Source organism: Microvirga yunnanensis (assembly GCF_025460875.1).
The window spans coordinates 1-52,653 of record NZ_JAMXFI010000055.1 but is presented as its reverse complement, the minus strand read 5'-3'; the positions used below and the strand labels follow the sequence as shown (position 1 = coordinate 52,653).

Below are 52,653 nucleotides of genomic sequence, written 5' to 3'. Positions count from 1 at the left end.
AGGTGATCGGCGCCGTGGTCGCGGCGGCGGCGCTCTACGCCATCGCCACCGGCTCCCCGACGTTCGACCTCGCCAAGGGCTTCGCAGCCAACGGCTATGGGGCCCATTCGCCCGGCCAGTACAGCATAATCTCGGGCTTCATCGCCGAGGTGGTGCTGACCATGATGTTCCTGTTCATCATCATGGGGGCGACCCACGGCAAGGCGCCGGTGGGCTTCGCCCCCATCGCCATCGGGCTCGGCCTCACCCTGATCCATCTCGTGGGCATCCCGATCACCAACACGTCCGTGAACCCCGCCCGCAGCACCGGCCCGGCCCTGTTCGCCGGCGGCTGGGCCCTGGCGCAGCTCTGGATGTTCTGGGTCGCGCCCCTGATCGGCGGGGCCATCGGCGGGATCCTCTACCGCTGGCTCAGCGAGGAGCCATCCGCCCAGGTCACCGGCGTCACGCCCGCCGCACCGGCCGAGTAGTGGGGACGGTCCGCAACGGATCCCGATTAAGGGTGGCGTGGCCGGAATGTGGTGACAAGAGGTCACCGTATTTGGAGCGAGGGATCAGGCGCATTGGGCATTCGGATCAGCCTTCCAGCGCCGAAGGGCACAGGTGGATGTGACAGAGCGGCTCTCGGGCGATCAGGATCGGGGCGCTGGAGCATTGCGGGCAGGATGGCCCGGTCCGGACCGTGGAGCGCCTTCAAAGAGGGCTGGCGCCGTAGTGCCTGGGCCAACCGTCAGCACACCGGAAGCCGTCGGGGACACGATCCGCGGCCGCAGAGAGATTGAACGGGGACTGATGGAGGGAGGCAGAAATGAAGCTTTTGATAGCAGTATCGGCGCTCATGACAGGGTTCATCATGGCAAGCGCCGACGAGGCCCATGCGGTGGTTTACTGCCAGTACGTCAATTATCCTGTCGGTTGCGTCGTACGACCTGGCGTCGTGTTGCGGCCGCGGCCGGTCGCACGGGCAGTGGCAACCCCGGGTGTCGGGGCCCCAGGTGTCGGCGTGCGGCCCGGAACGCCGATGAACCGTGGCGGCCCGGTCAATCGCGTCGGCAGGCGCTGAGATTCTCTTCCGCATTGTGTTTAGCAGGATCAAGCCTTGGCACGGGTCTGCACCTCACTCCTGCGCGGATCGGACTGGCCCTATGTCGATCGCGCACGAGTTCGCGACGGTGCGCGGTTGCTCTGTGGAGATGGTGCGAGGGGACAAATCGATGGACCAGAACACACCCAGCCTTGGCACCGAGCTTGAGCCATCGAGCATGTTTGACACCACGCTTCGGATCGGGCTGGTGGCTGTGCTGGTTTACGCCTGTGCCCGGATCGTGCTGCCGCTCGCATTCATTCTGCCATGGTCGGCGATCCTGGCCGTGATGCTGTACCCTCTGCATCTCTGCGCGGAATCGCCACCCGTTCGCGCGGATCGACCCGGATGGAGAGCGCCTCGACGCCGATGAGGAAATCCTTCACTGGGGTCTGTTTTCTCCCAGGTGGCCAATAGGGAGCTAGACGCTCCCTTCAGCTCGCGCTTGGTCCTGCCCGGCTCCGGCAAATTGCGTCAGCCCGCACCGTGAGCGCGCCAGGGTGGGCTCTCTTCAGGGGAGGGCGTCGTCGATGATCAGCAGGGTACCCTTACTGCCTCGGTCCAGAGCTCGATCCGTTCCGGATGATCCACATGCAGCCGGCAGGGCAGCTCGGCCACTGTCTCGATGCGCTCAGGAGCGATGACGCAGAAATCCTGAGGCAGAGGTGGCTCGGAACGGGTCTCGACATCGTGAGGTGACAGCGCCGCACCGAGGACCCAATCCTGCAGCGGACCTTTAGGGACCGCGCGACAGGCTCTGTACCGGCCCCGTCGACCGCTCTAGGTCATCGGACTTTCAACCGACCGTTCTGGTCACGATCTCCTCGATCCAGGGGCATTTATGTTCCATCTGACTTTCGCACTGCCCGCCCTCTATGTCTTGGCGCGGTTCGTGGGGCCGCTTCCCTGGGCTCCCAGCGGCAAGATCGCCCTTGCCATCGCCGTGCTCGTGGCATCGCAATACCATCTCTGGAGCCGCCTTTCGTCCGGTTCGGTCTTCTCGCCCGAGTTCCCGCGCGTCCTGGTGCTTCTGTTCAACTGGGCATTTGGCGCGATCGTTCTCCTGGCGGGGATGCAGATCGCCCTCGATGTGACAGCGTTGATCGCGCGGCTGGTCCGGGGCGGCGGAGCCATACCGGACAGCGTGCGCTACACGGCCGCGACGGCGGCCATGCTTCTCTCGGCCGTCGGCGTCTATCAGGCGACGCGTGTTCCCCCGCTCAAGGATCTCGAGATCGCCATCCCGGGCCTGCCGCCTCAGTTCGACGGCTACAGGCTTCTGCAACTGACCGATCTGCACATCAGTCGCCTGTTTCCCAGGGAGTGGACCCAAGCGGTGGTCAAGCAGTCCAATGCGCTCGGGGTTGACCTGATTGTCGTCACTGGCGATTTGATCGACGGCTCCTTCGGCGCGCGGCGTGCCGACGTGGAACCGCTGCGCGACCTGCGTGCGAAGGACGGGGTCTGGGTGATCCCCGGCAACCACGAGTACTTCTTCGGCTACGAGGAGTGGATGCTCCAATACACCAGCTTGGGAATGCAGGCGCTCGCCAACGATCATGTCGTCCTTCACCGTGATGGCGGATCGCTCGTCCTTGCCGGGGTCACCGACCTGTCGGCGCCTCGATCCTTCCATCAGGCACCGGACCTGTCGGCCGCGCTTGCGGGCGCGCCGTCCGACGTGCCGATCATCCTGCTTGACCACCAGCCGAGGAACGCCGCGCAGGCGAGCGCACGCGGTGTGGCACTGCAACTGTCCGGGCATACTCACGGTGGCATGATCCCAGGATTGGACCGGCTGGTCGCGCGCGCCAACAACGGCTTCGTCTCGGGCCGATACCAGGTCGGCGGCATGACGCTCTACGTCAACAACGGCACGGCGTTGTGGCCCGGCTTCGCGCTCCGGCTCGGGCGCTCGTCCGAACTGACCCGCATCACCCTGCGACGCGCGCCACCGCAGGATGGTCCGCCCGCCCATGCTCCCATGAGTTCGGAGCGGTCGCTTGCTCCGGCCACGGCTGGCTGACCTTACGATGACAAAGCCGTCCAGCGGAATGGCAGCTTTACCTTCCGGGCGGCGCTGAACTTCTGCTTTGGACAGGAACATCGGACGTTCCCGGAGGGCAGGGGGTCGTCACTGCCTAACCCATACCAGACTTTTGTCGCGGAGATGGACAGCGCTCCGATCTCAGGTCTGCGCCAGAGCGCTCGCGGCCAATTCAGCAATCCTTCAAGCTGATCGGTATGGCTCCGGTTCAGAGCCCGTTCGACAAACCAGACGAGCGCCGGGACGAGGGAATTCACAAAGGTCCCGACAAAACGTTCGCCGTACGACGGAAAGGACCGTCCCAGACCCAGGATTGGCCAAGGACGGCTGCATGTTCATGAAGGCACTCGCATGTGCCAGCCCGCCGCGCTGACATGGGGCGGCAGCACCACTATCCGCGGCTCCCTAGTCCTTCTTCGCCCAGTAGAACAGGAGCTGGTTGTCGGCTCGCTGGACGAGCTTGACCTTCTTCGACACGCCCCACGCGAGCGCCTGCTGGTGCAGCGGGATATGGCCGTAGTCTTTGGTGGCTATTTCAAATGCCTTTTTGATCAGTTGGTTGCGCGTCCCCGGGTCTGTTTCGACCAGGATCTGGTCGGTCAGAGCATCAAGGTCCTTGTTGCAGTACCCGCCGTAATTGGTTTCGCCCCGGCTCGATCCGGGAACGTCGCGGCAGCCCATGACATCATAGAGAACATTGTGGCTGTCGAAGGTGCCGGGGGTCCATCCGAGCAGCGAGAATGATGTGGTGTAGCCTCCCGACTTGCCGGCTTTCCCGAAATAGAGGGCCTTCGGCTGCGCCGTCAGGTTCACTTTCACGCCGGCCCGCGCCAGCATGCTGACAACGGCCTGACAGATCGCCTCGTCGTTCACATAGCGGTCGTTTGGGCAGTCCATTCCGACTTCGAAGCCGTTCGGGTAGCCAGCGTCGGCGAGAAGCTTCTTGGCTCCGTCGAGATCATACTTCGGGCGCTCAAAATCCTTTGCGTAGACGAAGAGCTCCGGCGCGATCATCAGGGCGGAGGGAGTCGATAGTCCCCGCATGACGCGGTCACGGATGAGATTGATGTCGATTGCCTTGAAGAAAGCCTCCCGAACGCGCACGTCCTTGAACGGGTTTTTGCCCTTCACGTTCGAGAACAGAAGCTCGTCACGGGCCGAGTCCATGTTGAGAAAGATCGTCCGGAGCTCGGGCCCTGTGAGCACCTGGGCATTGGGAGAGGAATTGACGCGCGCGATATCCTGCACCGGGACCGGTTCGATCACGTCAACCTCGCCCGACAGGAGCGCGGCGACCCGGGTGGCGTCACTTGCGATCGGCGTAAAGACGATCTCATCAAGGTTGTGCTCAGGCTTGTCCCACCAGGCCGGGTTGGGCTTGAAGACCGTCTTCACGCCAGCCTGATGGCTCTCGATCCTGAACGGACCCGTGCCGTTGGCGTTCAGCGCCGCGAAACTCGGCGTCGTGGCGGCTGCCGGCGTCGGAGCGGTGGCGTTGTTGGCCTCCGCCCATTCCTTGTCCATGATGTACCAGGTGTCCCACTGGGAGTTCAGGATCGGGTTCGGGGACTTGAGCTTCACGTCGACGGTATAGTCGTCGACCTTCACGAACTCGGCATTGGTCGGCACGCGCGTCGTGAAGTTCGAGCCCTGCGCGCGCACTCGGGCGGCCGAGAAGATCACATCGTCCGCATTGAAATCGTTGCCGTTGTGGAACTTGACCCCCTTGCGCAGGAAGAAGCGCCAGGTCAGTCCGTCATCGCTGATCTCCCAGCGCTCGGCGAGGCTCGGTTGAACAGCGAGGTCTTTCCCGCGCCGCGTCAGACCCTCGTAGACATGCCCGAGATGGGCGTTGGTGGTGGTCTCGTTGAGCGTATAGGGGTCTAGGGATTTCAGATCGCCTTGGTTGGCGTAGCGTAGAGAAGCGGCCAGGGCGGGCGTAGATAGGGCTGCAAGGATGATCGAGGCGGGGACAAGGACACGGTTTTGAATCATGAGGCTGTTCTCCACTGGCGGCTCCGCCTGAGGCGATGGCGGCGCTCTCGTTGGGTCCGGGCCGGAGCCGGAAGCGTCAGCGTGGCAGGAATTTCGCGGAGCGTCCAGCAGGAGAGGGGGGGCCCGGAGCCCGGCGGCGGCAGGATCGTCCACGAGAGCTGTTTCCACTGGTGTGGAATCACCTCTAAGCTCGAAAGCAGCAATCCTCATCGAGCCGGACGTTCCGAAAACACACGGAATCTCGGTTCCTGACCCACACCGGACTTTCCTCATTCAGCGTCCGACACTTCGGGTTCGTCGAGTTCAATGCCGGGGCAGAAGCTTTCCCGTGACGGTGAGTCGTACGGTCCTCAGCGCGATCGAGCCGATGACCAGGTTGGCGCCGATGAAGAGCGGAATGGCCAGGAAGGCGATCGGCCCCGCCTGGCCCCGCTCGACGAAGCGCAGGGCCGCGAGCGGCAGGGCGGAGACGCCGAAGGTATAGGCCCAAGCCGCGGGTGAGAATGGCTGCTGGCGAAGCCACGGCACGAGGCGCAGCATGACCAGCGCCTGGAGCAGCGCGTACCCGAACAGCATCTGGACAAAGCGGTCCGGCGGCCCCTCGGTCACGGCAAGGTATGCCACGGATCCGACCGCCGGAGTTGCGAGGTGGAGCCCCATCGTTGCCCGTAGGCCCACAGGCAGGGCATGGGTCATCAGGCGGTGCAGCACGATCGATTCGAGCACGACCATGGACAGGAACCCCGCCCCGAAGAAGAGCAGGCCGGCTTCGGGATAGCCGAAAGCGCCGCAGGCGATGGCGCTGACGAAGCATCCACCGACCGTGGGCATGTACAGGGTCGGCGTGGTCGCGTCCGTGTGGCGTCCGCCCTGCCACAGCGCGCCAACCACCCAGGCGCTGAACGCGACCTGGCTCGCGATGCCGAGCGCGAACATGGTCGACGCCACGGCTGGCAGGTACGGGGCGACCGCGATGCTGGCGATGAGGGTCGCCACGGGCACCAGTGCGATGAAGAAGGCCTGGATCGGATGCCGGAACTCGGCGAGCGCCTCCTCCCGGGAGGTTGCCCACTTCAGGACGTAGAGCGCCATCCAGACGAGCCAGACCACGGCCGCCGCGAGGGACAGCGCCTCGCCGACGATCGCGGGAGCGCCCCAGACCCTGGCGGCGGCGCGCCAGCCGTTGCCGAGCCCGCCGAGGCCGAGGACCATGCCGAAGAAGGTCGCCGGGACGACTGGCGGGGACCGGAGGCGCGCCGATCGCGTCCGCTTGGGTCGTGATGGGTCCTGCATAGGGCGTCAGGCCAGCCAGAACCTGATGGCGAGGCTGACGGCTCCCGTCACGCCCACGCCCGCGGCCCAGAGCCCGACGAACCACAGCCAGCGGCTCACGGCGGAACCTTGTTCGAGATCGTTGATCATCAGTGATACCCCTCGTGTCCGGTCTTGCCGCGGAACACCCAATACGAATAGCCCGTATAGGCCAGAATGATCGGAATCAGCACGCTGGCGCCGACCAGCATGAACTTCAGGCTCGCCTCGGGCGCCGCCGCCTGATGGATGGTGACGGCGTTCGGCACGACATGCGGGAACATGCTGATGCCCAGCCCAAGCAGGCAAAGGGCGAATAACCCTAGGGTCAAGAGGAACGGCCAGTACTCCCAGCGCCGCACCAGACTCACCAGCAGCACCCCTGAGCAGAGGCCGACCAGGAGCGGCACCTGGGCGGTGACCAGGACCTGCGGCCAAGCGAACCAGCGTTCGTAGTAGGCCCCGCTCAGGAACGGCGTTGCCGCGCTGACGAGCCCGATGCACGCGATCAGCCCGATGGCGAGCTTGCCGGCGAGGCGGTAGCTGTGGATCTGGACCATGCCCTCGGTCTTCATGATGAGCCAGGTCGCGCCGAGCAGGGCATAGCCGATGACGAGGCTGACGCCGACCAGCAGGCTGAACGGCGTGAGCCAGTCCCACCAGCCGCCGGCATAGGAGCGTCCCTCAACCGCGATTCCTTGGAGCAGGGCACCGAGCGTGATGCCCTGCGCCAGCGTCGCCACGACCGAGCCCGTGGTGAAGGCGAAGTCCCAGTAGCGGCGGTGACCGGGATCGCGCCATCGGAACTCGAAGGCGACGCCGCGGAAGATCAGCGCCAGCACCATGGCAATGATCGGGGCATAAAGGGCCGGCAGGATGATGGCGTAGGCCAGCGGGAAGGCCGCCATCAGGCCGCCGCCGCCGAGCACGAGCCAGGTCTCGTTGCCGTCCCAGACCGGCGCGACCGAATTCATGGCGCTGTCCCGCTCCGGCCCGGGGGCGAAGAACGGGAAGAGAATGCCGATGCCGAGATCGAATCCGTCCATCACCACATAGGCGAAGACCGCGAATGCGATGACGAAGGCCCAGAGGGTGGGGAGATCGAGGACGGGAAGCATGGCTCAGGCCTCCGCGCCGAGGGTGCGGGCGGGGTTGACTGCCGGAGCCGGGGTGATGCCGGCGGTGCGGATGGGATGGTTCGGGCCGGCCTCGGGTCCGGTCTCGCCCGGATGCGGCGGCTTGCCCATGAGCTTGAGGATGTAGCCGGTGCCCGCCCCGAACACGATGAAGTAGACGATGATGAAGGTCAGCAGCGAGGCGGCCACCGCAGGGGCCTCCAGCGGCGAAGCCGACGCCGCCGTCTTGAGCAGGCCGTAGACGGTGAAGGGCTGCCGACCCACTTCCGTCGTCACCCAGCCGGCGATCACGGCGACGAAGCCCGCGGGACCCATGGCCAACGCCAGCCCGTGCAGCGGGCGCCACTCGTAGAGCTTGCCGCGCCACCGGGCCAGGAGGCTGAGCGCTCCCAGGCCCAGCATCGCGAAGCCGAGACCCACCATGATGCGGAACGACCAGAACACCACGGGCACATAGGGCCAGTTGGCACGGTCGACCGTGTCGAGGCCATTCAGAGGCGCGTTCAGGTCGTGCTTGAGGATCAGCGACGAGGCCTTCGGGATCTGGATGGCGTTGCGGACCGTGCCGGCCTCCTGGTCGGGAATGCCGAACAGGATCAGGGGAGCGCCGTCCGGGTGGCTCTCGAAGTGACCTTCCATCGCCATGACCTTGGCGGGCTGATGCTCGAGGGTGTTGAGGCCATGCATGTCGCCCACGAGGATCTGAAGCGGAGCGACCAACGCCACCATGCCCATCGCCATCGAGAACATCACCCGGGCGCCCTTGTTGGTGCGCTCGCGCAAGAGATGCCAGGCGCCGACGCCGCCGACCACGAGGGCCGTCGTGAGGTAGGCGGCGAGCACCGTGTGAACGAGGCGGTAGGGAAAGGATGGGTTGAAGACGATCGCCCACCAATCCTGCGGCACGAACTGGCCGGCCTCGTTGATGCCGTAGCCGACGGGCGTCTGCATCCAGGAATTGGCGGAGAGAATCCAGAACGCGGAGATAAACGTGCCGATGGCGACCGCAAGTGTCGCAGCGAAGTGCAGCTTTCGGCCAACGCGACCCATGCCGAACAGCATGATGCCGAGGAAGCCCGCCTCCAGGAAGAAGGCGGTCATGACCTCATAGGCCATGAGCGGACCGATGACAGGCCCGGCCTTGTCGGAGAACACTGACCAGTTGGTGCCGAACTGATAGGACATGACGATGCCCGACACCACGCCCATGGCAAAGGCGAGGGCGAAGATCTTGAGCCAGTACTTGAACAGATTGAGGTAGACCTCGCGCCCGGTCCACAGCCACAGCCCCTCCAGCACGGCGAGGTAGCTCGCCAGCCCGATGGAGAAGGAGGGAAAAATGAAGTGGAAGGAAACGGTGAAGGCGAACTGGAAGCGCGCCAGCAGCAGCGCGTCGAACGGGTCGAACATTCTACTTGTCCTTGGGGGCGTCGCGGCCGCTCTTCCTCGAACCCGGCACGACGAAGAGACGGTCCTTCATCTCCAGGATCTTCTGCACCTTCGAGCCGAGCGTCAGGAGCTGCACGAGGCGTTCGGTATCGAGCCGCTGCACGTCGGCGTACCAGCCGGTGAGAAGCTCGAAGAGGTCGTGCATCTCGCGCATGCGCTCCTGGGCATGGCGCTCCTCAACGCTGGCGGGCTCCTGCATGAGCACCTCGCGCAGGAGGGTCATGGTCGGGTCGATCTCGCGCTTCTTGCGCTCTTCGACCAGTGTGCGGACGATCTGCCAAATGTCGTCGGGTGTGGCGAAATAATCGCGCCGGTCGCCGGGCTTGTGCTGCAACCGCACGAGATTCCAGGCCTGAAGTTCCTTCAACCCCATGCTGACGTTGGAGCGGGAGACGCCAAGCCGCTCGACGATGTCCTCGGCGTTCAGCGGCTCCTTGGAGAGATACAGCAGGGCATAGATCTGGCCGACGGTGCGGTTGATGCCCCAGCGGGAGCCCATCTCGCCGAAGTGGAGCACGAAGGTCTGGACGAGGGGAGGGAGGTTCACGGGATGTCCTGAAATTTCAGAATTTTCTGAAATATGTGATTACCGTTCATCCAAGTCAAGTCCCGCGCCGATGCCGCGATTCCTGGGCCGAGGCCGGAACTAGGCGCCGCCCTTGACGTTACTTTATATCTATCTAAATTAGTAATAACTAATATGAATGGTGATGCGGAGCGATCGAATGGATCTCGAAGCCCTCGAACGGCAGGCCACCGAGGTGGCGGACATCCTGCGCACGCTCGCCAACGAGCGGCGCCTGATGATCCTGTGCAAGCTGGTGGAATGGCGTGAGGGAAACGTCACCACCCTGGCCGAGGCGGTGGGCCTGTCGCAGTCCGCCCTGTCGCAACACCTCGCAAAGATGCGGGACGAAGGGATCGTCACGACCCGGCGCGAGAGCCAGACGATCTGGTACCGCGTCGCCGATCCGCGCATCGAGCGGCTCTTCGCAACCCTCTACGAACTGTATTGCAAGCAGGCCTAGACCGACAGGTCCGCCTGATCGGAGGTTGTCATGGAAACCTTCACCCCCATTGCCGCCCTTGTCGGCGGTTCCCTGATCGGTGCGTCCGCGGCCCTGTTCCTGGTGCTCAACGGACGCATCGCCGGCATCAGCGGCATCCTCGGCGGCCTGCTGCACCCGGACCGGCGCGAGATCGGCTGGCGCATGGCCTTCCTGGTCGGATTGCTGATCGCGCCACTGGCCTATCGCGCCTTGGGCGGCACCCTGCCGACCGTTGCCATCGACGGGCCCTTCGGCCTTGTCGTCGTTGCCGGCTTGCTCGTCGGCTTCGGCTCACGCCTCGGGGCGGGCTGCACGAGCGGCCACGGCGTCTGCGGCGTCGGACGCGGCTCGCTGCGCTCCATCGCGGCCACCCTCGTCTTCATGGCGACCGCCGTCCTCACCGTCCTCCTGACCCGTCACGTCCTGGGACCGTAAGCCATGCCATTGATTGCTTCCGCCTTCGCGTCCGGTCTGCTGTTCGGGCTTGGGCTGATCGTCTCGCAGATGGTGAACCCGGCCAAGGTGCTCGGCTTCCTCGACGTCCTCGGCAACTGGGATCCGAGCCTTGCCTTGGTGATGGGTGGCGCGGTCGCAGTGTCGGCCGTCGGTACCCTGATCGCCAGGGGGCGCGGGCTTCCCGTCCTGGCCCGGCGGCTCGAGATCCCGACCCGTCGCGACCTCGACCGACGCCTGATCGGCGGGTCGGCCCTGTTCGGCATCGGTTGGGGCCTCGTCGGCCTGTGCCCCGGTCCGGCCCTCACCGCGCTCGCCTTCGGTCCCTGGCAGGTTCCCGTGTTCGTCGCGGCCATGCTCGCCGGCATGGCCCTGTTCCGGATCGTGACGTCCGACTGGCCGCAGGCCAGCTTCCGGCGCGGCCCGGCGGGAGTGACGGACGATGCCTGATCTCGTGACGGGCGCGCTCGCCATGGGGTCGGCGTCCCGGTTCATGCCGATGCCGTTGTCCTCGATCGTCAGGCGGCGGTTCTCGGCATCGATCAGCAGCGTGATCCGGGTCTTGGGATCATCGCCGAGCAGGGCAGGGTGGGAGATCGCCTCGTAGCGCAGCTTCTCGCAGGCATCGGCCTCGAAGGTATGGCTCTCAGGGGCGGGCGTGGTGTCAGCAGTCGTCGTGGCGTGAGATGAACCTTGTTGCTCCGGCGGGCGATGAGACGGCTGCGGACGGTCAAGATTTCAAGCCTGAACGCCTCGGGCGAGGCCGGCTGTGCAGAAATCTGGCAGGTGCCGCTGAGAGCATTTTTCGGTGAAGTGGATCCGGTTCACCGCTAAAAAATGCGGCTCGACAAAGAAGAGAGCTGATTCCACGTGAGTGGAAACAGGTCTAGCGTGCCGACCGGAACCGCTCGAAGGCGGTGATCCTCTGGCTGAAGGGCTCGACCTCGCGCCGGTAAACCTCCCGTCGGAGAAACGCGAGTTCGGCTTCAAAGGCCTCCTCGTCGACCTCCGCCCACCAAGCCTTCGGTCGGCCATCGGTGCCATCGTTCCAGCGGTACTTGCGCGCCTTCAGCACATCCTTCATGTCGAACGGACTGCCCTCGGCCCAGATGCGCACGAGCGCTTTTCGCGCGGAGGTCAGCAGATGGCCGAAGGCGAACCCGGCCCCGGAGGGGAGGGGGGAGGCCAGCACCTCGAGCAGGGCATGGCAATCCTCGACCGCCCGGTGGCCCTGGTGGAACCAGCCGCACTGGGTCAGGAGGTACCCGAGCTTCGATCCCTCAAAGCCGAACCCGCTCCAGGCGATTTCGGAATGGGAGCAAGCCCACGCCTTGAGCTGGAAGTCCTTGGACAGGCGCTCACAGAAGGGCCGGTCAAAGCGAGCGTTATGCGCGATGACCAACTCCGCCGGCGCGATGAACCTCTCAACGGCCTCGAGATCGAGCACCTGGCCGGCGACCATGTCAGGCGTGATCCCGGTCAGGCGAGTGATTTCAGGACTGATCGGTACGCCAGGCTCACGCAGGGCATTGAACGTTCCGATCACATCACCGATCCGGCCTTCCTCATCATAGGTGAAGGCAACCATGCCGAGTTCGATGACCTCGTCTCGCGTGTGATCCAGACCTGTGGTTTCGGTGTCCAGGATGACGGCGATCTTCTCGCCGTGGAAAGAGGTGCGGGACACGACGATGGGGCGCGGTGTCAATCGGCGCAGAACGCGGTAGTCGCCTGTGGCCTCCAGCATCCGCGCGGCGGTCTCATGGTCGGGAGCCTTGAAGGACTCGCTGCGTTGTCTGGCCTTGATGACAATCTGATCGACGGGACTCGTCTCGATCGGACCCGTCGGTGCATCGTAGTCCAAGAATAGGTCAGCCTGGCCTCGCATTCCCACACCTTCTGCCCGCCAACAGGACAGGCCCGCGCGTCGGGCCCGGCGGGGCAGACTAGCGGGTGCGAGTCGCCAGATCGTTAATGCACAAGGCAGGCGGGAGGCAGTACAAACTGTGGAGTGGTTGGTCTGCCTCGATCGTGGGGGCAGATCTGTTGTACAAAGTTACAGCGGGAGTGCTTTGTACCCAGTCCGGATTTGCAAACTGACCCTTGTTTTCTGAAGCGCCTCATACGATTTCACGTGGTCATAATGGTGAGCCTGGACCATGACCATTCATTTTGCCTTCGACAACACCTACGCGCGCCTGCCTGATCGGTTCTTTGCGCGCATAGAACCCGAAGCCGTCAGAGCTCCGAGGCTCATCCGGCTGAACCGGGATCTCGCATTACGCCTCGGCCTCGACCCTGATCACCTCTCCAGCCCTGATGGAGTCGCGCTGTTGTCCGGCAACCGCGTTCCGGATGCGGCCGAGCCCATCGCGATGGCCTATGCCGGGCACCAGTTTGGGCAATTCGTGCCGCAGCTCGGCGATGGCCGTGCCATCCTCCTCGGTGAAGTGGTCGACCAAAATGGCATCCGTCGGGACATTCAGCTCAAAGGCTCAGGTCCGACACCCTTCTCGCGCCGCGGTGATGGTCGGGCGGCACTGGGACCTGTCCTGCGGGAATATCTCCTCAGCGAGGCAATGGCGGCGCTCGGCCTGCCGACAACGCGTGCGCTCGCCGCGGTGTTGACCGGAGAGACCGTTGTCCGGGAGACGCCACTTCCCGGTGCGGTTCTCACCCGGGTAGCATCGAGCCATATTCGGGTCGGCACGTTCCAGTTCTTTGCAGCCCGGCAGGATACGGAAGGGCTACGCCTTCTCGCCGACTACGTCATCGGCCGACACTACCCGCACGCTGCCGAAAGCGATCGTCCCTACCGGGCGTTCCTCGACCAGGTGATCGCCGCCCAGGCAGACCTTATTGCCCGTTGGCTGCACATCGGCTTCATCCATGGAGTCATGAACACCGACAACATGTCCATCGCCGGCGAGACGATTGATTACGGGCCATGCGCCTTCATGGATGCCTACGATCCGGCGACAGTCTTCAGCTCCATCGACCGGCAGGGCCGCTACGCCTATGGCAACCAGCCGCGCATCGGCCTCTGGAATTTGACGCGGCTTGCCGAGACGCTTCTGCCGCTCCTTTCTGAGGACGAGGAGAAGGCCGTGGCTGAAGCGAGCGAGGCGCTCGAAGCTTTCGCGGGCAAGTTCGAGGCGGCCTATCACGCAGGGCTCAGGCGCAAGCTCGGGCTGCTGACGGAGCGCGAGGAGGACCCGACGCTTGCCGGTGATCTCCTGAAGGTCATGGCCGAGAACCAGGCTGACTTCACCCTGACCTTCCGGCGGCTGAGCGATGCTGCCGCTGGTCCTGAGGGAGACGAGGCCGTCCGAAACCTCTTCATCAATCCGCTTGCTTATGATGCTTGGGCCACCCGCTGGCGCGAGCGGTTGAGCCTTGAACCGCAAGGTGGTGTCAGGCGCCAAGCTGCCATGCGCGCAGTTAATCCAGCCTTTATCCCGCGCAATCATCGCGTGGAGGCGATGATTCAAGCTGCCGTGGAGCAGGGCGACTTTGCTCCGTTCGAGGAGCTTCTGATGGTCCTCTCGCGTCCCTATGAGGACCAGCCAGCTTTCGCCTCCTATTCCGAACCACCGGAACCACACCAGCGCGTCTATCGGACATTCTGCGGAACGTAACGCCAGACGGCCGCTGGACATCGAAATCTCTCCGCGGCTTGTGCCTCCGCCCAGTGACCATTCTGCATACTGGACGGAGGAACGGCGGGATGCGTGAGAATTCAGCTGACCGGGGCAGCCAAATGCCGGACCATATGTTGGCGTGCTTCGTCGTCCACCTCAGATTTGAAGCTGTGCTTCTCCTTCAACGCGGAAGCGGCCTGAGCGGCCGGGCGAGCGCTGATCTCGTCAAAGAGACGTTTGAGGTTCGGGAAGCCCCCGTTGGTGGTAGGCTTCCTCCCCCTGGAGCTGAACCTAGCGCATCGGGATTTCGCGCTGATCGCAGTTGCTCCCCTTCATCATCAGTCATCGGTGGCGCAATATGCGGCTCTCCTGAGTGGATGTATGCGAGCATCGGAATGGTCTAGCTTATTTTATCTGCAGTATTGCGTATGGTGTTGGAACACCACACCTCGGACGCGTCGTGACAAAGGAAATTTGACCTGTCGATCAGTGGCCAGCTAACCATTCCCGCAGTTTCGTCCAGCGCCTCTTCATCTGCCCGCCTCTCACTGCAATCCCAACTGCTTTCTTCTGGCCCACCAGAACGACCAACCGCTTGCCGCGGGTGACGCCCGTGTATAGCAGGTTGCGCGCCAGCATCGCGAAGTGCTGTGTTACGACCGGGATGATGACGGCGGGATATTCCGACCCCTGCGACTTGTGAATGGTGGTCGCATAAGCGGGGACGAGGGTGTCGAGCTCGCCAAACGGGTATGATACCTCCCGGCCATCAAAGGAAGCAATCAGCGCCCCTTCCTCATCGTCGATCCTGACGACCGTACCGAGATCGCCGTTGAACACCTCCCGGTCGTAGTCGTTCTGGGTTTCCATCACCCGGTCACCGGGTGAGAAGCGCCAGCCAAACCGCTCCACCTTCGCGGGCGGATTGGGATTGAGCACCTCCTGGAGCTGGATGTTGAGGTTACGGGCACCCAGCACCCCCCGGTTCATGGGGCAGAGCACCTGAATGTCCTTCATGGGATCGAGCCCGAAGCGATGTGGAATGCGGTCCTTGATCATCTGGATGATCTTCGGCACCCCTTCCTCGGGATCGTTGATTTCCACGAAGTAGAAGTCGCTCTCTTCGCCCGCCCTGGGAGGCTCGGGCATCTGGCCCCTGTTAATGCGATGGGCGTTCACCACGATCCGGCTTTCTGCCGCCTGCCGGAACACCTCGGTCAGACGCGCCACTGGAATGCGCTCTGAGGCAATGATATCGGCCAGTACCTGTCCCGAGCCGACCGACGGCAACTGATCGACATCGCCCACCAGCAGCAGACCCGTCTGCGCTGGAATGGCCTTGGTGAGGGCGTTCATCAGCGGCACATCCACCATGGAGGTCTCGTCCACAACCAGCAGATCGCAGTCGAGCGGGTTCTCCTCATTGCGTGAGAAGCCCCCGTGCTTAGGATCGATCTCCAGGAGCCGGTGGATGGTCTTGGCTTCCAGCCCGGTCTGCTCGGTCATACGCTTGGCCGCCCGTCCTGTCGGCGCCGCCAGCGCCACCCTAACACGCTTGGCGACCAGCAAGCGCAGGATGGTGTCGAGCAAGGTCGTCTTGCCGACACCGGGACCGCCGGTCACCACCGCGACCTTGGCGCCGAGCACCCGCTTCAGTGCCTCACGCTGCGAGGCGGCCAGGGATTTGCCCGTGCGGCCCTCGACCCAGGGAATGGCCTTGTCGAGGTCGATCTCGGGCCAAGGCGCTGGACCAGACGCTCGCTCGATCAAACGAGAGGCAATCGCCTGCTCGGCCAAGTACAGCCCTTTCAGGAAGAGGCAGGTCTCCTCACCGATGGTGTCCGAGACGATCTCGCCCTTGGACAGTTCCTCGACGATGGCGCTACGAATCAGGGTCTCATCCACTTCAAGGAGTTGCTCGGCCAGCCGGGTGAGAGCCTCGACCGGCAATGCGCAGTGCCCCTCATCCGTCGCCGTCTGGAGCGCGAACGCGATACCGGCCCGGATGCGCTGAGGGGCTGTCTTCTCCATTCCGAGCTTGGCCGCGATGGCATCCGCTGTCCGGAAGCCGATGCCGCGCACATCCTTCGCCAACCGGTACGGGTCCTCGGTCATGACCTGAATGGCCTCATAGCCGTAGGTCTTGAAGATGCGGACCGCCCGGGCTGTACCGACCCCGTGCGCATGAAGGAAGATCATGATCTCCCGCACGGCCTTCTGTTCGGCCCAGCCCGCCACGATGCGGGAGGCCCGCATCGGGCCGATGCCGGGCACCTCGGTCAGGCGCTCGGGGGCGGCCTCAATGATCTCGAAGGTGTCCACGCCAAAGGCTGCCACGATCCGCTTGGCCATGGCGGGTCCGATGCCTCGCATCTGACCCGAGGCCAGATACTTCTCGATGCCCTCTGCTCCGGTGGGCGGGGTGGTCTTCAGAACCTCGGCCCTGAACTGGAGCCCGTGCGTGCGGTCGCTGATCCAGAGCCCACTGGCTGTGACCCACTCCCCGGCTGACGCCGCCGGGGTGTGGCCCACAACTGTCACAAGGTCACGCTTGCCACGCGTATAAACTTTCAGGACAGCGAAGCCGTTCTCGGCATTGTGGAAGGTGATGCGCTCCACCGAACCCGCGAGTGTCTCGAGGGCAGGCCTCCGATCAGTTTGTGAGGGGCGCATCATTTGGTTCATGGTGCCTGCCAGGGAAGGTTCCTGGGCTCTCCGATTGTATCGTTGGATGGCACCACTGACGAGGATGCCAACCCTATATTGCCACCGGATGTTCTCGGTTTGTTTCAAGGCTTTTTTGCGGCGACTCGGCTTGACACGACCGTGCGCAAGAGCAATTCGCGGGTCCGGTTGTGATGCTAAGCTTGCAAACGTCAATCCCGAGCATTCGCAGAGTTCTGCTCGGTTTCCACGGCCGACAGGAATGTGGTCGATCATCGGTTAGCAAAGCGATACTCAGGGGATGGGTGCGGATTTGGAGGTGAAGATGGACAATGGATCGGAGCGGGGCGAGCGACCCTTGGCAATCTCCGATACCGAACGCCTGCGCCGGATCGGGCAAGATCTCCGTTCTATTGATGCCGAGGTGATCAGGCAGCCTCTTCCAGAGCGCATTCAGGCCACTTTCGCGCTCATCGATCGGGAGCAGAGACTCCCTGAACCTTTGCCTCGTTCGCCGACACACTGAAGCGCGGCGCTGTTCGCAAGACCAACTTGCCCGTGGTTTCGCCTGACTCCAGAACTCGGTGAGCTTGAGCCACATTATCCAATGCAAAAGAACGAACCTTTGGCACCCGAATGTCCCCTGCTTCCAACCAGGCGGTGAGATCGTTCACAGCCGCGTGCAACAGGTCGGCCCGCGGAAAGAGGAACGACAAATTGAACGCCACGACACCTTTGTTCTCGCTTGTCATCGACAAAGGATTGAAGCGCGGCATCCTCAGCATTCCAAGGGCCGCCTTGAGGTAGTTGATGCGCCCACTCGTTTTAGGCAACAAACTATGAAAGCCATAGACCAACAGCTTGCCTGTGGGCTTGAGATGCGCATAGCTTTGAGCCAAGGTCTCAGGACCGTTCGCATCAAAGATCAAGTCGTAGCCATCAGGGCAGAGGCGCTTTGTCTCATCCCAAAGCGACTGGGTGGATTTGTCGATCACGGCGTCCGCGCCGAGCCGTCGCACATACTCGACCTTGTGACTCCTTCCCACCACGCCGGTTACGTGCAGATTGTGCAACTTGCAGAGTTGGATGAGCGCCGAGCCCACTCCGCCGCCGGCCGAATGCACGAGCACCCTCATGCCGGGCCGGATCACCACATTCTGGAGCAAGCCATGATACGCGGTCAGGTGTACGGCCAGGAAACCAGCGGCCGCCTCAAAGTCCAGAGCCTGAGGCTTAAGCCACACCAGATCTGCTGGGGCACAGACGTGCGTGGAATAGCCGTTGAAGAAAGTGACTCCAAACACCGGGTCGCCGGGCTTCACATGCTCGACCTCACGGCCAACGTCTTCCACCCAGCCTGAATATTCGAATCCGGGCGTGATCGGCCAGCCCACAAACCGACGCGCGGACTCGTACACGCCCCAACGAACACAAATGTCAGCATAGTTCACCCCCACTGCCTCGGTGCGGATCAAAACCTGTCCCTCGCCAGGTTTGGGCACGGGATGAGTTTCGAGCTTCAGCTGCTCGTATCCGCCGGCTTTGCGAATAACCACTTTACGCATGGATCCTGAAGTTATCGCCGTTCCGCCTCCAGCCTCGACCTGAAACGTCTGCGCTGTCACTGAAGTCCCCTCTTATGGGCGGCGGCGTAGGGCCCCGACAATCGGCCCCATGGGCATGAGCGTGTCCATGCGCTCCAATGAAGGGGCATAGAGGCTGGAGACACTTCCATCCAAGAACAGAGCATTGGGACAACCTAGCTCGTCCCGGAACAAGCGAGCGAATGTGCTGAACGTGACTGGGTCTTCTGAAATCGCGAACACGACGGTGTCCTGGCCTTTCACGCCAACGCCATTCCGGATCTTGCGGGAGGTGCTTTGTTCTGAAAACTGAGGGTGGATCTTCCCGTCGATGACGAGCATCGGGCCCGATTGCGTCGCGAAATCGGGCCTGATTTTCCCCTTCAGATAGGCTCCGGTCTCAAGCACGCCGGCCTGACGGCCTTTGACATAGAAGATGCCGTTGGGCTTGAGGTGGAAGTTCCCAGGGCCGTTCCTTGTGTTGGCCGCCTTCAACTCCTTTCTATTCTCAACGTAAAGCCCTACGGGCGAGCGGTCCTCATGGTACATGCCTGCATTCATCGCGACAGCAAGGCGTGAACCCTCCGGCGTTCCTCTCAACCGATCGAACGAGCCAAGAACCTCCCCGTCCGGCCCACGCCAGAACAGTCTCACCTCGTATCGTTGCAGATGCATCGTGCAGACCACGAAGGTGCTGTCAGCATATTGGACTGGCCGACACGGATCGCTAGCGGCCTGAGCCACGGTTCGTCCGGCAGGCAGACCAAGAGACATGAGGGTCCCGGACACCAGGATGATTGCCCGGGAGAGCGAGCGGCCGAGAGTGGAGCTGATAGATGTCATTTGCAGCTTAGGTCCTTTCAGCGGGCGAGATACCGTTCCCGCAGGTGAGTGCGGAACACATCCGCCGAGAGCGGTCGTCCGGTTGCACCCATCAGAAGCTCATCGGTCGTCACCAAACTGCCCTTGGAATGGACATTTGAACGCAGCCATCCGCGAAGGGGTCCGAAATCCCCAGAGGTCAGCCCAGGAAGAATGCTGGAATCCGCATGGCAGGCAGCTTCGAAGAGTTGGGCTGCCGTCATGGCGCCAAGCGTGTAGGTCGGAAAGTAGCCCCACGCGCCACCTGGCCAGTGGATGTCCTGCAGGCAGCCCAGGCTGTCGTTGGGGACGCTCAGGCCGAGAAGTTTCTTGATCTCCTCGTTGAACGCCAAGGGCAGGTCGTCGATCTGAAGAACGCCGGCAATGAGCGCCTTCTCGAGTTTGTAGCGAACCAGGATGTGGGCCGGATAGGTGATCTCGTCGGCATCCACGCGGATGAAGCCCGGCTCCACTCTGGTTAGGATTCGGTGGAGGTTCTCCGGGCTCCAGGCTAGCCCCTCGCCCTGGAAAGTCTCCCGTACGAGAGGAGCAAGATAGGTGACGAACTCCCAGCTCCGGCAGGCCTGCATCTCGATGAGCAGCGACTGGCTCTCGTGCAGGCTCATGCCGCGCGCAAGCCCGACCGGCTGGCGCTGCCAGTCCTCGGGGCGGCCCTGCTCATAGAGCGCATGACCGGTCTCATGGAGCACTCCCATGAGCGTGCTCATGAAGTTCGCCTCGTCGTACCGGGTGGTAATCCGGACATCACCCGCGGATCCACCGCAGAAGGGATGCAGGCTCACATCGAGCCGCCCCCGGTTGAAATCGAACCCGACGGCCTGCATCAACTGCTCGCCGATGCGTCGCTGATAGTCGACAGGGAAGGGGCCGTTGAGCGGCTGAATGGCAGGAAAGCCCTTCTGGCGCTCCTGTGCCTCCTGGATCAGGTCCGGCAGTTCGGCGCCGAGTTCGGCGAACAGGGGGTCAATGGCGGCTTGGCGGAGACCCGGGTCGTAACTATCGAGGAGAGCATCGTAGGGGGAAAGGCCCAACGCCTCGCCCTTGGCTTGGCCGATCTGCCGCTGGAGGGCGAGGACCTCGGACAGGTGCGGCAGAAGCAGGGCGAAATCGCCATTCTGCCGGGCTTCGCGCCACACCAATTCCGCCCGGGATACAGCCCTGGAGCTGGCCTCGACGAGATCGGCCGGAACTGCAGCCGCATGGAAGTAGACCCGCCGCATCTCGCGTAAGTTGGCGCGTTGCCAATCGTCGAGCTGATCGCTGTCTTGGCCCGCTTGGTCCAGGAGGTCGCCTGTATCGGGTGCGGTGAGAAGCTCATGAGCGATGCCCTTGAGCGTCGCGAGTTGGTTGGAGCGACTATCGGCGGCGCCCTCCGGCATCAGGGTCTCGGCATCCCATTGCAGAATGCCGACCGCATCCTCGATCGAGCTGATGCGGGCAAAGCGATCTTCCAGCGTCTTGTAGGTTTCCATGTGGGCGTGAACCCCGTCCTTGGGTTGAGGTGTGAACCCGCAGCCGTTCCCGATGATGCGTCGGTTGCATTTGAGCCTGCCTCTGAGGCCCTGTCCTGGCCTTATCCCGGGTGCTTGTGGATCGGGTCGACCCAGTACACCTCCTCCGGCTGTTCCACCGGATCCACATCGGTGATGTTCACGACAACGGCTTCGTTGTCGCTGCGCACCAGAACGCATTCGAGGGGCTCATCCGGGCTGGCGTTGATCTCCTGATGGGGCACGAAGGGTGGCACATAGATGAAATCCCCTGGTCCGGCTTCTGCAACGAACTCCAGCCGCTCGCCCCAGCGCATGCGAGCCTTGCCCCGCACCACATAGATGACGCTCTCCAATTCGCCGTGGTGGTGCACCCCGGTTTTGGCATTCGGCTGGATCGAAACCGTGCCCGCCCAGATCTTCTGCGCGCCCACCCGGGCGTGATTGATGGCAGCTTGGCGCAACATGCCTGGGGTCTGGGCCGTGTTCGGATCGAGGCGGTCGCCCTTGATCACCTGGACGCCGTGGTGCTTCCAGTGCTCGTGCGGATCGTGGACGTTGTCGTGGCTGTGATCTGTCATGGCGCTCTCCGCGACGGTATGGCATTTTGTCCTAGCCCCAGATCACGAGCGAGGAGACCGAGGATAAGACGGCGGGTTCAGGCCTCCGGTGTGATGTCATTCGCAAGAAGGCTCCGACTGCAGCAGCGCCTCGGCTCGACGAGTGAACCCTGGACCCCTATTTTAATGGGATGGCCGCTCCAGTGTTCCCCTCCAGCCGCTCCTTGCGTGAGCGGGTTGGTGCCTTCCGTCACCTTCCGTCTCTGTTCCGCCTGGTCTGGCAGGCCAGTCCTGCTCTTACAACGGCAAGTCTCGGGCTGCGACTGACGCGGTCAGTCCTGCCCATTATGGTACTTTTTGTCGGTAAGCTCATCATCGATGAGGTTGTCGCCCAGACACAAATCCCCTCACCAGGGGGAGGCTTTAGCGATTGGTTCGGGAGCGGCCGACTTGATGCTCTCGGCGGGCTGCTCGTTTTGGAGCTGGTCCTCGCAATTGTGGCCGATCTTCTGGGGCGAGCCAGCTCCCTCGTCGACAGCCTCCTGTCCGAGCGCTACAGCAACTTTGCCAGCGTGCGCCTGATGGAGCACGCGACCACGCTGGACCTCGAGCAGTTCGAGAGCAGTGATCAGCAGGACCGATTGGAGCGGGCTCGCCGTCAGGTCACCGGGAGAACCACCCTCCTGACCCAGATCTTCGGCCAGGTCCAGGACGTGCTCACGGTCCTGTCGCTCGCTGCCGGCCTGCTCGCCTATGCGCCTTGGCTCATCGTCCTGATCATCCTTGCGCTTTTGCCAGCCTTCGTCGGCGAGGTGCATTTCAACGCTCAGGGCTATCGGCTCAACTACTTCCGCACGCCGGAACGACGCCAACTCGATTACATCCGCTACCTGGGTTCAAGCGTCGAGACTGCGAAGGAAATCAAGCTCTTTGGTCTCAACTTTTTCCTGGTCGACCGATTTAGAGCCTTCGCGGACCGGATGTACGCGGACAACCAGCGGCTTGCGATCCGCAGGGCCGCGTGGGGCACGCTCTTTGCCGCACTTGCGTCCTGCGCCTATTACCTGGCCTACGCTCTGATCGTGTGGCGAACCGTCCGGGGCGACTTCAGCATCGGTGACCTGACGTTCCTGTCCGGCTCGTTCCTGCGCCTGCGAGGGCTGCTTGAAGGATTGCTTCTTGGCTTTTCCCAGATCGCCGGGCAGGCGCTGTACCTGGAGGATCTGTTTTCCTTCTTCGATGTTCGTCCAAGCATCACGTCACCGCCAACTCCTCGACCATTCCCGCAGCCGCTGGTGTCGGGGGTCGTGTTCGAAAATGTGGGCTTCCGGTATCCAGAGTCCGATCGCTGGGCGGTCCGGCACCTGAGCTTAACGTTGACGGCCGGTGAGGTTGTGGCTCTGGTGGGGGAGAACGGGGCCGGCAAGACCACGGTCGTGAAGCTCCTTGCCCGGCTCTACGATCCGACAGAGGGACGGATCCTTCTCAATGGCCATGACCTGCGTGAATATGATCTGGCCGACCTGCGACGCCACATCGGCGTCATCTTTCAGGACTTTGTGCGGTTTCACTTCACGGCGGGTGAGAACATCGGAGCAGGCCGCATTGAGGCCACCGATGATCGCAGTCGGATTCAGCAGGCGGCCGAGCGCAGTCTCGCCGACCGCATTATCCGACGCCTGCCTCAGGGCTATGACCAGCCGCTTGGCAAGCGGTTCCACCAGGGGGCGGACCTCTCCGGGGGCGAATGGCAGAAGATCGCTATCGCGCGGGCTTACATGCGGGATGCGGAGGTGCTCATCCTGGACGAGCCAACCGCCGCACTCGACGCCCGCTCCGAATATGAGGTTTTCCAGCGGTTTCGGGATCTTAGCGCGGGCAGAACCGCCATTCTCATCTCGCACCGCTTCTCGACCGTCCGGATGGCCGACCGCATCCTCGTTTTCGAGAATGGGCAGGTTGCGGAGGCTGGCTCCCACGAAGAGCTCGTTGCATCAGGCGGGCGCTACGCCGAGCTCTTCGAGTTGCAGGCGTCTGGTTATCGATGAAGGGATCATGGCACCATGAGATCTGGCTGGCCTCACGTGTAATTTTGCGCAGGCGCCGCCCTGAACCCTGTCGCCGCATCTCTGGTTGGCGACCGCCGCGCTGACGCCGCATCGTCTGCTGTAGATGCTCGACCGGGAGCAGGCGATCATGCCGCGTCGAGAGCAATCAGCCCAGGGATGCTTCGATCCGTGCCAATCCCTCCTTCGTCAGCGGTTCAATCCTGAGAAGATTGTGCCCTCCACATGAAGCCCGCTTTGAAAGGATGAGACGCACACAGCCAGTGTCCTGGAGCGGGGGGAAATAGAGGCCGTCTGACCCTCCTGCCAGGAAGCAGCGCAACCCGGCGTAGAGGCTTTCCTCGTATCCTTTGATCGCGCGGCGGATCGCCGGGTGGATGACAAGCGTCACCTGCTTGCTCTCACAGACCTCTTCAACGGCTTCGAAACTCAACACGACTGAGCCTCCGAACGGCCAAGCAGCCTATGGGGTCAACGTCGCTCTCGAGGATCCTGTTCTCTCCAGGTTCACCGATCCATAAGGGATGGCTTGCAGCCCTCCCGACCGCGTGATTATCCTCGGTTCAGCACTCTGATGCGTCGAGTGCTCATATTGCTGACCGGCGCAGACGAGTGCCCCATTTAAGGAGCAACATGAGGAGGCGCCCATGACATTCCGTCCGCTGCACGACCGAGTCCTCCTCCGCCGCATCGAAGCCGAGGAAAAGACGGCCGGCGGCATCATCATTCCGGATGCAGCTAAGGAAAAGCCGCAGGAAGGCGAAGTCATTGCCGTCGGCCCCGGCGCCCGTGACGAGAGCGGCAAGGTTGCTGCCCTCGACGTGAAGGCCGGCGACCGCGTCCTGTTCGGCAAGTGGCCCGGCACCGAGATGCGGATCGACGGTCAGGATCTCCTGATCATGACGGAATCCGACATCAGGGGCGTCATTGAGGGAGCCGCTGCATCCCAGAAGGCCGCCTGAGCGGCCCACATGACCGTCATCAGAAGGAGGAAATACGATGGCTGCCAAAGACGTTAAGTTCTCCTCCGACGCCCGCGACAAGATGCTCCGTGGTGTCGACATCCTCGCCGATGCCGTGAAGGTCACGCTGGGTCCGAAGGGCCGCAACGTGGTGATCGAGAAGTCCTTCGGGGCGCCGCGCATCACCAAGGACGGCGTCACCGTCGCCAAGGAGATCGAGCTCTCCGACAAGTTCGAGAACATGGGCGCCCAGATGGTGCGCGAAGTGGCCTCGAAGACCAACGACATCGCCGGTGACGGCACCACCACGGCGACGGTTCTGGCCCAGGCCATCGTGCGCGAGGGCGCCAAGGCGGTGGCCGCCGGCATGAACCCCATGGACCTCAAGCGCGGCATCGATCTCGCCACCGCCGAGGCCGTGAAGGACATCCAGTCCCGCGCCAAGAAGGTCGCCTCGTCCGAGGAAGTGGCCCAGGTCGGCACGATTTCCGCCAACGGCGACAAGGACATCGGCGAGATGATCGCCCATGCCATGCAGAAGGTCGGCAACGAGGGCGTGATCACGGTCGAGGAGGCCAAGTCCCTGGAGACCGAGCTCGAAGTCGTGGAAGGCATGCAGTTCGACCGCGGCTACCTCTCGCCGTACTTCATCACCAACGCCGAGAAGATGCGCGTGGAACTCGAGGATCCCTACATCCTCATCCACGAGAAGAAGCTCTCCGGCCTGCAGGCCATGCTGCCCGTGCTCGAGGCGGTGGTGCAGACCGGCAAGCCGCTCCTCATCATCGCCGAGGACGTGGAAGGCGAGGCGCTCGCCACGCTCGTGGTCAACAAGCTGCGCGGCGGCCTGAAGATCGCCGCCGTGAAGGCTCCGGGCTTCGGCGACCGCCGCAAGGCCATGCTCGAGGACATCGCCGTCCTGACGAAGGGGCAGGTCGTGTCCGAGGATCTGGGCATCAAGCTCGAGAACGTCACGCTGCCGATGCTCGGCCGCGCCAAGAAGGTGGTGATCGAGAAGGAGAACACCACCATCGTGGACGGGGCCGGCGACCGGCGCGACATCGAGGCCCGCGTCGGACAGATCAAGGCGCAGATCGAGGAGACCACCTCGGACTACGACCGCGAGAAGCTCCAGGAGCGTCTGGCCAAGCTCGCCGGCGGCGTCGCGGTGATCCGCGTCGGCGGCGCGACCGAGGTCGAGGTGAAGGAGAAGAAGGACCGCGTCGACGATGCGATGCATGCCACGAAGGCGGCGGTCGAGGAGGGCGTCCTGCCGGGCGGCGGCGTGGCCCTGCTCCGGGCCCTCAAGGCCCTCGACGGCGTGACGCCGGCCAACGACGACCAGAAGACCGGCGTCGAGATCGTGCGCCGTGCCCTTCAGGCGCCGGCGCGCCAGATCGCCCTGAACGCGGGAGAGGACGGCTCCGTCATCGTCGGCAAGGTGGCCGAGGCGAAGGACTACGCCGCCGGCTGGAACGCCCAGACCGGTGAATACGGCGACCACTACGCGTTCGGCATCATCGATCCGGCGAAGGTCGTGCGCGTCGCGCTCGAGGATGCCGCATCCGTGGCGGGCCTCCTCATCACCACCGAGGCGATGATCGCCGAGAAGCCCAAGAAGGAAGCCGCGCCCGCCATGCCGGCCGGCGGAATGGACTTCTAGCGCATCGGACGGAAAAGTGGACCCGGTTTTTCGCCCTCGACGGTGCGCCGGCCGAGAGCGGAGCATCGGGTTGATACCCTCCCCACGTCATGGCCGGGCTTGTCCCGGCCATCCTGCGGCCTCACCCCCACCCTCCACACGTCATGGCCGGGCTTGTCCCGGCCATCCCGATGCGGTGAGGCGCGGCGCCCCTCGGAAGCGGGATCACCGGGACGAGCCCGGTGATGACGTGGAGGGTGGTGTGAGGCGGTGATGACGTGGAGGATGATCATCGCTGTGGCGTGACCTTTCCCCCGTCATGGCCCGGCCTGTCCCGGCCATCCCGATTGTCCGATGCGCTAGCGGTGCCTGATCAGAGATCCGTCCTCCGGCTCCGCCACGCTGGTTCTGATCGAGCCGGTCGTGTCCTCGGGCGGGGTCCTGCGCAGCTGGTTCACGAAAGCCGTCAGGCTGTGCATCTTCCCCGCTTCCGGAGCCAGGACGGCGAGGGCGCTGCTGTCGAACGGCTCCTCCTCGATCGTCCCATCGTTCATGATCGTCGTCTTGATGCCGGTCTGCATGTCGAAGGAGACGGATTTCACCTTCGTCTGGTGCTGCGGGATGACCGGCTCGGCAATGACGAGGGATGCCGCCACGGCTGAAGCCAGGACCGGCTTGGCCGGCGCGCGGACGACCGTGACGGCCTTCTGAGCCGGCTTGGCGTCCAGGGCCGGGCGCGCGAGCTTCTCCTGAGGTTTCTCCTGGGGCTTCTCCTGAACCTTCCTGGCCGCGTCGCCGGTGCGCTCGGAAGCGGGCGGAGACACGGCCATGTATTCCGTCGGCCCCGACAGGATCTGCTGAAGCCGCTCCTCGGTCGCCTTGGCTTCCTTCTGCGTCGCCGAGCCGAATGCCGCCGCGAGAGGGTTGCGGGCCTTTTCCGTCTCGGCCTTCGCCTTGGCGGCTTCCGCCGCCTTCGCGGCCGCGATCCGCTTTCGCGCCTCGGCCGTCTGGGCGATGTTGTTCGTGCTGTAGGAATACTGCTTCCCGTTGATCTCGTAGCGGACCAACCGGGCCTCAGCCCCGCTGAACATCATCCCGTTCGTGACGATGGTGGCTCCAAGCAAAATAAGCGTCTTCTTCATCGGCCTATAAGAGCACGTTGGCTCTTCCCCTTGCTCAGGTAAAACTCAGTGGCCGACTGTGGCGAATCTGTGGCCTGAAGCTAGTAATCCTCTGACCCGTAAGAGGTAGTTTATGTAATACTGATGCTGATACAAGTAAATGCTACAGGATTCACATAGTTTACTTTCGCACATTGTTTCCGCCGCGATGACAATGTTCATCTACTTTATATCATTGTGAGAGCTCGCGCGGAAAAACGGAGGAAATGGCTCGATTGCAACGGTTTCAGGCCCTCCGCATGCAAGCTTGGCAGGGGTGGGCTGCGCCACCATCATGCCCATCGGGCCGCGACGGGGATGGTTCGGCCGGGCCCGGTCCGTCCCGCGAAGCCACTTCCTCGGAAGATCAATGATTTGGCGGACCGGCGGACCCGCGGAACAGTCGGATCATGAAGCCGGTTGCCGGAAGGAGCCGAGTCTTTCGTCTAATTTACTCAAGGGCAACCATCGCCTGTACCCGAGCCTTCCTCACAGCGCGACATGCCCTCGAACAGGAGTAGGCACCCATGAAACGCCGCAATTTTCTCGCCACGGCCGGCGCCGGCCTCGCCGCAGGCGCCGTCGCCAAGCCCGCCATCGCCCAGTCCAGCCCGGAGATCCGCTGGCGCCTGACCTCGGGCTTCCCGAAATCCCTCGACACCATCTATGGCGGCGCGGATTTCCTGGCCAAGTACGTGTCCGAGGCGACGGACGGCAAGTTCCAGATCCAGCCGTTCTCGGCCGGTGAGATCGTCGGCACCTTCCAGGCGGCCGATGCGGTGTCCGCCGGCACGGTCGAGATGGCCCACACGGCCGCCTATTACTATGTCGGCAAGGACCCGACCTTCGCGGCCGCCGCGGCCGTGCCGTTCACGCTCAACGCCCGCCAGCTCAACGCCTGGCAGTACCATGGCGGCGGCATCGGCCTCGTGAACGAGTTCATGGCCAAGCACAACCTCTATGCTCTTCCGGGCGGCAACACCGGCACCCAGATGGGCGGCTGGTTCCGCAAGGAGATCAAGACCGTCCAGGACCTGCAGGGCCTCAAGATGCGCATCGCGGGCATCGCCGGGCAGGTGATGTCGAAGCTCGGCGTCATTCCGCAGCAGGTGGCGGGCGGCGACATCTACCCGTCCCTGGAGCGCGGCACCATCGACGCCGCCGAGTGGATCGGCCCCTATGACGACGAGAAGCTCGGCTTCCAGAAGGTCGCGCCGTTCTACTACTACCCGGGCTTCTGGGAGGGTGGTCTGACGCTCCACTTCCTGTTCAACAAGGGCAAGTGGGAATCGCTGCCGAAGAACTACCAGGCGATCCTCCAGGCGGGCTGCATGGCGGCCAACATGGACATGCTGGCCAAGTACGACGCCAAGAACCCGGCCGCCCTGCGCAGCCTGGTGGGCGCCGGCGCCCAGCTGCGTCCGTTCTCGCCCGAGATCCTCGACGCCGCCTACAAGGCGACCAACGAGGTCTATGCGGAGATCTCCGCCCAGAACGCGGATTTCAAGAAGCTGATCGATTCGCTGCGCGCCTTCCGCAACGAGGAATATCTCTGGTTCCAGGTCGCCGAATACGCCTTCGACACCTACATGATCCGCGCCCGGACGCGCGGCTAGAGCATCGGACCCGAAAGTGGACCCGCTTTCGGGATCGGATCCGGTGCTCCGGAGCAACCCGCACGTCATCGGGAAACCCGGCGCCTCAGGCGCCGGGTTTTTCCTTTGCAGGGCAGGGGTGTCCCGGGCGGGAGGCTTTGCGGCTTGCATCCGGAGCCCGGAATGATGATCTCAGGGCGATCCTCGTTCGGCCTTGAACCGCACCAGAAAGTCTGCCCATGCCTCCTTTTTCCGTTCTCGATCTCGCGCCCGTTCCCGAAGGCTCCACGCCGTCCGACGCCCTGCGCAACAGCCTCGATCTGGCGCAGCACGCGGAAGCCTGGGGCTACAACCGCTACTGGCTCGCCGAGCACCACAACATGGTGGGCATCGCCAGCGCGGCGACCAGCGTGGTGATCGCCCATGTGGCGGGCGGCACGAAGACCATGCGGGTCGGCGCGGGCGGCATCATGCTGCCGAACCACTCGCCCCTGGTGATCGCCGAGCAGTTCGGCACCCTCGATGCCCTGTTTCCGGGGCGGATCGATCTCGGGGTCGGCCGCGCGCCCGGCACCGACCAGCGCACCTTGAGGGCTCTGCGCCGGGATCCGAGCGCGGCCGACACCTTCCCGCAGGACGTGCTCGAGCTGCAGGCGCTGCTCGGCCCCGTCCAGCCCGACCAGGCCATCCAGGCGGTGCCGGGCGCGGGCTCGAACGTGCCGGTCTGGATCCTGGGCTCGAGCCTGTTCGGCGCGCAGCTCGCGGCCATGCTGGGCCTGCCCTATGCCTTCGCGTCCCATTTCGCGCCCGGCGCCCTCATGCAGGCGCTCCAGGTCTATCGCGAGCGGTTCCAGCCTTCGGCGCAGCTCGACCGGCCCTATGCCATGGTGGGCGTGAACGTGATCGCGGCCGACACGGACGAGGAAGCGCGCCACCTCTTCACCTCGGCCCAGCAATCCTTCACCAACCTGTTCCGCGGCGCCCGCGGCAAGCTCCAGCCGCCCATCGACGATATCGAAAGCTACTGGCTGCCGCACGAGAAGGCGCAGGCCATGAACATGCTGTCCTGCTCCTTCGTCGGATCGGCCGGCACCGTGCGGGACGGGCTGCAAGGCTTCATCGCGCAGACCGGCGCCGACGAGGTGATGGTCGCGGCCGCGATCTACGACCATGCCAAGCGCCTGCGCTCCTACGAGATCCTCAGCGAGGTGCGGGAGGGGATGAGGACGGCGGCCTAGCGCACCGAACGATCGGGATGGCCGGGACAGGCCCGGCCATGACGTGGGTGTCATCACCCGCTCACACCACCCTCCACGTCATCACCGGGCTTGTCCCACTCTCCACGTCATCACCGGGCTCGTCCCGGTGATCCCGCTTCTGTAGGGCGCCGCGCTTCTCCGCATCGGGATGGCCGGGACAAGCCCGGCCATGACGTGGGAGGGTGGCAGGACCGGACCACACGCACCACGTCATCACCGGCCTTGTGCCGGTGATCCCGATTGAATGAGGCGCGGCGCTTCTCGGTATCGGGATGGCCGGCACAAGGCCGGCCATGACGTCGGAACCATGACGTCGGAGGGGTCGGTGCACGATCCGCAGCGCTCCTCAAGCCGTCGCGCCGCGTCCCTTCAGGGTCGGATCGAGGGCGTCGCGCAGGCCGTCGCCGAGAAGGTTGAGGCCGAGCACCGAGAGCGCGATGGCGATGCCGGGCGCGATGGCGAGATGCGGGGCCTGCGAGAGATAGGTCTGCGCGTCGCTGAGCATGCGGCCCCAGCTCGGATTGGGCGGGCGCACGCCGAGGCCGAGATAGCTCAGGCCCGCTTCGGTCAGGATCGCGAGGGCGAGCTGGATCGTCACCTGGACGATGAGCGCGCCCGCGATGTTCGGGATCACGTCCTCCCAGGTGATGCGCAGCGGGTGCTTGCCGATGGCGCGGGCGGCCGCGATGTAGTCGAGGGTCCAGACCTGGAGCGCGACGCCGCGCGTCACGCGGGCGAAGACCGGCACGTTGAACACGGCGATCGCCAGGATGGCGGCGAGCGGGCCCGAGCCCACGAGGGCGCCGATCATGATCGCCGAGAGCACCGCCGGGAAGGCGAAGACCACGTCGGAGACCCGCATGGCGATCTCGTCCGCGAGGCCCTTCGAGGCCGCGGCCGCGCAGCCGATGGCCGTGCCGATGGCCGCCCCCAGCAGCACCGCCGGCCACGCGATGGCGAGCGAGTTCCACGCCCCCACCATGAGCAGCGAGGCGACGTCGCGGCCGAAATGATCGGTGCCGAGAAGGCCCACCTCTCCGGGGGCCTTCAGGCGCAGGGCGACGCGCACCCGCGTCGGCACCTCCGGGGTCCAGACGAGGGAGACCAGCGCGGTGACGATCAGGAGCGCCGTGAGGATGGCGCCCACCACGAGGGCCGGGTTGAGGGGAATGCGCGCGCGGCGGCTCATGACCGGCCCCTCAGGCGCGGGTCGAGGAGGGCATAGCCGATATCGACGAGGAAGTTCACCCCGATCACGAGTCCGGAAAAGATCAGCACGATGTCCTTGATCACCACGAGGTCGCGCTGGTTGAGCGCCTGATAGGCGAGCCGTCCGAGGCCCGGCAGGTTGAACACGTTCTCGACCAGGATGGCGCCGCCGAAGAAGAACGAGAGCTGGAGGCCCAGGATCGTCGTGACGGGAATGAGCGCGTTCGGCACCACGTGGCGGCGCAGGGTCCCGCCCTTGTCGACGCCCTTGGCGCGGGCGGTGCGCACGAAGTCGGCGCCGATCACCTCGAGGGTCGCCGAGCGCGTCACGCGGGTGAGCACGGCCGCCTGGGGCAGGGCGAGCGCCACGGCCGGCAGGAGCAGCGCCTGGAAGGCGGGCCAGAGCCCCGCGCTCCAGCCGGGAAAGCCGCCGGCCGGGAACCAGCCGAGCCAGGTCGAGAAGAATAGGATGAACAGCAGGCCGATCCAGAAGTTCGGCACCGCCACGCCGAGCTGGCTGAACACCAGCACGGCGCGGTCCACCGGCCCGTCGCGCCGCGCCGCCGCCGCGACGCCGAGCGGCAGGGCGAGCGCCGTCGAGATCAGGATGGCGAGCAGGCTCAGCGGCAGCGTCACGTTCATGCGCTCGGCCACGAGGGTCGCGACCGGCATCTTGTAGGTGATCGACTGGCCCAGATCGCCGTGCAGGATGCCGCCGATCCATTCCAGGTAGCGCACGAGCGCCGGCTGATCGAGGCCGAGCTCCTGGCGCAGGGCCGCGAGCGTGTCCTCCCGGGCGGCGGTGCCCAGCATGATGGCGGCCGGATCGCCCGGCAGCACTTCCATGATGAGGAAGATCGCCAGCGACACCGCCAGCAGGGTGACGGCGAGCGAGACGAGGCGTGAGAGAGTGAGGCGCAGCATGGGTTACAGGTCCCGCTTTCCGCCCTTGGCGGGGAGGGCGATGGTGCAGGAGAAGCCGGATGCGAAACATGCCGCCCTCGTCTTGGCCGGGCTCGTCCCGGTCATGACGACTTGATGAATGCGGAGCATTTCGCATCGGGATCACCGGCACAAGGCCGGTGATGACGTCGGAGGTGTCCGGGCAGCGGTGTCGCGGGCGCCGGCGCGAAACGATGCGCCGGCCTCACTCGCTCCACGACACCTCCGTCACGTCGTTCGACGGGATCGGCGAGTTCTCCCACAGGCCCTGCACCTTGGCGTTCCAGACGCCGAGCTTCGGCAGCTGGAACAGGAAGAGCGCGGGCACGTCCTCGGCCAGGATCTTCTGCGCCTCCGCGTATTTCGCGTAGCGCGCCTTCTCGTCCGTGGTCCTGGCGGCCTCCGCCACGGCGGCTTTGAAGGTGTCGTTCTTGTAATTGAAGTAATAGGAGTCGCGGGCGAAGATGTCGATGTCGAGCGGCTCCGTGTGGGCCACGATGGTGACGTCGTAATCCTTGTTCTTGAAGACCTCCTCGATCCACTTGGCCGGGAATTCCGTCGGGACGATCTTCAGGTCGACGCCGACCTCGGCCATCATGGCGGAGAGCAGCTCCGCCGAGCGGCTGGCATAGGCCATCTGGGGCGACTTGATGGTGATCGACAGGCCGTTGCCGTAGCCCGCCTCCTTCAGGAGCGCCTTGGCCTTCTCGACGTCGTAGGGAATCACCTTCGTCGTGTCCACGAAGGCCGGATTGTTCGGCGAGAAGAAGCTGCCGATGGGCTGCCCGAAGCCGGAATAGGCGCCCTCGACCAGCGCCTTCCTGTCGACCGCATGCATGAGGGCGCGGCGCACGCGCACGTCGTCGAACGGCTTCTTGGCGTTGTTCATGCCGGCCACGATCTCGCCCTCGGTGTTGCCGGCCACCGCCTTGAAGCGCGCATCCTTCTGGAACTCCGCGAAAAGCTCCGGGGCCCCGAGATTGGGGAACGCGTCGACATCGCCCGCCTTGAGGGCCGCGACCTGGGCCTGGGCGTCGTTGATGAAGCGGAAGGTGACGCTGTCGAGCTTGGTCTTGTCCTTCTGCCAGTAATCGGCATTGCGCACGAGCTCGACCCGGTCGCCGCGCGTCCACGACTTGAACTTGAACGGCCCGGTGCCGACGGGGTTCGCGGCGTTGCCGGTGGCGGTTTCCGGCGCCACGATCACCGCGTCGCCCCAGCCGAGATAATAGAGGAAGTTGCCCGAGGTCTCCTTGAGCTTGATCACCACGGTGGCGGGATCGGGCGTCTCGATGGCGGCGATCGGCGCGAAGATCTGCTTCTGCGCATTGGTCGATTTCGGGTCGCGGGCGCGGTCGAAGGCGAATTTCACGTCGGCCGAATCGAAGGTCGAGCCGTCGTGGAACTTCACGCCCTCCTGGAGATGGAACGTATAGGTCAGCCCGTCCGGCGAGACCTCCCAGCTCTTCGCGAGCAGCGGCTGCACCTTGCCGGTCCGGTCGATGCGGACGAGGCCTTCATAGAGATTGACCCAGGTGACCTCGCGGATCGCCACGGGAGCCGCGACCGTCGGATCGAGGCCCGGGGGCTCGATGGGCATGCCGACCACCAGGGAAGTCTTGGCCGCAAAGGCCGGGATGACGCTGACGGAGAGAAGGAGAGCGGCGGTCAGAAGGCGCTTCGTCATCAGGGCTTGAACTCCATCGGGTCACGGGCCGCGACAGGTCGCGGTGGCCCCAGCTTACGCAGGACCGCGCCGGATGGAAGACGTCCATGACCGATTCTTCACTTAACTTCGCCGTGACCGGGGCTTAATCATCGGCGTGAGCAGATCCGCCGGAGCCCTCTGTCCAACGCGACTGGCGGAATGAAAGGCTTGAACAAAATGGCTCAAGAGACCGCCCGGGTGCCCACCGCGAACGGCGCCCGATACCTCCAGCAGCTCTGCAAGCACTGGAGCCACAAGCTGGACGTCCAGCTCTCCGGCAACGAGGGCATCGTCCGCTTCCCCGCCGCCGTCGCCACCATGACGGCCGATCCCGAAGGCCTGACGGTCAGCGTGGAAGCCGAGGACGACGAGACGCTCCAGCGCATGAAGGGCGTCGTCGCCTCCCATCTCGACCGGTTCGCCTTCAAGGAGGCGCCCCTGCCGTTCGCATGGGCCAAGGCGTAGAGCGTCGCGTCATGGCCGGGCCTATCCCACCCGCCACGTCATCACCGGGCTTGTCCCACCCTCCACGTCATCACCGGCCTTGTGCCGGTGATCCCGCTTCCGAGAGGCGTTGTGCTCTTCCGATCGGGATGGCCGGCACAAGGCCGGCCATGACATGGGGAGGGTGTCATCACCGGCTCATACCACCCTCCACGTCAGCACCGGCCTTGTGCCGGTGATCCCGCTTCGATAGAGCGCCGCACCTCACCGCATCGGGATGGCCGGCACAAGGCCGGCCATCCCGATGCGGAGGGTGTCAGTGAGGCCGTGCGAGGGCCGGGACAAGCCGGCCGTCGCGGGAAAGGTTGCGCCCGGTCGCCTCAGATGCAGCGTCCGCCGTCGACCTCGAGCACCACGCCGGTGATCATGCTGGCCTCGTCGGAGGCGAGATAGAGCGCCGCGTTGGCGATGTCCTGCGGGGTGGAGAAGCGGCCGAGCGGGATCGAGTTGACGAACAGCTCGCGCTTCTGGGGCGTGTCCTCGCCCATGAAGGTGGCCAGCAGCGGCGTCTCGCCGGCCACGGGAGCGAGCGCGCAGACGCGGATCTTGTTGGGGGCGAGCTCCACGGCCATGGACTTGGTCATGGTGTGCACGGCGCCCTTGGTGCTGTTGTACCAGGTCAGGCCGGGGCGGGGGCGCAGGCCCGCGGTCGAGCCCACGTTGACGATCACGCCGCCGCCCTGGTTCTGCATCAGCGGCACGGCCGCCTTGGCGAAGAGGTAGATCGACTTCACGTTGACCGCGAAGACCCGGTCGAACTCGTCCTCCTCGACCTCCAGCATCGGCCGGTTGCGGTGGCTGATGCCCGCATTGTTGACCACGATGTCGAGCTTGCCGAAGGCCGCCACGGTCTTCTCGACGGCGGCATTCACGTCGGCGGCCTTCGACACGTCGGCCGCAAGCCCGATCGCGCTGGCGCCGATCTTGTCCGCGGCCGCCTTGGCCGCCGCCTCGTTGATGTCGACGATGGCCACCTTGGCGCCCTCGCGGGCGAAGGTTTCCGCGATGCCCTGACCGAAACCGGACCCGGCGCCCGTGACCAGCGCCACCTTGCCCTCGAGGCGATTCATGGTTCTTCCCTTTCGATGTGCTTTTTCTGTCCCCGCCAGGGGAGGGTTAGGAGTGGTGAGTGAGGAGTGCCCCCCTCCGACGTCAGGGCCGGGCTTGTCCCGCTGATCCTTGGTCATCACCGGCCTTGTGCCGGTGATCCCGATGCGGAGAAGCGCGGCGCTTCACAGGATCGGGATGGCCGGCACAAGGCCGGTGATGACATGCGGAGGGACGATCGTGGCCTACCCGTGCGCGATGACCAGCGTCTTGGTCGTGGTGAACTCGATGAGCCCCTCGAAGCCCTTCTCGCGGCCGTGGCCCGAGCGGCCGAAGCCGCCGAAGGGCAGCTCGATGCCGCCGCCGGCCCCGTAGCAGTTCACGAAGACCTGGCCGGCCCGCATGGAGCGGGCGACGCGGGTCGAGCGCATGGCGTCCCGGGTCCACACGCCGGCCGCGAGGCCGTAGGGGGTGCCGTTCGCCAGCCGGATCGCCTCCGCCTCGTCGTCGAAGGGCGTCGCCACCAGGACCGGGCCGAAGACCTCCTCCTGGGACAGGATGCTCCCGTGCGGCACCGGCGCCAGGAAGGTCGGGGCCACGTAGAACCCGCCGGCGGGCGCGTCGGACGCCACCTGGCCTTCGCCGATGACGGTCAGGCCCTCGTTGCGGCCGCGCTCGAGATAGGCGAGGACGCGGCGCTGCTGGGCCTGGTTGATCATCGGGCCCAGGTCGGGCTCGCGCTCGGGGTGTCCTGCGCGCAGGCTCCGGAACCGTTCCGCCACCGCGTCGACCACGTCCTGGAAGATGCCGCGCTGGATCAGCAGGCGGCTGCCCGCCGAGCAGGTCTGGCCGCCGTTCTGGATGATCGCGTTGACGAGGACCGGCAGGGCGCGCTCGAGCTCCGCGTCGTCGAACACCACCTGGGCCGACTTGCCGCCGAGCTCGAGGGTCACGCCCACATGGTTCTGCGCCGCCGCCGTCTGGACGGCGGTGCCGGTCTCCGGGCTGCCGGTGAAGGAGAGGAAATCGATGCCGGGATGGGCCGCGAGCGCCGCGCCGGCGGTGCGGCCGAGGCCCGTCACCACGTTGAGGGCGCCGTCCGGGAAGCCGGCCTCGCGGGCCAGCGCCGACACGCGCAGGATCGTCAGCGAGGCATCCTCGGCGGGCTTCACCACGGTGGCGTTCCCGGCCGCCAGGGCGGCGCCGACCGAGCGGCCGAAGATCTGCATCGGGTAGTTCCAGGGCACGATGTGCCCGGTCACCCCGTGCGGCACCCGCTCGACGCCGATGAAATGGGTGTTGAGATAGGGGATCACGTCCCCGTGCAGCTTGTCCGCGGCGCTGCCGTAGAACTCGAAATAGCGGGCGAGCGCGATGGCGTCGGCGCGGGACTGGCGCAGGGGCTTGCCGTTGTCGCGGCTCTCCAGGAGGGCGAGTTCGTCCGCATGGGCTTCGACGGCCGCCGCGAGCTTCATGAGCAGGCGCCCGCGCTCCGTCGCGGTGAGCCTGCCCCAGGCGCCCTCGAAGGCGGAACGGGCCGCCGTCACGGCCTCGTCGATGTCCTGGGCGGTCCCGGCCGCGATCCGGGCGAGCAGCGAGCCGTCGATCGGCGAGAGCACGTCGAGGGTGAGGCCGTCCGAGGCCGGGCGCTCGCGCCCGCCGATGAGATTCTGTAACACCATGCTGGGCGCGAGGCTCGCGCCGACCTGATCGTTCATGGGTTTCGTCTCCCTAAATCATTGTGTTCATGCCCGGCACCGCGGCCAGGAGCTGGCGCGTATACGCGTCGCGCGGATGGGCGAAGAGTTGCGCGGTTTCGGCCATTTCCACAATCCGACCTTTTTGCATGACTGCCACGCGGTCGCAGATCTGGGCGGCGACCCGCAGATCGTGGGTGATGAACAGGATGGCAAGCCCGAGCTCCTCCTGCAACCCGCGGATCAGCCTGAGGATCTCCGCCTGGACCGACACGTCGAGGGCCGAGACGGCCTCGTCGGCCACCAGCACGTCGGGCTTCATGGCGAGCGCCCGGGCGATGCCGATGCGCTGGCGCTGGCCGCCGGAGAACTCGTGCGGGTAGCGCTCGGCGGCCGTCGCCGACAGGCCGACCTTGTCCAGGAGGATGCGGGCCTCGTCCAGGGCCCTGGCCGGATCCTCCCCTTGCGTGATCGGCCCCTCGGCGATGATGCGCCCGACCGTACGGCGCGGATTGAGGGACGCGAACGGGTCCTGGAACACCATCTGGATCCGGCGCCGGTGCGGGCGCAGCGCGCGCTGGGACAGGGCGCCGAAGCTGAGATCCCCGATCGCGATGGCGCCGCCATCCGGCTCGATCAGGCGCAGGACGCAGCGCCCGACCGTCGACTTGCCGGAGCCGGATTCGCCCACCAGCCCCAGGGTCTCGCCGCGGCGGATGTCGAAGCTCACCCCGTCGGCGGCCTGGACCTCGCGGCTCTTCCTCAGGAAGCCGCGCCCGCCATAGGTCTTGGTCAGGGCGTCGACCTTGAGGACGATGGGCTGGCCTTCCAGCGGCTTCGGCCCGGGGGGCGTCAGCGAAGGCACCGCCGCCAGGAGGCGCCGGGTGTAGGGGTGCTGCGGGCGGGTCAGCACCTCCTCGGCGGTTCCCTGCTCGACGAGCTCGCCCTGCTGCAGGACGGCGACCCGGTCGGCGATCTCCGCCACCACGCCGAAATCGTGGGTGATGAACAGGACCGCCGTGCCCTTCTTGCGGCGCAGGTTGTCGATGAGCTTCAGGACCTGGGCCTGGGTGGTCACGTCGAGGGCCGTGGTCGGCTCGTCCGCGATGAGGAGCTTGGGCTCGAGGGCGAGCGCCATGGCGATCATCACCCGCTGACGCTGGCCGCCGGAGAGTTCGTGCGGATAGGCCTTGGCGATCAGCCCCGGGTTCGGCAGGTTGACCTCCGCCAGGAGGTCGAGCACGCGCCGTTCGCGCTCGGCCGCGGTGAGGAGCCCGTGGGTGCGGAACGTCTCGGCGATCTGGTCCGCCACCCGCATCACCGGGTTGAGCGAGGTCATCGGCTCCTGGAACACGGTGCCGACCTCGCGGCCGCGCACGTCGCACCAGCCGGCCTCGTCGAGGGCGAGGAGATCGCGGCCGGCGAGCCGGATCGACCCGGACAGGACCCGGACGCCCGGCGGCAGGAGCCCGATGGTCGCCATGGCGGTCATCGACTTGCCGGAGCCGGATTCGCCCACGACGCAGAGGGTCTCGCCCGGATTGATGGCAAGCGACAGGTCCCTGATCGCGTGCTGCCGGTCGGCCAGGGCGGGAAGCCCCACGGAAAGGTTCTCGATCGACAGCACGGGGGAGGGGCCGCTCAACATCATGCTCCTGCTGGATGGGTCGCACCATCCTTGCCATCCCGGCCGCAACGTCAATCCGTGTCGGCCGCGCTCATGTTGAGAATGCCGCCGGGTCCGCCATATCATCCCGTTCATCCGGTGGAGCTTCCGAAACCGTGCACGACGCCGTCCCCAACCCGGTGCGAGACCGCCTGCAGGCCTGCCTCAACGCCCAGCGAGCGGCCCTGGCCGAGCGCGGGCCCGTCACGCCGGAGCGCCGGGTCGAGGGCCTCGATGCGCTCGCCACGGCCCTCGTCCGCCATGCGGAGGATTTCGCCGCGGCCGTCGCGGCGGATTTCGGGCACCGGTCCGTCCACGAGACGAAGCTCGCCGACGTCTATGCCGTCGTGGCGGCCCTGCGCCACGCGCGCAAGAACTTCCGCCGCTGGATGAGGCCGCGGCGGCGCCCGATCGACTGGATGTTCCAGCCCGGCCGGGGACGGGTCCTGTATCAGCCCCTCGGCGTGGTGGGCATCATCGGCCCCTGGAACTATCCGGTCCAGCTCACGCTCTCGCCGCTCGCCGGGGCGCTCGCGGCGGGGAACCGGGTGATGATCAAGCCGTCCGAGATCACGCCCCGCACGTCCGCGCTGCTGGAGCAGGTCGTCGGCCAGGTGTTCGACCCGGCCGAGGTCGCGGTCGTGCCAGGCGGGCCCGACGTGGCGAAAGCCTTCGCGCGGCTGAAGCTCGATCACCTGCTCTTCACCGGCTCCACGGCGGTCGGCCGCGAGGTCATGCGGGCGGCGGCCGAGAACCTGGTGCCGGTGACCCTGGAGCTGGGCGGCAAGTCGCCCGCCCTCGTGCTGGCGGATTATTCCCTCGACCGGGCGGCCGAGCGCATCGCCGTGGGCAAGCTGTTCAACGCCGGGCAGACCTGCATCGCGCCCGACTACGTGCTCGTGCCCCGCGGGAGCCAGGAGGCCTTCGTGGCGGCCTATCGCCGGGCGGTGTCGCGGCTCTATCCGACGCTCGCGGGCAATCCCGACTACACGGCCATCGTCAGCGAGCGGCATGTCGCGCGGCTGAACCGTCTCGTCGCCGACGCCCGGGCCCGCGGGGCCGGAATCCACGAGATCAATCCGGGTCGGGACTCCTTCGATGCCGCCGGGCGCAAGATCGCCCCCGTCGTCCTGACCGGCGTGCCCGACGATGCCCTCGTCATGGGCGAGGAGATCTTCGGCCCGATCCTGCCGGTGATCCCGTACGACGACGTCGAGGCCGCCTGCCGGTTCCTGGCGGCCCGGCCGCATCCGCTCGCCCTCTACCTGTTCGGCCGCGACCGGGCGCTGGTGGACCGCGTCCTCGCCCGGACGGTCTCCGGCGGCGTCGCGGTCAACGACACGCTCCTCCACTGCGTGCAGGAGGAGCTGCCCTTCGGGGGCGTGGGCGCGAGCGGCATGGGGGCCTATCACGGCGAGGCCGGGTTCAGGACCTTCAGCCATGCGCGGTCGGTGTTCCACCAAGCGCGCGTCAACGGCGCCGGCATGACGAGGCCGCCCTATGGCGGGCGCATGAACCGTCTTCTGGCCATGCTGCTGCGCTAGCCACGAGTGGAGCCTCGGACAATCGGGATGGCCGGGACAGGCCCGGCCATGACGTGGGGAGGGTGTTGTCACCGGCCCTTGCCACCTTCTCCACGTCATCACCGGGCTTGTCCCGGTGATCCCGCTTCCGAGAGGCGCCGAGCCTCACCGGATCGGGATGGCCGGCACAAGGCCGGCCATGACGTGTGGAGGGTATCATCACCCGCTCACACCACCCTCTCACGTCATCACCGGGCTCGTCCCGGTGATCTCGATTGTCTGAGGCGCCGAGCCTCACCGGATCGGGATGGCCGGCACAGGGCCGGCCATGACATGCGGAGGGTCGTGCGGACGAAAGCGGGCCGCTGACGCGGCCCTCCGGGGCCGGTCCGAACACTGCTCTCGCGCGCGTTTACGAAGGCAGCACCGGATTGATCACGAGCGCGGGATCCGCTTTCGCGTCCGACGATTTCGCAACGTGCGCGAGCGGCACGGAGATGTCGTAGGCGACGCCGCCCTCCGCGAAGTTGAGCACCATGTAGCCGCCGAGCTCGCCCTCGATGCTGCGGCGGATCAGGCGCGAGCCGAAGCCCTGGCGCTTGGGCGGCGCGACCGGCGGCCCGCCGCGCTCCGTCCAGTGGATGCGCAGCTGATCCGGGCGGTCCTCGTTCTCGACGATGGTCCAGCTCATGTCGAGATGTCCGGCATTGGTCGAGAGCGCCCCGTACTTGGCGGCGTTCGTCACCAGCTCGTGCAGCACGAGGCCCAGATTGATGGCGTAGCGCGCCGGCAGGCGGACGTCCGGACCGGTCAGGACGACCCGTTCGTCGCCCGGCTTGCGGTAGGGGGCGAGCTCCTGCTCGGCCACGTCGCGCAGCTCCGCCTCGCGCCAGGATTTGCGCGTCAGCAGGTTGTGCGTCTTCGACAGGGCCAGCAGCCGGCCCTCGAAGGCCTCCTTGAACTGCGCGGACGTCTCGGTCGTGCGCAGGGTCTGCGACGCGATCGACTGCACGGTGGTCAGCGTGTTCTTCACCCGGTGATTCAGCTCGTCCAGGAAGAACCGCTGCTGCTCCTCCGCGTGCTTCTGCTCGGTGATGTCCTGGAAGATCCCGACGAAGTAGAACGGCTTCTTCTGGATGTCGAAGAACACCCGGCCCTTGGAGTTGATCCAGCGGATGCTCCCGTCCGGGCGGCGGATGCGATACTCGTCCTGGTAGTCGCCCTGGTTCCGGACGGCCTCGCGCCATCTCTGGACGACGCGCTCGAGATCCTCGGGATGGAGGATGTCGAGCCAGTACTGCTGGTCCATGGTCTCGCTGGCGTGCGGATAGCCGAGCATGGCGGTCGCCTGGGTCGACCAGCCTCCGACGCCCTTGTTCGGATCGTACCACCAGGTGCCCATATGGCCCGCCTCGAGGGCCAGGCGCGCACGCTCCTCGCTGGCCTGAAGCGCGTGCTGCCGCTCCGCCACGTCGTCCATCAAATCGTTGAACGCCCGCGCCAGGATGCCGAACTCGCCCGACTTGCCCGGCAGGTCGATGCGGGCCTGGTAGTCGCCCTGGCGCCAGGCCCGGATGCCGTCGGTCACGAGCTCGAACGGCCGCGTGATGAAGGCGCGGCTCAGCAGGGCGGACAGGGACAGGGCCAGGATGAGCGCGGCCGCGATCAGCATGAAGCCGCGCTTCGCCGCCTGGTTGATCGACGCGAAGGCGGCCTTCGTGGACAGGCCCACCGTGATGGAGACGTCCCGCGGGGGGAGCGTGAGCGGGATGTAGCCGACGATCCGGCGAATGCCGTCGAGGCTGGTGGTCTCCGCGGTGCCCGCCTCCTTCGCCTTGGCCTGGAGCAGGTATTCCTGCGGCAGGAGCCTGCCGAGCATGCGCTCCGGCTGAGGATCCTGCACGATCACGATGCCGCGCCGGTCGGCGACCGTCAGGGAGCCGCCCTCCGGGACGGTGCGCTCCTTGAGCTTCTGGCGCAGCCATTCGAGATCGAGCGCCGCCGCGAGGACGCCGATCACGTCGCCCCGGTCGTTCCAGATCGGCAGGGCGAGCGGAAGCACGGGACGGGGAGGAAGCGCGCCTTCCTCGAAGACGGGCGTGTATTCGCCGACGACCATGCCCTTTTCGGACAGGGCGTGATGGAAATAGGGCCTGTCGGCGAAGTAGTGCTGCGTGTCGACGGTCCCGGTCGGGTGGCAGCGGATGTGCCCGCTGATGTCCATCGCCACGAAGGACAGCACGTAGGGCACCTTTTCCTGGATGGCCTTCAGATAGGGGCTGCAGCTCGGCGTATCGAAGGCGCGGATGGATGGAATCTCGTCGATGGCGAGCAGCAGGCTGTGGATGCCGTCGAAGATCCGCTCGAGCTCGGCGCCCACCAGCTGCGCCTGCCTGACGGCGAGATCGTTCACCTCGGCTTCGCGGGCGCGGCGCAGAGAGACTTCCGTGTAGGTCCAGATGACGATCGCCGGCAGAACCGAGATCACGGCAAGAAGAAGCAGACGCCTCGTCAGTGTCATGCAAACGCTCAGCTTGATGTGGGAAAGGGGACCACAAATGTCGGCGACCGTCCACCCTTCATCGCGCATCGTTCGGGCAAAATGAACCCGGATTGCCTTGGAGCCCGGCCAATGCGGCGTCGTCGATTCCTCTCACGTCGTCACCGGCCTCGTGTCGGTGATGACGAGAAACGACGCCCTCCGGATCGAGACGGCCGGGGCGAGCCCGGCCACGATGGCGAGGGGACGCTTTGACCCAGCCTCCGGGCCGTCCTCGACCGGGGCCGGCGGTCTTGCATCTGCGACCAAGAGGTGTCAGGTGAGCGGCGATGGCGCTTCCTCCTCTTCTTCTCCTCCAGGACATGGCTCTCACCTTCGGCGGCACGCCGCTGATCGAGAGCGCGGACCTCTCCGTTTCGCCGGGCGAGCGGGCCTGCCTCGTGGGCCGCAACGGCTCGGGCAAGTCCACCCTGCTCAAAATCGCCGCAGGCCTCGTGGAGGCGGACCGCGGCAAGCGGTTCGTGCAGCCGGGCGCCACCGTGCGCTACCTGGCCCAGGAGCCGGACCTCTCCGCCTATCCGACGACGCTCGCCTATGTGGAGGCGGGCCTGGGGCCGGGGGACGATCCCTACCGGGCGCGCTACCTGCTGGAGCAGCTCGGGCTCACCGGCGAGGAGAAGCCCGCCGCTCTCTCCGGCGGCGAGGCCCGCCGGGCGGCGCTCGCCCACGTGCTCGCGCCCGAACCCGACATCCTGCTCCTCGACGAGCCCACGAACCATCTCGACCTGCCGGTGATCGAATGGCTCGAGGGCGAGTTGAAGAGCCTGCGCTCCGCCCTCGTGCTCATCAGCCACGACCGCCGCTTCCTGGAGAGCCTGTCGCAGGCGACCGTCTGGCTCGACCGGGGCCGGACCCGCCGCATGGACCGGGGCTTCGCCCATTTCGAGGAATGGCGCGACCAGGTGCTGGAGCAGGAGGAGGCCGAGCACCACAAGCTCGGACGCAAGCTCGTGGCCGAGGCGGACTGGCTCCGCTACGGCGTGACGGCGCGGCGCAAGCGCAACGTGCGCCGCCTCGGCAATCTCCACGCCATGCGCCAGCAGTACCGCGACCGCAACCGGGCCGTCGGCACGGTCTCCATGAGCCTCGCCGAGGCCGAGCAGTCCGGCACCCTCGTGGTCGAGGCCGAGGGCATCTCGAAATCCTATGGCGACCGCCCCATCGTGTCGAACCTGTCCCTGCGCGTCCTGCGCGGCGACCGCCTCGGCATCATCGGGCCCAACGGCGCCGGCAAGACGACGCTCATCAACCTGCTCACCGGCGCCCTGGAGCCGGACGAGGGCCGGGTGCGGCTGGGTTCCAACCTGCAGATGGTCACCCTCGACCAGCGCCGCGCGAGCCTCGATCCCGACGCCACCGTGGCCGAGACCCTCACCGGCGGGCGCGGCGACACGGTCACCATCGGCACGCAGACCAAGCACGTCGTCGGCTACATGAAGGACTTCCTGTTCGCGCCCGAACAGGCCCGCACCCCCGTGGGCGTGCTCTCGGGCGGGGAGCGCAACCGCCTCATGCTGGCCCGCGCCCTGGCGCAGCCCTCGAATCTCCTGGTGCTCGACGAGCCCACCAACGATCTGGATCTCGAAACCCTCGACCTCCTGGAGGAGATGATCCAGGACTATTCCGGCACCGTGATCCTGGTCAGCCACGACCGCGACTTCCTCGACCGCACGGTCAGTTCCGTGCTCGTCTCGGAGGGCGCGGGCCGCTGGCTCGAATATGCGGGCGGCTACACCGACATGGTGGCGCAGCGCGGCCAGGGCGTCCAGGCCCGCGCCGTCGAGAAGCAGGCCAGGGCGAAGAGCGCCGAACGGCCGGCGGCGGTCGCGGCGCAGCCCCAGGTGCGGTCCCAGGTCAGGCGGAGGCTCTCGTCCAACGAGCAGCACGCCCTCAAGACCCTGCCGCAGCGCATGGGCGAGCTCGAGGCCAAGATCGCCCGGGTGAACGAGATCCTGGCCGACCCGGACCTCTACGCCCGCGATCCCGCCCGCTTCCAGAAGGCCATGGACGCGCTCACGCAGCTCCAGGCCGATCTCCACGCGGCCGAGGAGCGCTGGCTCGAGCTCGAGATGCTGCGCGAGGAGCTGGAGGGGTAGGGGTCAGCGCCACCCTCCACGTCATGGCCGGACCTGTCCCGGCCATCCCGATCCGGAAGGCGCTGCGCCACAAACAATCGGGATCACCGGGACGAGCCCGGTGATGACGTGGAGGGTGGGACGAGGCGGTGCGAACACCCTCCCCACGTCATGGCACCCTCCGCCCTTCCTGCCACCCTCCCACGTCATGGCCGGCCTTGTGCCGGCCATCCCGATCGGAAGGACGCCGCGCCTCTCGTATCGAGATCACCGGGACAAGCCCGGTGATGACGTGGTGCGTATGTGGTCGGGTGATGACACCCTCCCAATGTCATGGCCGGGCCTGTCCCGGCCATCCCGATACGGAGAAGCGCCGTGCCTCACCGCATCGGGATCACCGGGACAAGCCCGGTGATGACGTGGGAGGAGAGTCTGACAGAAGCTCGGACTTCACTAAAGTGACATCACCCGCTCGCTAGCGCATCGTGCGGAAAAGTGGATCCGGTTTTCACTTGCGTGGCCCTTCGGGTCCGCCCCGAACGATGCGCCAGCCGAGAGTGGAGCATCGGATCCGATCCCAAAAGTGGGTCCACTTTCGGGTCCGATGCTCTAGAAGCGGAATCGTCACTTTTGGAGGAACGCGATGGAGTGCTTTTCGAGACGTGGCCTGGCCACGATGCTGACGATGGCCTGCCTGGCCGCCATGCCGGCCGCCCTGATGGCCGCCGAGCCCGACCGGGACGCCCTGGCCGACCGCGTGACGAAGCTCTCGCGCGGCACCCAGTGGAAGCCCGTCTCGGCGGTGCCGATCAACTTCGTGACCCATCACCCGCAGGGCATGGTGAAGATCGGCGACACGCTGTTCGTGTCCTCGGTGGAGATCAAGGAGCCGACCAAGCGCTTCCCGCAGCCGGTCGACGGCTACGACCGCGACACGGGGGCCGGCGTCGGGCATCTGTTCAAGCTCGACATGAAGGGCAACCTCGTCGCCGACATCACCCTCGGCGAGGGCACGGTCTATCATCCGGGCGGGATCGACTACGACGGGAAGTTCATCTGGGTCCCCGTGGCCGAGTACCGGCCGAACAGCCGCTCCATCGTGTACAGGGTCGATCCGGAGACCATGAAGGCCGAGGAGATGTTCCGCTTTCCGGATCACGTGGGCGGCGTGGTGCACAACACCGACGACAAGACCCTGCACGGGGTGAGCTGGGGCTCGCGCCGCTTCTATCGCTGGTCCCTCGACGAGAGCGGCAAGCCCACCAACGCGGGCGAGGCGCCCGAAAAGCTGAGGGCGCTCAACACCTCGCACTATCTCGACTACCAGGACTGCAAATATGCCGGCAAGAGCCGCATGCTGTGCTCCGGCGTGACCGAGATGCGCGTGACGCCCGATGCTCCGCTGTTCCGCCTCGGCGGGCTTGATCTGGTCAGTCTCTCCGACGGCCGCCTGATCTTCCAGACGCCGGTGCTGCTCTGGACCGCCGGCGGCATGGACATGACCCACAACCCGGTCTGGATGGAGGCGAGCGAGTCCGGGATCCGCGGCTACTTCATGCCCGAGGACGACAAGTCCACCCTCTACGTCTACGAGACCGAGGTGAAGTAGCGGTCGCGGTATCGTAACACCCCGTTGATCCCCGGCCTCACACCACCCTCCACGTCATCACCGGGCTCGTCCCGGTGATCTCGATGGTCTGGAACGCCGAGCCCTTCCGATCGGGATGGCCGGCACAAGGCCGGCCATGACGTGAGAGGGTGGCGGGAAGGGCGGAGGGTGCCATGACAGGACGGGGGTGGGGTGAAAGCGCCTGCTTACCCGCCCGCCTCAAGGGTGAAGCCGGCCTTGATCATCACCTGGTAATGGCGCACCTCGCCGCCCTCCACATGGCCGCGGGTCTGGACGACCTCGAACCAGCGCAGGTTCCTGAGGGTCTGGCTCGCCCGTCTGATCGCGGTCTGAATGGCATCCTCGATGCTGGTCTCGGACGAGCCGACGAGTTCGACGATCTTGTACACGTGGTCATCCATGGGGCGCTCCGTGCTGTGCCGAGAGCATGAACCTAGCGCATCGGACGGAAAAGGGGACCCGGTCTTCGCTGGCGCGGCCCTTCGGGTCGCCGGCGCGGCCCGCGCCATGAAGGCTTTCCGCTCTTCGCGAACGCAAAAGGCCGCCGGAGCCCTCCGGCGGCCTTTCGTTCGAAGCGGGGCGCCCGGCCCTTAGCCGTCGGCCCGGTGGGATCGCACGTCCTGCTCGATGGCGCCGAAGATCGAGTGACCCTCGCGGTCCTTCATCTCGATGCGGATCGTGTCGCCGAAGCGCATGAAGGGCGTCCTGGGCTCGCCCTGGAGGATGGTCTCCACGGTGCGCAGCTCCGCCAGGCAGGAATAGCCGAGGCCGCCCTGGTCGACAGGCCGGCCCGGCCCGCCGGCCTCGTCCTTGTTGGACACGGTGCCGGACCCGATGATCGTGCCGGCGCCCAGGGGCCGGGTCCTGGCCGCGTGGGCGATCAGGGTCGGGAAGTCGAAGGTCATGTCGGTGCCCGCGTCGGGCCTGCCGAAAGGCCGGCCGTTGAGGCTCGAGAGCAGGGGCAGGTGGAGCCGGCCGCCGTCCCAGGCCTCGCCCAGCTCGTCCGGCGTGACGGCCACGGGCGAGAGCGCCGAGGAGGGCTTGGCGTGGAAGAAGCCGAAGCCCTTCGCGAGCTCGGCGGGAATCAGGTTTCTCAGGGAGACGTCGTTGACCAGGACGATCAGGCGGATGGCCCCGGCCGCCTCCTCGACGGTCGCGCCCATCGGCACGTCGCCGGTGATCACCGCGACCTCCGCCTCGAAGTCGATCCCATGGGCCTCGTCGACGGCCAGGATCGGCTCGCGCGGGCCGAGGAAGGAATCGGACCCGCCCTGATACATGAGCGGATCGGTCCAGAAGGAGGCCGGCATCTCGGCGCCGCGCGCTCTCCTGACCAGCTCCACGTGGTTCACGTAGGCCGAGCCGTCCGCCCATTGATGGGCCCGGGGCAGGGGCGACGCGCAATCGTGCTCGTGGAAGCGGAAGGCCGGCACCGAACCGTGCTCCAGCTGCTCCGCGAGATCCCGCAGCTGAGGCTCGACTTTTTCCCAATCGTCCAAGGCTTGCTGAAGCGTCGGAACAATGAAAAAAGCGTCTGTCGCGCGGGTCAGGTCTTTCGACACGATGACGAGGCGGCCGTCACGGCCTTGGTTGAGGGAGGAGAGCTTCATTGCCACCGACCGGGTTGTTATGGTCCTTTCAACTTGCAACAGAATGCTTTCCGGGGAAACGCCAATGACGACGATGAAGAGAAGAAACTTCCTGAAGGGGGCAGGGCTGGCGGCCGCGGCCGGAACGGTGGCCGCGCCGGCGATCGCGCAGAGCATGCCCGAGATCCGCTGGCGTCTGACCTCGAGCTTCCCGAAATCCCTGGACACGATCTTCGGCACCGCGCAGACCTTCGCCAAGTACATGGCGGAGGCGACCGACAACAAGTTCCAGATCCAGGTCTTCGCCCCGGGCGAGATCGTCGGCGGCCTTCAGGCCATGGACGCGGTGCAGAACGGCTCGGTCGAATGCGCCCATACCCCGCTCTACTACTATATCGGCAAGGAGCCGGCCCTCGGCATGGGCACGGGCCTGCCCTTCAGCCTCAACGCCCGCCAGCTCCATTCCTGGTGGCACTTCGCCGGCGGCCGGGAGATCATCAACGACGTGCTGGCCCGGTATAACTGCACCTCCCTGGTCTGCGGCAATTCCGGCGCCCAGATGGGCGGCTTCTTCCGCAAGGAAATCAATACGGTCGACGACCTGAAGGGGCTCAAGTTCCGCATCGGCGGCCTGGGCGGGCAGGTCCTGGCCAAGCTCGGCGTCGTGCCGCAGCAGGTCGCCCCCGGCGACGTCTATCCGGCCCTCGAGCGCGGCACCCTCGACGCGGCCGAGTTCGTCGGTCCCTACGACGACGAGAAGCTCGGCTTCCTGAAGGTCGCGAAGTACTACTACGCTCCCGGCTGGTGGGAGGGCGGCGCCATGCTGCACCTCGTGGTCAACCAGCAGAAGTGGAACGAGCTGCCGAAGCAGTACCAGGCGATCATGAGCCAGGCGACGGAAGCCGCCAACAACTGGATGCTGGCCAAGTACGATGCGGTGAACGGCCAGGCCCTGCGCCGCATGGTCGGCGCGGGCGCGGAGCTGCGCACCTTCTCGCCGGCCATCCTGGAAGCCTCCCTGAAGGCCGCGAACGAGCTCTATGCCGAGCTCTCGGCCAAGAACGCCGACTTCAAGAAGGCCTACGATTCCATGGTGGCCTATCGCAGCGATGTCCTGCCCTGGTGGCAGCTCAACGAATACGCCTTCGACACCTTCATGATCCGCACCCGCGGGCGGGCATAAGGCACGGTTTCCAGAGCCCTTGGCGCCGTTCGTTCCAGCGGCGTCGCAGGGCGGTCGCGCATCGATGACGGCGTGGTCGGGGGATATCCGGCCACGCCGTTCCGTTGTGGGCCTCTGACCCAGCGGCAGAAAACCTGGTTGCTCGTGCAACGAATTGTGGTATTGGTTGCCTGTGCAACGATTGAGGTCGCGATGGCAACCGGATCCGCAGCGAAGAAGCGTCCGCCCGACCCGCTGGTGGTTCTCGAGGCATTTCTCCCGTACCGGCTCAATGTTCTGGCCGGGCTGACCTCGAGCGCGCTCGCGCAGATCTATGCCGAGCGCTACGGCCTTTCGATCCCGGCCTGGCGGGTCATCGTGACCCTCGGGCAGTACGAGCTGCGCACGGCGCGGGACATGGCGCCCGACGGGGTCATGCACAAGTCGACCGTCTCGCGCGCCGTCTCGGCGCTGGAGAAGCGGGGGCTCGTCGTCCGGCGCCCCAATCTCGACGACCGCCGGGAGGAGTGGCTGGCTCTGACGCCGCGGGGGCGGGAGATCTACGAGGCCGTTGCTCCCGAGGCTCTGGCCGTCGAGGAGCGTCTCCTGTCCGTCCTGACATCCGACGAGCGGCGGGCGCTTTCGTCCCTGATCGAGAAGCTGACGCAACAAGCCCGGCTGCTCGCGCCGCGAGACCTCGAGGAGGGCGACGCGTGAAGCTCTACACCTATTTCCGGTCGTCCGCCGCCTACCGGGTCCGGATCGCCCTCAACCTGAAGGGCGTGACGTACGAGTCCGTCCCGGTCAACCTGCTGAAGGGGGAGCAGCGCGAGGAGACTTACAGGGCGATCAATCCGCAGGGGCGCGTGCCGTCCCTCGAGATCGGAGCCGCCACGCTGATCCAGTCTCCGGCGATCCTCGAATACCTGGACGAGGTCTATCCGGAGCCGCCGCTGCTGCCGGTGGGCGCGGTGACCCGGGCCAAGGTGAGGGCGATCGCCAGCCTGATCGCCTGCGATATCCACCCGCTCAACAATTCCGGGACCTTGGCCTACCTCAAGAACCGCCTCGGGCACGATCAGGCGACCGCCGACCAGTGGTATGCCCATTGGATCCGCGAGGGCTTCGAGGCCATCGAGGCCCTGCTCGGGCCCGGGCCCTTCGCGTTCGGGTCCAAGATCACCCTGGCGGATGTCTATCTCGTGCCGCAGGTCTTCAACGCACGACGTTTCAACGTCCCCCTCGAGGCCTATCCGAAGATCGCCGCCGTGGATGCGGCCTGCTCGGCGCACAAGGCCTTTCATGACGCGGCTCCGGCCAACCAGCCCGACGCGACCTGAACACGAATCGCATCCGCCCCGGGGCGAGTGCGTTGTTTCCACAAGCCGAGGCCCGTCGGTCGACGGCAGCATACCAGGAGGAAAATCATGGGACCTTTCCCGCACGATGCGCCCCCGGCGGCCATCTCCGAAGACAACCCCATGGGGACGGACGGATTCGAATTCGTCGAATTCTGCCATCCCGACCCGCGGGCCCTCGATCGCCTGTTCAAGACCATGGGCTTCAGCGCGGTCGCGAGGCACCGGTCCAAGACCGTGACCCTCTATCGCCAGGGCGACATCAACTTCATCGTCAACGCGCAGCCCGGCTCCTTCGCGGAGCGTTTCGCCTCGCAGCACGGTCCTTCGGCTCCCGCCATGGCGTTCCGGGTGGCCGACGCGAAATATGCCTTCGACCGCGCCCTCGCCATGGGCGCCAGGCCGATCGAGACGCAGGTCGGACCCAACGAGCTCGAGATCCCGGGCATCGAAGGCATCGGTGGACTCCAGATCTACTTCGTCGACCGCTACGGCGCCAAAGGCTCCATCTACGACGTGGATTTCGAATGGCTCGGCGAGCCCGATCCGAAGCCGAAGGGCGTCGGGCTCTATTACATCGATCACCTGACCCATAACGTGTATCGCGGGCGTCTGAACGAATGGGCGGGATTCTACGAGCGCCTCTTCAACTTCCGGCAGATCCGCTACTTCGACATCGAGGGAAAGCTGACCGGACTGCACTCCCGCGCCATGACCAGCCCTGACGGCAAGATCCGGATCCCGATCAACGAGGACGCCGGCGAGACCGGCCAGATCGAGGAGTATCTGCAGGAGTACAAGGGCGAGGGCATCCAGCACGTGGCTTTGGGCTCGCATGACCTCTACGAATCCATCGAAGCGCTCATCGAGGGCGGCCTCGAGTTCATGCCGGCCCCGAACGACATCTACTACGGCCGCGTCGACAAGCGCCTGCCGAGCCACGAGGAGCCGCTCGAGCGTCTCCGGCAGAACGGAATCCTCATCGACGGCGAGGGCGTGGTGGAAGGCGGCTTCACGAAGGTGCTGCTCCAGCGTTTCGGAAAGACCGCTATCGGGCCGATTTTCTTCGAGTACATCCAGCGCAAGGGCGATGACGGATTCGGCGAGGGCAACTTCAAGGCGCTCTTCGAATCGATCGAGGAAGACCAGATCCGCCGCGGGGTGATCGGTCCGAAGGTGGCTTAAGGCCCGGACGGGACAACGGGACCCGGGTTCGGGTCCGATGCTCACATCCTGGCTGGCGCATCGGTGATGACGTGGAGTTGGTGGCAAGGGCCGGCGCTGCTCCCTCCGCACGTCATGGCCGGCCTTGTGCCGGCCATCCCGATCGGAAAAGCGCGGCGCCTCTCGCATCGGGATCACCGGGACGAGCCCGGTGATGACGTCGAGCGGGGGAGAGATGGCCATCCCGATTGTCCGATGCGCGAGGCCAGGACGATTCTGCGATTCGACGGGAAGGCCGGGTTCGCCCGGCCTTTTTCTTTGGCTCCCGCAGCCGACCTGGCGAAATCGTGACGGTCGTTATTCACAGGCCCGGTCTAGGGTCGGAGCCCGAAGCGGCCTTCACCGACGTCATCGGGTCCCCCGGCAGCGCCCGCCAAACCCTTTTTGCTTAAGGATTTCTGAACTCCGGGCTCCAAGTCTTAACGAAGGGTTAAGAAGCCAGCTTTGAACGTTGCGTTTGTGCAACATGCCCCTGAAAAGCCCCGTCTGCTGCCCGTTTTGCGCCTTCATTCGGTTGCCTGCGGTCCAGTCATGGATAATGTGGCTCCAGCGACGGGGGCACCCCAGTCGTGATCCTGGTGTCTCCGACCGAAAAGGCGGGCCACCGGGTACTAGGGGAAAAGGGACGTGTTTAGGGCTTCGTCGAAGCACTCGAAGCACAAAAACCCGGCCCCCCAGGGTCTCGAAACTTTGGAGGTTTAACCATGAAGCTCGCTAAGAGCCTCTTCCTC

General features: G+C 65.6%; 44 protein-coding genes and 1 pseudogene. 21 read left to right on the top strand and 24 right to left on the bottom strand.

The annotated features are described in order from the left end of the window. The 4 genes from NF876_RS24155 to NF876_RS24140 all read left to right on the top strand — a co-directional run. Positions 1-470, top strand: a 470-nt coding sequence (locus NF876_RS24155; protein ID WP_262271001.1) for an aquaporin, incomplete at its 5' end; no start/stop codon positions are given. A 338-nt stretch (positions 471-808) separates the two neighbouring features. Further along, positions 809-1,063 carry a hypothetical protein gene (locus NF876_RS24150; protein ID WP_373696712.1) on the top strand — a complete coding sequence of 85 codons (255 nt, stop codon included), beginning with the start codon at positions 809-811 and terminating at the stop codon, positions 1,061-1,063. Positions 1,064-1,145: 82 nt separating this feature from the next. Beyond that, a complete protein-coding gene (locus NF876_RS24145) occupies positions 1,146-1,457 on the top strand; it encodes a hypothetical protein (protein WP_262271000.1) in 312 nt (103 codons plus the stop codon). Between the two features lie 468 nt (positions 1,458-1,925). Further along, complete coding sequence (locus NF876_RS24140) at positions 1,926-3,110, top strand: metallophosphoesterase (RefSeq protein ID WP_262270999.1); 1,185 nt, start codon at positions 1,926-1,928, stop codon at positions 3,108-3,110. A gap of 426 nt (positions 3,111-3,536) precedes the next feature. On the opposite strand, the gene NF876_RS24135 is transcribed toward NF876_RS24140, so the two are convergent. The 6 genes from NF876_RS24135 to NF876_RS24110 all read right to left on the bottom strand — a co-directional run bounded on the left by NF876_RS24135 (position 3,537) and on the right by NF876_RS24110 (position 9,569). Further along, the gene (locus NF876_RS24135; protein ID WP_262270998.1) at positions 3,537-5,126 is read right to left on the bottom strand and encodes an ABC transporter substrate-binding protein; all 1,590 of its coding nucleotides are present in this window, start codon (positions 5,124-5,126) and stop codon (positions 3,537-3,539) included. A 303-nt stretch (positions 5,127-5,429) separates the two neighbouring features. Further along, entirely contained in the window at positions 5,430-6,419 is a 990-nt protein-coding gene (gene tehA, locus NF876_RS24130; protein ID WP_262270997.1) for a dicarboxylate transporter/tellurite-resistance protein TehA, read from the bottom strand. Positions 6,420-6,425: 6 nt separating this feature from the next. Next, on the bottom strand, positions 6,426-6,548 hold the full coding sequence (locus NF876_RS24125; RefSeq protein ID WP_262270996.1) for a DUF2474 domain-containing protein: 123 nt from the start codon (positions 6,546-6,548) through the stop codon (positions 6,426-6,428). Continuing rightward, on the bottom strand, positions 6,548-7,555 hold the full coding sequence (gene cydB, locus NF876_RS24120) for a cytochrome d ubiquinol oxidase subunit II (RefSeq protein ID WP_262270995.1): 1,008 nt from the start codon (positions 7,553-7,555) through the stop codon (positions 6,548-6,550). The genes NF876_RS24125 and cydB overlap by 1 nt, the downstream gene beginning before the upstream one ends. A gap of 3 nt (positions 7,556-7,558) precedes the next feature. Further along, positions 7,559-8,983 carry a cytochrome ubiquinol oxidase subunit I gene (locus NF876_RS24115; RefSeq protein ID WP_262270994.1) on the bottom strand — a complete coding sequence of 475 codons (1,425 nt, stop codon included), beginning with the start codon at positions 8,981-8,983 and terminating at the stop codon, positions 7,559-7,561. A 1-nt stretch (position 8,984) separates the two neighbouring features. Beyond that, positions 8,985-9,569, bottom strand: a complete 585-nt coding sequence (locus NF876_RS24110; RefSeq protein WP_262270993.1) for a GbsR/MarR family transcriptional regulator — start codon at positions 9,567-9,569, stop codon at positions 8,985-8,987. A 178-nt stretch (positions 9,570-9,747) separates the two neighbouring features. Between NF876_RS24110 and NF876_RS24105 the strand changes: the two genes are divergently transcribed. The 3 genes from NF876_RS24105 to NF876_RS24095 are packed head-to-tail and all read left to right on the top strand — an operon-like array spanning position 9,748 to position 10,974. After that, complete coding sequence (locus tag NF876_RS24105) at positions 9,748-10,050, top strand: ArsR/SmtB family transcription factor (RefSeq protein WP_262270992.1); 303 nt, start codon at positions 9,748-9,750, stop codon at positions 10,048-10,050. Between the two features lie 30 nt (positions 10,051-10,080). Then, positions 10,081-10,506 (top strand): YeeE/YedE family protein, encoded by a 426-nt coding sequence (locus NF876_RS24100; RefSeq protein ID WP_262270991.1) that lies wholly within the window; start codon positions 10,081-10,083, stop codon positions 10,504-10,506. 3 nt (positions 10,507-10,509) lie between these two features. Beyond that, on the top strand, positions 10,510-10,974 hold the full coding sequence (locus tag NF876_RS24095) for a DUF6691 family protein (RefSeq protein WP_262270990.1): 465 nt from the start codon (positions 10,510-10,512) through the stop codon (positions 10,972-10,974). Here NF876_RS24095 and NF876_RS43540 read toward each other — a convergent pair. Then, positions 10,969-11,154 (bottom strand): annotated as a pseudogene (locus NF876_RS43540) (hypothetical protein); the annotation flags it as partial. The gene NF876_RS24095 and the pseudogene NF876_RS43540 overlap by 6 nt on opposite strands. 256 nt (positions 11,155-11,410) lie before the next feature. Further along, the gene (locus NF876_RS24085) at positions 11,411-12,412 is read right to left on the bottom strand and encodes a 3'-5' exonuclease (RefSeq protein ID WP_262270988.1); all 1,002 of its coding nucleotides are present in this window, start codon (positions 12,410-12,412) and stop codon (positions 11,411-11,413) included. A gap of 271 nt (positions 12,413-12,683) precedes the next feature. Here NF876_RS24085 and NF876_RS24080 point away from each other — a divergent pair, with 271 nt between their 5' ends. Beyond that, on the top strand, positions 12,684-14,162 hold the full coding sequence (locus NF876_RS24080; RefSeq protein ID WP_262270987.1) for a protein adenylyltransferase SelO: 1,479 nt from the start codon (positions 12,684-12,686) through the stop codon (positions 14,160-14,162). Between the two features lie 489 nt (positions 14,163-14,651). Here NF876_RS24080 and recD2 read toward each other — a convergent pair whose 3' ends face one another. The 5 genes from recD2 to NF876_RS24050 form a co-directional block, all read right to left on the bottom strand. Continuing rightward, the gene (gene recD2 / locus NF876_RS24070; protein ID WP_373696711.1) at positions 14,652-16,850 is read right to left on the bottom strand and encodes an SF1B family DNA helicase RecD2; all 2,199 of its coding nucleotides are present in this window, start codon (positions 16,848-16,850) and stop codon (positions 14,652-14,654) included. A gap of 449 nt (positions 16,851-17,299) precedes the next feature. Then, positions 17,300-18,454, bottom strand: a complete 1,155-nt coding sequence (locus NF876_RS24065) for a synaptic vesicle VAT-1 family membrane protein (protein WP_262270985.1) — start codon at positions 18,452-18,454, stop codon at positions 17,300-17,302. Between the two features lie 12 nt (positions 18,455-18,466). After that, positions 18,467-19,255: a phosphodiester glycosidase family protein gene (locus NF876_RS24060; RefSeq protein WP_373696710.1), complete on the bottom strand. Its 789-nt coding sequence runs from the start codon at positions 19,253-19,255 to the stop codon at positions 18,467-18,469. 17 nt (positions 19,256-19,272) lie between these two features. Further along, positions 19,273-20,766: a carboxypeptidase M32 gene (locus tag NF876_RS24055; RefSeq protein WP_262270984.1), complete on the bottom strand. Its 1,494-nt coding sequence runs from the start codon at positions 20,764-20,766 to the stop codon at positions 19,273-19,275. Between the two features lie 101 nt (positions 20,767-20,867). Further along, complete coding sequence (locus tag NF876_RS24050) at positions 20,868-21,365, bottom strand: cupin domain-containing protein (protein WP_262270983.1); 498 nt, start codon at positions 21,363-21,365, stop codon at positions 20,868-20,870. Between the two features lie 170 nt (positions 21,366-21,535). Here NF876_RS24050 and NF876_RS24045 point away from each other — a divergent pair, with 170 nt between their 5' ends. Then, the gene (locus NF876_RS24045) at positions 21,536-23,392 is read left to right on the top strand and encodes an ABC transporter ATP-binding protein (protein ID WP_262270982.1); all 1,857 of its coding nucleotides are present in this window, start codon (positions 21,536-21,538) and stop codon (positions 23,390-23,392) included. 166 nt (positions 23,393-23,558) lie between these two features. Here NF876_RS24045 and NF876_RS24040 read toward each other — a convergent pair whose 3' ends face one another. Continuing rightward, positions 23,559-23,846, bottom strand: coding sequence for a hypothetical protein (locus tag NF876_RS24040; protein ID WP_262270981.1), 288 nt, complete (start codon positions 23,844-23,846; stop codon positions 23,559-23,561). Between the two features lie 211 nt (positions 23,847-24,057). On the opposite strand from NF876_RS24040, the gene NF876_RS24035 reads away from it, so the two are divergent. Both NF876_RS24035 and groL read left to right on the top strand, forming a co-directional pair. Next, positions 24,058-24,372 (top strand): co-chaperone GroES, encoded by a 315-nt coding sequence (locus tag NF876_RS24035; RefSeq protein ID WP_262270980.1) that lies wholly within the window; start codon positions 24,058-24,060, stop codon positions 24,370-24,372. A gap of 37 nt (positions 24,373-24,409) precedes the next feature. Beyond that, a complete protein-coding gene (gene groL / locus NF876_RS24030) occupies positions 24,410-26,035 on the top strand; it encodes a chaperonin GroEL (protein ID WP_262270979.1) in 1,626 nt (541 codons plus the stop codon). Between the two features lie 338 nt (positions 26,036-26,373). Here groL and NF876_RS24025 read toward each other — a convergent pair whose 3' ends face one another. Beyond that, entirely contained in the window at positions 26,374-27,156 is a 783-nt protein-coding gene (locus NF876_RS24025) for a hypothetical protein (protein WP_262270978.1), read from the bottom strand. 545 nt (positions 27,157-27,701) lie between these two features. On the opposite strand from NF876_RS24025, the gene NF876_RS24020 reads away from it, so the two are divergent. After that, the gene (locus tag NF876_RS24020) at positions 27,702-28,790 is read left to right on the top strand and encodes a TRAP transporter substrate-binding protein (protein ID WP_262270977.1); all 1,089 of its coding nucleotides are present in this window, start codon (positions 27,702-27,704) and stop codon (positions 28,788-28,790) included. Positions 28,791-29,008: 218 nt separating this feature from the next. Further along, positions 29,009-30,007, top strand: coding sequence for an LLM class flavin-dependent oxidoreductase (locus tag NF876_RS24015; protein ID WP_262270976.1), 999 nt, complete (start codon positions 29,009-29,011; stop codon positions 30,005-30,007). A gap of 367 nt (positions 30,008-30,374) precedes the next feature. Here NF876_RS24015 and NF876_RS24010 read toward each other — a convergent pair whose 3' ends face one another. The 3 genes from NF876_RS24010 to NF876_RS24000 all read right to left on the bottom strand — a co-directional run bounded on the left by NF876_RS24010 (position 30,375) and on the right by NF876_RS24000 (position 33,866). Next, positions 30,375-31,217, bottom strand: coding sequence for an ABC transporter permease (locus tag NF876_RS24010; RefSeq protein ID WP_262270975.1), 843 nt, complete (start codon positions 31,215-31,217; stop codon positions 30,375-30,377). Further along, complete coding sequence (locus NF876_RS24005) at positions 31,214-32,161, bottom strand: ABC transporter permease (protein ID WP_262270974.1); 948 nt, start codon at positions 32,159-32,161, stop codon at positions 31,214-31,216. The genes NF876_RS24010 and NF876_RS24005 overlap by 4 nt, the downstream gene beginning before the upstream one ends. Before the next feature lie 223 nt (positions 32,162-32,384). Beyond that, the gene (locus NF876_RS24000; RefSeq protein ID WP_262270973.1) at positions 32,385-33,866 is read right to left on the bottom strand and encodes an ABC transporter substrate-binding protein; all 1,482 of its coding nucleotides are present in this window, start codon (positions 33,864-33,866) and stop codon (positions 32,385-32,387) included. Positions 33,867-34,064: 198 nt separating this feature from the next. Between NF876_RS24000 and NF876_RS23995 the strand changes: the two genes are divergently transcribed. Beyond that, on the top strand, positions 34,065-34,352 hold the full coding sequence (locus NF876_RS23995; protein WP_262270972.1) for a DUF2218 domain-containing protein: 288 nt from the start codon (positions 34,065-34,067) through the stop codon (positions 34,350-34,352). A 359-nt stretch (positions 34,353-34,711) separates the two neighbouring features. Here the strand turns inward: NF876_RS23995 and NF876_RS23990 are convergent, their stop codons facing one another. The 3 genes from NF876_RS23990 to NF876_RS23980 all read right to left on the bottom strand — a co-directional run bounded on the left by NF876_RS23990 (position 34,712) and on the right by NF876_RS23980 (position 38,783). Continuing rightward, a complete protein-coding gene (locus NF876_RS23990) occupies positions 34,712-35,461 on the bottom strand; it encodes an SDR family oxidoreductase (RefSeq protein ID WP_262270971.1) in 750 nt (249 codons plus the stop codon). Positions 35,462-35,683: 222 nt separating this feature from the next. Continuing rightward, the gene (locus NF876_RS23985; RefSeq protein ID WP_373696709.1) at positions 35,684-37,156 is read right to left on the bottom strand and encodes an aldehyde dehydrogenase family protein; all 1,473 of its coding nucleotides are present in this window, start codon (positions 37,154-37,156) and stop codon (positions 35,684-35,686) included. A 13-nt stretch (positions 37,157-37,169) separates the two neighbouring features. Then, positions 37,170-38,783 (bottom strand): ABC transporter ATP-binding protein, encoded by a 1,614-nt coding sequence (locus NF876_RS23980; protein WP_262270970.1) that lies wholly within the window; start codon positions 38,781-38,783, stop codon positions 37,170-37,172. Positions 38,784-38,917: 134 nt separating this feature from the next. Here NF876_RS23980 and NF876_RS23975 point away from each other — a divergent pair, with 134 nt between their 5' ends. Then, positions 38,918-40,345, top strand: a complete 1,428-nt coding sequence (locus NF876_RS23975; protein ID WP_262270969.1) for a coniferyl aldehyde dehydrogenase — start codon at positions 38,918-38,920, stop codon at positions 40,343-40,345. A 391-nt stretch (positions 40,346-40,736) separates the two neighbouring features. Here NF876_RS23975 and NF876_RS23970 read toward each other — a convergent pair whose 3' ends face one another. Next, a complete protein-coding gene (locus tag NF876_RS23970) occupies positions 40,737-42,845 on the bottom strand; it encodes a sensor histidine kinase (RefSeq protein WP_262270968.1) in 2,109 nt (702 codons plus the stop codon). Between the two features lie 308 nt (positions 42,846-43,153). On the opposite strand from NF876_RS23970, the gene NF876_RS23965 reads away from it, so the two are divergent. Together NF876_RS23965 and NF876_RS23960 are read left to right on the top strand one after the other, a co-directional pair. Then, a complete protein-coding gene (locus NF876_RS23965) occupies positions 43,154-44,980 on the top strand; it encodes an ABC-F family ATP-binding cassette domain-containing protein (RefSeq protein WP_315975067.1) in 1,827 nt (608 codons plus the stop codon). 622 nt (positions 44,981-45,602) lie between these two features. Continuing rightward, complete coding sequence (locus NF876_RS23960) at positions 45,603-46,568, top strand: DUF6454 family protein (RefSeq protein ID WP_262270967.1); 966 nt, start codon at positions 45,603-45,605, stop codon at positions 46,566-46,568. A 206-nt stretch (positions 46,569-46,774) separates the two neighbouring features. On the opposite strand, the gene NF876_RS23955 is transcribed toward NF876_RS23960, so the two are convergent. Continuing rightward, complete coding sequence (locus NF876_RS23955) at positions 46,775-46,990, bottom strand: dodecin (protein ID WP_262270966.1); 216 nt, start codon at positions 46,988-46,990, stop codon at positions 46,775-46,777. A gap of 189 nt (positions 46,991-47,179) precedes the next feature. Next, on the bottom strand, positions 47,180-48,199 hold the full coding sequence (locus NF876_RS23950; RefSeq protein ID WP_262270965.1) for a fumarylacetoacetate hydrolase family protein: 1,020 nt from the start codon (positions 48,197-48,199) through the stop codon (positions 47,180-47,182). Positions 48,200-48,272: 73 nt separating this feature from the next. Here NF876_RS23950 and NF876_RS23945 point away from each other — a divergent pair, with 73 nt between their 5' ends. The 4 genes from NF876_RS23945 (at position 48,273) to hppD (ending at position 51,883) form a co-directional block, all read left to right on the top strand. Next, the gene (locus NF876_RS23945; protein ID WP_262271002.1) at positions 48,273-49,361 is read left to right on the top strand and encodes a TRAP transporter substrate-binding protein; all 1,089 of its coding nucleotides are present in this window, start codon (positions 48,273-48,275) and stop codon (positions 49,359-49,361) included. A 192-nt stretch (positions 49,362-49,553) separates the two neighbouring features. After that, complete coding sequence (locus tag NF876_RS23940) at positions 49,554-50,057, top strand: MarR family winged helix-turn-helix transcriptional regulator (protein ID WP_262270964.1); 504 nt, start codon at positions 49,554-49,556, stop codon at positions 50,055-50,057. Then, positions 50,054-50,680 (top strand): maleylacetoacetate isomerase, encoded by a 627-nt coding sequence (maiA, locus tag NF876_RS23935; RefSeq protein WP_262270963.1) that lies wholly within the window; start codon positions 50,054-50,056, stop codon positions 50,678-50,680. The genes NF876_RS23940 and maiA overlap by 4 nt, the downstream gene beginning before the upstream one ends. 87 nt (positions 50,681-50,767) lie before the next feature. Then, positions 50,768-51,883, top strand: a complete 1,116-nt coding sequence (gene hppD / locus NF876_RS23930) for a 4-hydroxyphenylpyruvate dioxygenase (protein ID WP_262270962.1) — start codon at positions 50,768-50,770, stop codon at positions 51,881-51,883. Positions 51,884-52,653: the final 770 nt, after the last annotated feature.

Excerpts from the sequence above, each read along its gene's own strand:
- NF876_RS24100 (WP_262270991.1), top strand. The coding sequence starts at position 10,081 with ATGGAAACCTTCACCCCCATTGCCGCCCTTGTCGGCGGTTCCCTGATC.
- NF876_RS23950 (WP_262270965.1), bottom strand. The coding sequence starts at position 48,199 with ATGAAGCTCTCCTCCCTCAACCAAGGCCGTGACGGCCGCCTCGTCATC.
- recD2 (WP_373696711.1), bottom strand. The coding sequence starts at position 16,850 with ATGAACCAAATGATGCGCCCCTCACAAACTGATCGGAGGCCTGCCCTC.
- NF876_RS24055 (WP_262270984.1), bottom strand. The coding sequence starts at position 20,766 with ATGGAAACCTACAAGACGCTGGAAGATCGCTTTGCCCGCATCAGCTCG.
- NF876_RS24140 (WP_262270999.1), top strand. The coding sequence starts at position 1,926 with ATGTTCCATCTGACTTTCGCACTGCCCGCCCTCTATGTCTTGGCGCGG.
- NF876_RS24000 (WP_262270973.1), bottom strand. The coding sequence starts at position 33,866 with ATGACGAAGCGCCTTCTGACCGCCGCTCTCCTTCTCTCCGTCAGCGTC.
- NF876_RS24135 (WP_262270998.1), bottom strand. The coding sequence starts at position 5,126 with ATGATTCAAAACCGTGTCCTTGTCCCCGCCTCGATCATCCTTGCAGCC.
- NF876_RS24025 (WP_262270978.1), bottom strand. The coding sequence starts at position 27,156 with ATGAAGAAGACGCTTATTTTGCTTGGAGCCACCATCGTCACGAACGGG.
- hppD (WP_262270962.1), top strand. The coding sequence starts at position 50,768 with ATGGGACCTTTCCCGCACGATGCGCCCCCGGCGGCCATCTCCGAAGAC.
- cydB (WP_262270995.1), bottom strand. The coding sequence starts at position 7,555 with ATGCTTCCCGTCCTCGATCTCCCCACCCTCTGGGCCTTCGTCATCGCA.
- NF876_RS24085 (WP_262270988.1), bottom strand. The coding sequence starts at position 12,412 with ATGCGAGGCCAGGCTGACCTATTCTTGGACTACGATGCACCGACGGGT.
- NF876_RS24050 (WP_262270983.1), bottom strand. The coding sequence starts at position 21,365 with ATGACAGATCACAGCCACGACAACGTCCACGATCCGCACGAGCACTGG.
- NF876_RS24150 (WP_373696712.1), top strand. The coding sequence starts at position 809 with ATGAAGCTTTTGATAGCAGTATCGGCGCTCATGACAGGGTTCATCATG.
- NF876_RS23960 (WP_262270967.1), top strand. The coding sequence starts at position 45,603 with ATGGAGTGCTTTTCGAGACGTGGCCTGGCCACGATGCTGACGATGGCC.
- NF876_RS24115 (WP_262270994.1), bottom strand. The coding sequence starts at position 8,983 with ATGTTCGACCCGTTCGACGCGCTGCTGCTGGCGCGCTTCCAGTTCGCC.
- NF876_RS24125 (WP_262270996.1), bottom strand. The coding sequence starts at position 6,548 with ATGATCAACGATCTCGAACAAGGTTCCGCCGTGAGCCGCTGGCTGTGG.
- NF876_RS23955 (WP_262270966.1), bottom strand. The coding sequence starts at position 46,990 with ATGGATGACCACGTGTACAAGATCGTCGAACTCGTCGGCTCGTCCGAG.
- NF876_RS24020 (WP_262270977.1), top strand. The coding sequence starts at position 27,702 with ATGAAACGCCGCAATTTTCTCGCCACGGCCGGCGCCGGCCTCGCCGCA.
- groL (WP_262270979.1), top strand. The coding sequence starts at position 24,410 with ATGGCTGCCAAAGACGTTAAGTTCTCCTCCGACGCCCGCGACAAGATG.
- NF876_RS24015 (WP_262270976.1), top strand. The coding sequence starts at position 29,009 with ATGCCTCCTTTTTCCGTTCTCGATCTCGCGCCCGTTCCCGAAGGCTCC.
- NF876_RS24145 (WP_262271000.1), top strand. The coding sequence starts at position 1,146 with ATGTCGATCGCGCACGAGTTCGCGACGGTGCGCGGTTGCTCTGTGGAG.
- NF876_RS23990 (WP_262270971.1), bottom strand. The coding sequence starts at position 35,461 with ATGAATCGCCTCGAGGGCAAGGTGGCGCTGGTCACGGGCGCCGGGTCC.
- tehA (WP_262270997.1), bottom strand. The coding sequence starts at position 6,419 with ATGCAGGACCCATCACGACCCAAGCGGACGCGATCGGCGCGCCTCCGG.
- NF876_RS24010 (WP_262270975.1), bottom strand. The coding sequence starts at position 31,217 with ATGAGCCGCCGCGCGCGCATTCCCCTCAACCCGGCCCTCGTGGTGGGC.
- NF876_RS23940 (WP_262270964.1), top strand. The coding sequence starts at position 49,554 with ATGGCAACCGGATCCGCAGCGAAGAAGCGTCCGCCCGACCCGCTGGTG.
- NF876_RS23985 (WP_373696709.1), bottom strand. The coding sequence starts at position 37,156 with ATGAACGATCAGGTCGGCGCGAGCCTCGCGCCCAGCATGGTGTTACAG.
- NF876_RS24045 (WP_262270982.1), top strand. The coding sequence starts at position 21,536 with ATGGCCGCTCCAGTGTTCCCCTCCAGCCGCTCCTTGCGTGAGCGGGTT.
- NF876_RS24060 (WP_373696710.1), bottom strand. The coding sequence starts at position 19,255 with ATGACATCTATCAGCTCCACTCTCGGCCGCTCGCTCTCCCGGGCAATC.
- NF876_RS24080 (WP_262270987.1), top strand. The coding sequence starts at position 12,684 with ATGACCATTCATTTTGCCTTCGACAACACCTACGCGCGCCTGCCTGAT.
- NF876_RS23995 (WP_262270972.1), top strand. The coding sequence starts at position 34,065 with ATGGCTCAAGAGACCGCCCGGGTGCCCACCGCGAACGGCGCCCGATAC.
- NF876_RS24005 (WP_262270974.1), bottom strand. The coding sequence starts at position 32,161 with ATGCTGCGCCTCACTCTCTCACGCCTCGTCTCGCTCGCCGTCACCCTG.
- NF876_RS23980 (WP_262270970.1), bottom strand. The coding sequence starts at position 38,783 with ATGTTGAGCGGCCCCTCCCCCGTGCTGTCGATCGAGAACCTTTCCGTG.
- NF876_RS24035 (WP_262270980.1), top strand. The coding sequence starts at position 24,058 with ATGACATTCCGTCCGCTGCACGACCGAGTCCTCCTCCGCCGCATCGAA.
- NF876_RS23945 (WP_262271002.1), top strand. The coding sequence starts at position 48,273 with ATGAAGAGAAGAAACTTCCTGAAGGGGGCAGGGCTGGCGGCCGCGGCC.
- NF876_RS23965 (WP_315975067.1), top strand. The coding sequence starts at position 43,154 with ATGGCGCTTCCTCCTCTTCTTCTCCTCCAGGACATGGCTCTCACCTTC.
- NF876_RS24105 (WP_262270992.1), top strand. The coding sequence starts at position 9,748 with ATGGATCTCGAAGCCCTCGAACGGCAGGCCACCGAGGTGGCGGACATC.
- NF876_RS24095 (WP_262270990.1), top strand. The coding sequence starts at position 10,510 with ATGCCATTGATTGCTTCCGCCTTCGCGTCCGGTCTGCTGTTCGGGCTT.
- NF876_RS23970 (WP_262270968.1), bottom strand. The coding sequence starts at position 42,845 with ATGACACTGACGAGGCGTCTGCTTCTTCTTGCCGTGATCTCGGTTCTG.